At 73.6% G+C, this 56773-nt stretch carries 57 protein-coding genes and 1 tRNA gene (1 of these 58 cut by a window edge); 24 read left to right on the top strand and 34 right to left on the bottom strand.

Annotated elements, in window-relative coordinates:
* The 3 genes from QRT03_RS29825 to QRT03_RS29835 form a co-directional block, all read right to left on the bottom strand.
* A partial coding sequence (locus QRT03_RS29825; RefSeq protein WP_286056811.1) for a DUF222 domain-containing protein occupies window positions 1-1299 on the bottom strand: 1299 nt, incomplete at its 3' end.
* 96 nt (window positions 1300-1395) lie between these two features.
* Window positions 1396-2163 (bottom strand): alpha/beta hydrolase, encoded by a 768-nt coding sequence (locus tag QRT03_RS29830; protein ID WP_286056812.1) that lies wholly within the window; start codon window positions 2161-2163, stop codon window positions 1396-1398.
* 48 nt (window positions 2164-2211) lie between these two features.
* Window positions 2212-2979, bottom strand: a complete 768-nt coding sequence (locus QRT03_RS29835) for a phosphotransferase (protein ID WP_286056813.1) — start codon at window positions 2977-2979, stop codon at window positions 2212-2214.
* Between the two features lie 56 nt (window positions 2980-3035).
* Between QRT03_RS29835 and QRT03_RS29840 the strand changes: the two genes are divergently transcribed.
* Entirely contained in the window at window positions 3036-3587 is a 552-nt protein-coding gene (locus QRT03_RS29840) for a hypothetical protein (protein ID WP_286056814.1), read from the top strand.
* Complete coding sequence (locus QRT03_RS29845; RefSeq protein ID WP_286056815.1) at window positions 3587-4573, top strand: HTTM domain-containing protein; 987 nt, start codon at window positions 3587-3589, stop codon at window positions 4571-4573. The genes QRT03_RS29840 and QRT03_RS29845 overlap by 1 nt, the downstream gene beginning before the upstream one ends.
* 90 nt (window positions 4574-4663) lie before the next feature.
* Here QRT03_RS29845 and QRT03_RS29850 read toward each other — a convergent pair whose 3' ends face one another.
* A complete protein-coding gene (locus tag QRT03_RS29850; RefSeq protein ID WP_286056816.1) occupies window positions 4664-5089 on the bottom strand; it encodes a hypothetical protein in 426 nt (141 codons plus the stop codon).
* A 22-nt stretch (window positions 5090-5111) separates the two neighbouring features.
* Between QRT03_RS29850 and QRT03_RS29855 the strand changes: the two genes are divergently transcribed.
* Entirely contained in the window at window positions 5112-5297 is a 186-nt protein-coding gene (locus QRT03_RS29855) for a hypothetical protein (protein WP_286056817.1), read from the top strand.
* Entirely contained in the window at window positions 5294-5929 is a 636-nt protein-coding gene (locus QRT03_RS29860; RefSeq protein ID WP_286056818.1) for a class F sortase, read from the top strand. Before QRT03_RS29855 ends, QRT03_RS29860 begins: the two co-directional genes overlap by 4 nt.
* A gap of 3 nt (window positions 5930-5932) precedes the next feature.
* Here QRT03_RS29860 and QRT03_RS29865 read toward each other — a convergent pair whose 3' ends face one another.
* Window positions 5933-7666, bottom strand: coding sequence for a hypothetical protein (locus QRT03_RS29865; protein ID WP_286056819.1), 1734 nt, complete (start codon window positions 7664-7666; stop codon window positions 5933-5935).
* A 143-nt stretch (window positions 7667-7809) separates the two neighbouring features.
* Here QRT03_RS29865 and QRT03_RS29870 point away from each other — a divergent pair, with 143 nt between their 5' ends.
* The gene (locus tag QRT03_RS29870) at window positions 7810-9003 is read left to right on the top strand and encodes an acyl-CoA dehydrogenase family protein (RefSeq protein ID WP_286056820.1); all 1194 of its coding nucleotides are present in this window, start codon (window positions 7810-7812) and stop codon (window positions 9001-9003) included.
* Here QRT03_RS29870 and QRT03_RS29875 read toward each other — a convergent pair.
* Entirely contained in the window at window positions 8997-10196 is a 1200-nt protein-coding gene (locus QRT03_RS29875; RefSeq protein ID WP_286056822.1) for an MFS transporter, read from the bottom strand. The genes QRT03_RS29870 and QRT03_RS29875 overlap by 7 nt on opposite strands.
* Window positions 10197-10308: 112 nt before the next feature.
* Between QRT03_RS29875 and QRT03_RS29880 the strand changes: the two genes are divergently transcribed.
* Window positions 10309-10524, top strand: coding sequence for a DUF2795 domain-containing protein (locus QRT03_RS29880; protein WP_286056823.1), 216 nt, complete (start codon window positions 10309-10311; stop codon window positions 10522-10524).
* Between the two features lie 31 nt (window positions 10525-10555).
* Window positions 10556-11008, top strand: a complete 453-nt coding sequence (locus QRT03_RS29885) for a pyridoxamine 5'-phosphate oxidase family protein (protein WP_286056824.1) — start codon at window positions 10556-10558, stop codon at window positions 11006-11008.
* A gap of 10 nt (window positions 11009-11018) precedes the next feature.
* On the opposite strand, the gene QRT03_RS29890 is transcribed toward QRT03_RS29885, so the two are convergent.
* The 4 genes from QRT03_RS29890 to QRT03_RS29905 form a co-directional block, all read right to left on the bottom strand.
* A complete protein-coding gene (locus QRT03_RS29890; RefSeq protein ID WP_286056825.1) occupies window positions 11019-12680 on the bottom strand; it encodes an acetolactate synthase large subunit in 1662 nt (553 codons plus the stop codon).
* A gap of 118 nt (window positions 12681-12798) precedes the next feature.
* The gene (locus tag QRT03_RS29895; protein ID WP_286056826.1) at window positions 12799-16203 is read right to left on the bottom strand and encodes a GH12 family glycosyl hydrolase domain-containing protein; all 3405 of its coding nucleotides are present in this window, start codon (window positions 16201-16203) and stop codon (window positions 12799-12801) included.
* A 153-nt stretch (window positions 16204-16356) separates the two neighbouring features.
* Window positions 16357-18528, bottom strand: coding sequence for a prolyl oligopeptidase family serine peptidase (locus QRT03_RS29900; protein WP_286056827.1), 2172 nt, complete (start codon window positions 18526-18528; stop codon window positions 16357-16359).
* A gap of 6 nt (window positions 18529-18534) precedes the next feature.
* The gene (locus QRT03_RS29905) at window positions 18535-19212 is read right to left on the bottom strand and encodes an alpha/beta fold hydrolase (RefSeq protein WP_286056828.1); all 678 of its coding nucleotides are present in this window, start codon (window positions 19210-19212) and stop codon (window positions 18535-18537) included.
* A gap of 68 nt (window positions 19213-19280) precedes the next feature.
* Between QRT03_RS29905 and QRT03_RS29910 the strand changes: the two genes are divergently transcribed.
* Window positions 19281-20162, top strand: coding sequence for a LysR family transcriptional regulator (locus tag QRT03_RS29910; RefSeq protein WP_286056829.1), 882 nt, complete (start codon window positions 19281-19283; stop codon window positions 20160-20162).
* 3 nt (window positions 20163-20165) lie between these two features.
* Here QRT03_RS29910 and QRT03_RS29915 read toward each other — a convergent pair whose 3' ends face one another.
* A complete protein-coding gene (locus QRT03_RS29915; protein WP_286056830.1) occupies window positions 20166-21053 on the bottom strand; it encodes an SDR family oxidoreductase in 888 nt (295 codons plus the stop codon).
* Between the two features lie 82 nt (window positions 21054-21135).
* On the opposite strand from QRT03_RS29915, the gene QRT03_RS29920 reads away from it, so the two are divergent.
* The gene (locus QRT03_RS29920) at window positions 21136-21708 is read left to right on the top strand and encodes a TetR/AcrR family transcriptional regulator (RefSeq protein WP_286056831.1); all 573 of its coding nucleotides are present in this window, start codon (window positions 21136-21138) and stop codon (window positions 21706-21708) included.
* 4 nt (window positions 21709-21712) lie between these two features.
* Here the strand turns inward: QRT03_RS29920 and QRT03_RS29925 are convergent, their stop codons facing one another.
* The gene (locus QRT03_RS29925; RefSeq protein ID WP_286056832.1) at window positions 21713-21955 is read right to left on the bottom strand and encodes a toll/interleukin-1 receptor domain-containing protein; all 243 of its coding nucleotides are present in this window, start codon (window positions 21953-21955) and stop codon (window positions 21713-21715) included.
* A gap of 72 nt (window positions 21956-22027) precedes the next feature.
* On the opposite strand from QRT03_RS29925, the gene QRT03_RS29930 reads away from it, so the two are divergent.
* From QRT03_RS29930 to QRT03_RS29950, 5 genes are all read left to right on the top strand, one after another.
* Complete coding sequence (locus QRT03_RS29930; protein ID WP_286056833.1) at window positions 22028-22243, top strand: hypothetical protein; 216 nt, start codon at window positions 22028-22030, stop codon at window positions 22241-22243.
* Between the two features lie 57 nt (window positions 22244-22300).
* On the top strand, window positions 22301-22609 hold the full coding sequence (locus QRT03_RS29935) for a DUF3817 domain-containing protein (RefSeq protein WP_286056834.1): 309 nt from the start codon (window positions 22301-22303) through the stop codon (window positions 22607-22609).
* A 51-nt stretch (window positions 22610-22660) separates the two neighbouring features.
* Window positions 22661-25768, top strand: coding sequence for an adenylate/guanylate cyclase domain-containing protein (locus QRT03_RS29940; protein WP_286056835.1), 3108 nt, complete (start codon window positions 22661-22663; stop codon window positions 25766-25768).
* The gene (locus QRT03_RS29945) at window positions 25762-26499 is read left to right on the top strand and encodes a maleylpyruvate isomerase family mycothiol-dependent enzyme (protein ID WP_286056836.1); all 738 of its coding nucleotides are present in this window, start codon (window positions 25762-25764) and stop codon (window positions 26497-26499) included. The genes QRT03_RS29940 and QRT03_RS29945 overlap by 7 nt, the downstream gene beginning before the upstream one ends.
* A 171-nt stretch (window positions 26500-26670) precedes the next feature.
* Window positions 26671-27480 (top strand): hypothetical protein, encoded by an 810-nt coding sequence (locus QRT03_RS29950; RefSeq protein WP_286056837.1) that lies wholly within the window; start codon window positions 26671-26673, stop codon window positions 27478-27480.
* 72 nt (window positions 27481-27552) lie between these two features.
* Here QRT03_RS29950 and QRT03_RS29955 read toward each other — a convergent pair whose 3' ends face one another.
* Entirely contained in the window at window positions 27553-28200 is a 648-nt protein-coding gene (locus tag QRT03_RS29955) for a Crp/Fnr family transcriptional regulator (protein ID WP_286056838.1), read from the bottom strand.
* Between the two features lie 41 nt (window positions 28201-28241).
* On the opposite strand from QRT03_RS29955, the gene QRT03_RS29960 reads away from it, so the two are divergent.
* Window positions 28242-29279 carry a tryptophan--tRNA ligase gene (locus QRT03_RS29960; protein ID WP_286056839.1) on the top strand — a complete coding sequence of 346 codons (1038 nt, stop codon included), beginning with the start codon at window positions 28242-28244 and terminating at the stop codon, window positions 29277-29279.
* A gap of 29 nt (window positions 29280-29308) precedes the next feature.
* Here the strand turns inward: QRT03_RS29960 and QRT03_RS29965 are convergent, their stop codons facing one another.
* Window positions 29309-29587, bottom strand: a complete 279-nt coding sequence (locus QRT03_RS29965; RefSeq protein WP_286056840.1) for a hypothetical protein — start codon at window positions 29585-29587, stop codon at window positions 29309-29311.
* A gap of 239 nt (window positions 29588-29826) precedes the next feature.
* Window positions 29827-30267, bottom strand: a complete 441-nt coding sequence (locus QRT03_RS29970) for an HIT family protein (RefSeq protein WP_286056841.1) — start codon at window positions 30265-30267, stop codon at window positions 29827-29829.
* A gap of 9 nt (window positions 30268-30276) precedes the next feature.
* On the opposite strand from QRT03_RS29970, the gene QRT03_RS29975 reads away from it, so the two are divergent.
* From QRT03_RS29975 to QRT03_RS29985, 3 genes are all read left to right on the top strand, one after another.
* Window positions 30277-31035: a type 1 glutamine amidotransferase gene (locus QRT03_RS29975; RefSeq protein WP_286056842.1), complete on the top strand. Its 759-nt coding sequence runs from the start codon at window positions 30277-30279 to the stop codon at window positions 31033-31035.
* On the top strand, window positions 31032-31934 hold the full coding sequence (locus tag QRT03_RS29980; RefSeq protein ID WP_286056843.1) for a TIGR03854 family LLM class F420-dependent oxidoreductase: 903 nt from the start codon (window positions 31032-31034) through the stop codon (window positions 31932-31934). Before QRT03_RS29975 ends, QRT03_RS29980 begins: the two co-directional genes overlap by 4 nt.
* Window positions 31935-31999: 65 nt before the next feature.
* A complete protein-coding gene (locus tag QRT03_RS29985) occupies window positions 32000-34087 on the top strand; it encodes an ArnT family glycosyltransferase (RefSeq protein WP_286056844.1) in 2088 nt (695 codons plus the stop codon).
* An 83-nt stretch (window positions 34088-34170) separates the two neighbouring features.
* Here the strand turns inward: QRT03_RS29985 and QRT03_RS29990 are convergent, their stop codons facing one another.
* Window positions 34171-34581, bottom strand: coding sequence for a TIGR03618 family F420-dependent PPOX class oxidoreductase (locus QRT03_RS29990; RefSeq protein ID WP_286056845.1), 411 nt, complete (start codon window positions 34579-34581; stop codon window positions 34171-34173).
* Window positions 34582-34594: 13 nt separating this feature from the next.
* On the bottom strand, window positions 34595-35386 hold the full coding sequence (locus QRT03_RS29995; protein ID WP_286056846.1) for an SDR family NAD(P)-dependent oxidoreductase: 792 nt from the start codon (window positions 35384-35386) through the stop codon (window positions 34595-34597).
* A gap of 10 nt (window positions 35387-35396) precedes the next feature.
* Between QRT03_RS29995 and QRT03_RS30000 the strand changes: the two genes are divergently transcribed.
* The 4 genes from QRT03_RS30000 to speD all read left to right on the top strand — a co-directional run bounded on the left by QRT03_RS30000 (window position 35397) and on the right by speD (window position 39880).
* A complete protein-coding gene (locus QRT03_RS30000) occupies window positions 35397-36128 on the top strand; it encodes a hypothetical protein (protein WP_286056847.1) in 732 nt (243 codons plus the stop codon).
* 3 nt (window positions 36129-36131) lie between these two features.
* Window positions 36132-36326, top strand: coding sequence for a hypothetical protein (locus tag QRT03_RS30005; protein WP_286056848.1), 195 nt, complete (start codon window positions 36132-36134; stop codon window positions 36324-36326).
* 1125 nt (window positions 36327-37451) lie between these two features.
* On the top strand, window positions 37452-38624 hold the full coding sequence (locus QRT03_RS30010; RefSeq protein WP_286056849.1) for a type III PLP-dependent enzyme: 1173 nt from the start codon (window positions 37452-37454) through the stop codon (window positions 38622-38624).
* Window positions 38621-39880, top strand: coding sequence for an adenosylmethionine decarboxylase (speD, locus tag QRT03_RS30020; protein ID WP_345783317.1), 1260 nt, complete (start codon window positions 38621-38623; stop codon window positions 39878-39880). The genes QRT03_RS30010 and speD overlap by 4 nt, the downstream gene beginning before the upstream one ends.
* Window positions 39881-40126: 246 nt before the next feature.
* Here speD and QRT03_RS30025 read toward each other — a convergent pair whose 3' ends face one another.
* The 5 genes from QRT03_RS30025 to QRT03_RS30045 all read right to left on the bottom strand — a co-directional run bounded on the left by QRT03_RS30025 (window position 40127) and on the right by QRT03_RS30045 (window position 47475).
* Window positions 40127-40576 (bottom strand): hypothetical protein, encoded by a 450-nt coding sequence (locus QRT03_RS30025; RefSeq protein WP_286056850.1) that lies wholly within the window; start codon window positions 40574-40576, stop codon window positions 40127-40129.
* 4 nt (window positions 40577-40580) lie between these two features.
* The gene (locus tag QRT03_RS30030) at window positions 40581-44969 is read right to left on the bottom strand and encodes an RHS repeat-associated core domain-containing protein (RefSeq protein WP_286056851.1); all 4389 of its coding nucleotides are present in this window, start codon (window positions 44967-44969) and stop codon (window positions 40581-40583) included.
* Between the two features lie 53 nt (window positions 44970-45022).
* The gene (locus QRT03_RS30035; RefSeq protein WP_286056852.1) at window positions 45023-45442 is read right to left on the bottom strand and encodes an acyl-CoA thioesterase; all 420 of its coding nucleotides are present in this window, start codon (window positions 45440-45442) and stop codon (window positions 45023-45025) included.
* Window positions 45439-47169, bottom strand: coding sequence for an AMP-binding protein (locus QRT03_RS30040; protein ID WP_286056853.1), 1731 nt, complete (start codon window positions 47167-47169; stop codon window positions 45439-45441). Before QRT03_RS30040 ends, QRT03_RS30035 begins: the two co-directional genes overlap by 4 nt.
* 84 nt (window positions 47170-47253) lie before the next feature.
* Entirely contained in the window at window positions 47254-47475 is a 222-nt protein-coding gene (locus QRT03_RS30045) for a DUF3618 domain-containing protein (protein WP_179796856.1), read from the bottom strand.
* 177 nt (window positions 47476-47652) lie between these two features.
* On the opposite strand from QRT03_RS30045, the gene bcp reads away from it, so the two are divergent.
* Window positions 47653-48126 (top strand): thioredoxin-dependent thiol peroxidase, encoded by a 474-nt coding sequence (gene bcp / locus QRT03_RS30050; protein WP_286056854.1) that lies wholly within the window; start codon window positions 47653-47655, stop codon window positions 48124-48126.
* A gap of 1 nt (window position 48127) precedes the next feature.
* Here the strand turns inward: bcp and QRT03_RS30055 are convergent.
* The 5 genes from QRT03_RS30055 to rph all read right to left on the bottom strand — a co-directional run bounded on the left by QRT03_RS30055 (window position 48128) and on the right by rph (window position 51139).
* Window positions 48128-48201 (bottom strand) — tRNA-Leu (locus QRT03_RS30055).
* A gap of 176 nt (window positions 48202-48377) precedes the next feature.
* Window positions 48378-49211, bottom strand: a complete 834-nt coding sequence (locus QRT03_RS30060; RefSeq protein ID WP_286056855.1) for an alpha/beta fold hydrolase — start codon at window positions 49209-49211, stop codon at window positions 48378-48380.
* Window positions 49186-49794, bottom strand: a complete 609-nt coding sequence (locus tag QRT03_RS30065) for a class I SAM-dependent methyltransferase (RefSeq protein ID WP_286056856.1) — start codon at window positions 49792-49794, stop codon at window positions 49186-49188. The genes QRT03_RS30060 and QRT03_RS30065 overlap by 26 nt, the downstream gene beginning before the upstream one ends.
* Window positions 49791-50396 (bottom strand): RdgB/HAM1 family non-canonical purine NTP pyrophosphatase, encoded by a 606-nt coding sequence (rdgB, locus tag QRT03_RS30070; protein ID WP_286056857.1) that lies wholly within the window; start codon window positions 50394-50396, stop codon window positions 49791-49793. Before rdgB ends, QRT03_RS30065 begins: the two co-directional genes overlap by 4 nt.
* Entirely contained in the window at window positions 50396-51139 is a 744-nt protein-coding gene (rph, locus tag QRT03_RS30075) for a ribonuclease PH (protein ID WP_286056858.1), read from the bottom strand. Before rph ends, rdgB begins: the two co-directional genes overlap by 1 nt.
* Before the next feature lie 66 nt (window positions 51140-51205).
* On the opposite strand from rph, the gene QRT03_RS30080 reads away from it, so the two are divergent.
* A complete protein-coding gene (locus tag QRT03_RS30080; RefSeq protein ID WP_286056859.1) occupies window positions 51206-52648 on the top strand; it encodes a DHA2 family efflux MFS transporter permease subunit in 1443 nt (480 codons plus the stop codon).
* A gap of 70 nt (window positions 52649-52718) precedes the next feature.
* Here QRT03_RS30080 and QRT03_RS30085 read toward each other — a convergent pair whose 3' ends face one another.
* The 7 genes from QRT03_RS30085 to clpS all read right to left on the bottom strand — a co-directional run.
* Window positions 52719-53477: an MBL fold metallo-hydrolase gene (locus QRT03_RS30085; protein ID WP_286056860.1), complete on the bottom strand. Its 759-nt coding sequence runs from the start codon at window positions 53475-53477 to the stop codon at window positions 52719-52721.
* A gap of 9 nt (window positions 53478-53486) precedes the next feature.
* Window positions 53487-54131 (bottom strand): rhomboid family intramembrane serine protease, encoded by a 645-nt coding sequence (locus QRT03_RS30090; RefSeq protein ID WP_286056861.1) that lies wholly within the window; start codon window positions 54129-54131, stop codon window positions 53487-53489.
* Window positions 54132-54162: 31 nt separating this feature from the next.
* Entirely contained in the window at window positions 54163-55113 is a 951-nt protein-coding gene (locus tag QRT03_RS30095) for a PLP-dependent cysteine synthase family protein (protein WP_286056862.1), read from the bottom strand.
* A gap of 55 nt (window positions 55114-55168) precedes the next feature.
* A complete protein-coding gene (locus QRT03_RS30100; RefSeq protein WP_286056863.1) occupies window positions 55169-55444 on the bottom strand; it encodes a MoaD/ThiS family protein in 276 nt (91 codons plus the stop codon).
* Between the two features lie 71 nt (window positions 55445-55515).
* Window positions 55516-56031 carry a M67 family metallopeptidase gene (locus tag QRT03_RS30105; RefSeq protein ID WP_286056864.1) on the bottom strand — a complete coding sequence of 172 codons (516 nt, stop codon included), beginning with the start codon at window positions 56029-56031 and terminating at the stop codon, window positions 55516-55518.
* Window positions 56032-56043: 12 nt separating this feature from the next.
* Window positions 56044-56616, bottom strand: coding sequence for a DUF2017 domain-containing protein (locus QRT03_RS30110; RefSeq protein WP_286056865.1), 573 nt, complete (start codon window positions 56614-56616; stop codon window positions 56044-56046).
* A 3-nt stretch (window positions 56617-56619) separates the two neighbouring features.
* Window positions 56620-56773 carry the 3' end of an ATP-dependent Clp protease adapter ClpS gene (clpS, locus tag QRT03_RS30115; RefSeq protein WP_286056866.1) on the bottom strand. It continues 155 nt past the right edge of the window, so only the last 154 of its 309 coding nucleotides appear in the window; its start codon lies beyond the right edge, outside the window; it ends in the stop codon at window positions 56620-56622.

Here is a 56773-nt window from a genome sequence, read left to right on the forward strand (position 1 = left end):
GTAGAGGGCGATCCGCCAGCGTTGGTGTCGGCGGGCCCAGGCCATCGCCACCGCTTCGGGGTTGGCGATCGGGCCGTAGCCGGGCAGCTCGCCCGGGCGGCGGTCCAACCCGAGCACGGTACGTAGCTCCAGACGCAGCACCGTCCGCGCCCGGAACCCCACCACCGCCGGCTCGCCGCACTCAGCGGCGCGGTCGCCGTCGGCCGGGCGGCTCTCGGAGCCGGGCTCCGGATCGCGGTCCGGGCCGCCTCCGGGCGAGGCATCAGGTGGGCCGTCGTCGCGGAGACCGACCGGAACGTCGTCAGCCGGGCCGACGGGGCCGTCGGGCCGGTCGGGGCCAGCGGGCTCGCCCGGATCCGTGCCGGGCTGATCCGGGCCGTCCGGACCATCACCGGCGGGTCCCCAGTCGTCGGGCCCGTCGTCCGGGCCGTCGGGCCCATCGTCAGGTCCGTCGTCTTCGCCGGGTCCGCCATCGGGACCGCCGCCGTCGTTGTCGGTGCTCGGGGGGCCACCGTAGAGGGTGGTGACGTGCTCGACGACGTCGAGGTCGTACATCCCGGCCCCGGCCGGCCCGGTCAGGGTCAGCATCACCTCGCACTCCACCTCCCCCACCGACACACGAATCCCCGCACGCGCCAGACGCCGCCGAGCCGCGGCCGCGAGCGCGACGATCCGGTCGTGGGCGTCCTGGGCCGGGTCCTCGGGCAGATCCAGCCCACACAACTCCGCCGCTCCCGACGGCGCCGAACGCAACGTCACCCGCCGCCGCGCCACCGCGGCGGCGCGGCGCCGCTCCCACCAGTCCGGGTCCACTGCCGCCGCCACCCGCGCCACCTGCTGACGCAACGCGGTGTAGGGCAACCCCGCTGCGGCGTCGATGATCTGGTCGACGACCTCCCGGGCCTGCGTGTCGTCGAGATCGGCGACCAGGTCGACGATCACCGCGGCTTTGCGTTCCTCCAACCGCCCCGCGGCCATCTCCGCCCCGAGCCGCGGCAGCCGCTCGAGCACCTGGCGGGCGAACTCGATCCGCGAGGACGCGTAGCTCTCCGACCAGCCCAGCGACTCCGCCACGACCTTCCCCGCCCGACGCCGGGTCACCACCCGCTCCAGGGTGCCGGCCTTCGCCCGCGAACACTCCAACACATAACGGGACAACTGCCAGGCCGCGGTGTTCACCGCCGCGAAGCACGCACTCATCCCCGCATCGACCTGCTCACCGCACAACTCGGCGGGGTCGACAGCACACAGCAGCGTCTCGGTCCCCACCCGGGGCTCGGAGTCCACTACCGTGCTCATGATTCGAACACTAGAGCGAACCCCCGACAGTCACGGCCGGGAAAGCCCAGGACAGCGCTCAACAGAAGATCACGAAACGGTCACGATCTCGAGCGGTCAGGCGATGGCGCGATCGCCCTCCGGCGTCGCGGCGGCGGCCAGTTCCTCGGCCACCGCACGCTGGATCGCGGCGGAGGTCAGCTGGGCGATGTGGCCGCCCGGCACGACGACGTTCCGGGCGTACGCGTCATGGCTGGAGCGCCACGGCACGGCCGCGTCGGTACGGCTGTAGATGCTGGTGAACGGGATCGTGTCCGGCCAAGGCGCGCGCAGCGAGTCCCGGAACCCCGCACAGCACCGGCCGAGCAGGCACTCGAGCCCGAAGAGGCCAGGCACACCCACCGTCCCGGCCACGGCCATGCCCCACGCGACGGCGGTCATCGGCGGACTCACGCGGTCGAAGGGCGTCCCGATCGTGATCAGCTGCGCGACCGCGTCCGGCGCGGCGGCGCCGACCGCACGGCCGAACTGCCCGCCCCGGCTGTGGCCGACGATCCGGACGGGTTGCCCTGTCTCGTCGGCGATCGCCCGGACCCGACGGACCAGCGAGTCGACGGTGCGCTGCGCGCAGCCCATGCCCGCCCCGAGTGTGTACGCCGTGACGTCGTACCCGAGCCGGGTGAGCCACCGACCCAGCGGCTCGAGGCACGGTCCGGTCTCGCACAGGCCGCCCAGCAGGACGACGGCGCCCCGACCGGGGTGTGTCACGTCCTCGTCGGGACCGACGGAGCGGTGGCGCAGGGCCGTGTACCCGACGGCCGCGCGGCCGACCGTGGCGAGTCCGAGTCCGACGACGGCGTTCCACCCCGGTGGGCTCCAGCGCATCACGGACCTCCAGCTCCCCGACGAACCGTGAGCGCTGTTACCCGGATCTCACGCCGCCGGAAACCACGAGAGTGCGGCCCGGACGAGGGCGTCGTCGCCGGTGTCGAGACCGTGCGTGACGGCGTAGCAGGGCCCGACGTCGAGCCAGGCCCGGGCGCGCCGGGCGAGGTCGGGCGTGACGTCGTAGGTCGCCCGCACCGCGTCGGCGACCCTCGGGCCCGCGCGGTACAGCGGCCAGACCAGGTCCTTCGCCGGGTCCCCCGCCCGGGCGTCGCCCCAATCGATGACGCCCGTGACCCGACCGTCCGCGACGAGGACGTGCTCGGCGGAGAGATCGCCGTGGACGACGTGGGAGGCAGGCGCGTCCCGGAGGAGTTCCAGACGGTCGGTCAGCCACGCTCTCCGCCCGGAGGGCAGACGGGGTACCACCTGGTCGGCGAACCGGTCGAAGGCCGCGTCCCGCATCGCGCTCGTCCGCTCCGACGGCGGGAGGCCGCGCGCCACCGCGGCCGCGAGGTCGACCGCGTGCAGCGCCGCGAGAAAGCCGCCGACCGCGGCGCCGAGCCCGACGCCGTCGTCGGGAACAGCAGGACGCCCGGGCACGAGCCGGTGCCGGACCGTCAACGGCTCCTCCTTCACGACGACGGGTGCGGGCACCTCGAGCGGGAGCTGCGGCGCGAGCCAGGGGAGGAGGGTCGTCTCGGTGCGCAACCACGGCTCGACGTCGGGCCGGCGGGCCGTCCGCTCCACCCACGTGCCGTCGACCAGCCACGCGTCGCTGTCCCAGCCGGAGCCGAGGTACTGGCGGGTAGTCACGTCGGCTACTGTCGCGCGGTCCCAGTAGCTGTGACGAGCGTCCCGGAGAACGTCCGATGAGCACGCAGGACACCGAGGTCGCCGAGCCGGACCTCCAGGAACGACTGGAGTCCTCGACCGGCGGACGGATCACGATCAGCGTGCTGATCGTCGTCCTGCTGGGGATCGCCGCGATCGTCGTCATGCCGGACTCGATCACGAAGCGAGCCATCGTGCCCGCCGTCGGGCGCGCTGCCAACGTCATCGGCCTCGATCAAGGGTGGGCGCTCTACGCCCCGACACCTCGAGGTCTCGCCACCTATCTCGAGGCCCGGGTCCTCGATCGGGACGGCACGACGACCGCGGTTCCCATCCCGATCACCACAGGGCTCTCGGAGTACTGGGACTACCGGTGGCAGCGATACGGCGACACCTTGCTCAATGGACCGGACAATCGACCACGCTGGGCGCCCTTCGCGCGGTGGATCGCCGATCAGCAGCGATCGGCGGGCCGACACCCCGTGGTCGTGACGCTCGTGAACATCTCGGCCCAGACGCAGCCGCCCGCCGCGCCCATACCACGGACGCCGTGGGTGGAGCGCCAGTTCTTCTCCATCGGGGTCGGCTGATGGGCCGGGTCCGACGTCTGCTGTCGGCCGCCTGGGGCGGGTGGGATCGGTTCTTCTTCACCCCGACCTCGACGGCACCCCTCGCGATCGTCCGGCTCGCGTACGGACTGATCGTCACTCTCTGGACGCTCACACAGTTGCCCTACCTGTTCACCTTCTACGGACCCGACGGAGTCCTCCCGGCACCTCCCGCCCTGGACCCCTGGCAGTGGGGCCTGCTCACGACGCTGAACTCGGTTCCGGCCGTCGCCGTCGTCTTCCTCGCGACCTTGCTCGCAGGCATCGCACTGGCGATCGGCGCGTCGCCGCGCATCGCCGCGGTCGTCGTGCTGCTCGGACTCATCGCCTTCGAACGGCGCAATCCTTTCGTGCTCAACTCCGGTGACGTCCTGCTGCGTGTGATGGCGGTGTACTTGATCTTCGCCCCGTCCGGGGACTCCCTGTCCTGGGACCGTTGGCGCCGCGATCGGGCGCGTTTCTGGGAGTTCCCCCGCCGCGCTCCGTGGGCGATGCGGATGTTGCAGATCCAGGTGTCGATCATCTATCTGGCCGCGGTCTGGGCCAAGCTGCAGGGCGATGTCTGGCGGAACGGGACGGCACTGGCCTATGCGCTCCGCATGCTCGATCAGCTACGCGCGCCGTCACTCGAGGTGATCGCCGCTCACGGCCTACTCACCGAGTGGCTGACGTTCGGCACGCTGCTCATCGAACTCTCCGTCGCCATCCTCGTGTGGAACAGGAAGCTCCGGCCATGGGTGCTGGGAGTCGGCGCGCTGTTCCATCTCGGCATCGAAGTCTTCATCATGGTGGGCTTCTTCAGCATCGGGATGTGGGTCCTCTACCTGGTGTTCCTCTCCCCCGACTGGACCGAGCGGACGGTGCTGCGCCTCCGTGACCGGTGGCGGGCCCGACGACGTCCCGAGGCGGAGGACGAAGCGTCTGCGTCGGACGTGAAGGCGCCCGAGCCGGCCGTTTCCGAATCGTGATGCATCTGTCCGGCTGACACCTCGTTAGGTGTAACGCCGCGCCCGCGCGTGCCGACTTCCCGGTGGACCGGGACCGGAGCAATTCCTAGATCATGACGAGGGGAAGAGGGTCGAGATGAGCCCAGGGCGGCGCAGGACCGTCAGGCGTCTGGCCGCCGTGGCGGCCGGGATGATGCTGGTGGGGATGGTCTGGCAGGGCGTCGCGACGGCCCAGGTGAAGACTGAGGATCCCGGGACCAGCAACTCCTCGACCGGCACGGGCTCCAACCCGGTGTCGGACGTGGTGAACGGTCTCGCCGACGCCGTGGACCCGGGCACGTCGTCGAGCAGTTCCTCGTCGTCGAGCTCCTCCTCGAGCTCGTCCTCCTCGAGCTCGTCCTCCTCGGGATCGGGTTCCTGCACGGTGGTCTCGCTTCCCGGCGGGATCTGCCTGGGAATCCCCGGTTCCACGTCCGGTGGGTCCACGGCGTCGACGTCCTCGACGTCCTCGACCAGCGGCGCGAACACCGAGATCATCTACTCGCCGTACCCCGTCCCGGTGTTCGGTGACTACGGGCACCGGTACTACGGCAAGTACTGGGACCACGGGTGCGGTTGCGATCGTTACGCCGCGCCGACGTACACCGGTACCTCGAACTACACCCAGCCCGTCAACGTGGTGGCGACCCAGGTCTCATCCGTTCCGAAGGGTGGCGTCGACACCGGGGACGGCTCGTTCCAGTGACGAACACCGAGACGCCGCCGACCCGGGAACCCTCGAAGGTCGACGGGATCACCGGCAAGATCGGCATCGGTCTGATCGTCGTGGTGGCGCTCATCGGGCTGGTCGTCGCGGGGACCTCGGGGTCGAAGTCCTCGGGCTCGTCGGGGGGCTCGGGCGTCGAGCTCATGGCGGCGTCCACTCCCACCTCGGTCTCCGTGCCGTCGATCGGGGCGGAGTCGTCGCTCATCGAGACCGGCCAGAAGTCGGACGGTGAGCTCGAGGTCCCGCCGCTCGACAACCCGATGCAGGCGAGCTGGTACGACAAGAGCCCGTCGCCCGGGACGCTGGGACCGTCGGTGATCCTCGGACACGTGAACGGCTACGGGAAGCCCGGGATCTTCTACCGTCTGAAGGACACCAAGGCAGGCGACCAGATCCTGGTGAGGCGCCAGGACGGGCAGACCGCGGTGTTCACGGTGTCGAACATCGACACGGTGCCGAAGGCCGGCTTTCCCGCCGAGCAGGTGTACGGCGACACCCCTGACGCGCAGCTGCGTCTCATCACGTGCGGTGGCGTCTTCGACCCCGCCGCACACAGCTACGAGGCGAACGTGATCGTGTACGCGAACCTCACCGAGGTCCGCCCGGCCTGACGATCACCTGCTCCGTCCGACGATCACTGCGGCCGCCGCCCCCACGGGCGGCGGCCGTAGTGCGTCGGGGCACGTCCACCCGGTCGGCCCCGCAGCGGTGTAGCGGGCCACGATGCCGTCCATGAGGGTCGTCGACGAGCGTGCGGCCGAGCGAAGTGCCTCGTCGGTCGTCACGGCGTCCCGCCGTACCCAGGTCTTCGCGTCCTTCGCATCGCTCCACAGGGGCACGTAGTCCCGAAGGAGCCGCGGGTCCCCGACGACTCCCGTCGGCCCGGCGATCCCGTTGCTCTCGGCGAGTCGCATGAAGGTCGGACGGACGACGTCGAAGACGTGGTCCCGCAGCCCGCCCATGTCCCTGGCTCTCCAGAAGTGCGCGATCACCGGATCGGTGAGACCTGCCAGGTCGATGAACCGCAGCCGGCTGGAGAGCGCCACGCCTCCCGCGTCGACGCCGAGGAACGAGCCGGTACGGATGCCGAGGGCATCAGCGTCGGCGCTGACCGCGAGGCCGTTGGTCAAGGCGACACCGCAGAGAGACACCGTGGGACGCGCCCTGAAGGCCAGGGCACCTCCGGTCCAGATCGCGGCGCTGAGCACGAGGCCGACGACGAGGAGGACCACGGCCGGACGACGGGTGTCGAGACCCAGCTCGCCGACTACGCGGCCGACCGCGAGGGTGCCGACGAGCGCCGCCACCGGCCACACCGGAGTCGCGAAACGGGCTTGGGCCATCCAGTCCGCGGCGAGGGCCGAGAACGCGAGCACCGACAGACCGAGCACCAGGACGAGCCCCGAGAGTGCCCGTGTGAGCTCCACCGCAATGACCTGGCGCCGTGCGGCGAGAACGGCGATCGCAGCGACGACGACCAGGCACGCCGGCCAGCCGACGGCCGCGACGAGATCGGTGGGGCGATCGACGCCCAGCGTGATGCCCTGCTGTTTCGCGACGGCCGTCGTCGGAACGAGTTCGCCGAAGGTCGCGATCCGCCAGATCTCGTAGAGCAGCGCCGGGACGATCCCGACGACGACGGCGAGTCCAGCCGGACGCCACCGTCCGGCTCCGGACGCCAGGAGCCACACCGCCAGCGGGTACGCCGCGAGGTAGACCGCGCCATCCGGACGGGTGAGCGAGGCCAGGGCGGCCAGGCCCGCGCACTGCAGCGCGACCCGGGTGGAGAGCAGATCCCCGTCAACGGCCGCGGTCGCGATCCGTGTCGCGAGCACGACCACCGCGAGCGCGAGCAGCGGGTTCTCCAGCCCGCTGCCGGCCCAGATAACGAACGACGGGATGGCCGCGGTGACGGTCCCGGCGATCATCGTCGTCGTCAGCGGATTCCGGGACACGCGCACGGCGACGCGGTGGAAGGCGAGGAAGATGCCGGCGCAGCAGAGGATCGCGACGACCTTGGGGAACGCTACGAGGTCCGGCACCCCGAACCAGGCGCCCCGGTCGAGGAGCCCCAGCCACCGCGCGACGACGAACAACGCGAGCCAGGCCGGGTCCGACCAGCCCTCCGAGATCGGGGCTCCCGGCTGCAGGACCGGGCCGAGACCGCTCGAGATCGACCGCGCGTAGGCCATCGTGATGCCCGCGTCGTCGACGATCCAGCGGCCGTAGACCCATAGGTGCAGCGCCACGAGCACGGTCGGCACGGCGACGGCCACCGCGGTGTCGGATGGACGGGAGGCCCGGACGGGTCCGGGATCGACGGGCGGCGCCTCTTCGGTCGTCGTCACCCGACGTGCCTACCGCCCGGTCGGAGCAGTCGCCAGAGCCGGTCGGCCAGGAGCGCCGCGGCGCGTCGAGCGGCCGGGCACACCGGCCGTCCGGAAGGAAAGATGGTCATCGTCGAGAGAACCGTCGCGAGGGAGCCCTCCTGATGCCCAGCACCCCGACACCCGTCGGCGTCACCACCGAGGCGCAGGAGCAGCTGCGCGCGCGGGTGCGGGAGCTGTGCGCCCGGTTCCCGGACACCTACTGGCGCGAGCGCGACCGCAACCGCGAGTACCCGGACGCCTTCGTCGACGCGCTGACCGAGGCCGGCTACCTCGCGGTGTTGATCCCCACCGAGTACGGCGGGGGCGGGCTCGGGATCACCGAGGGCTCGATCGTGCTCGAGGAGATCAACCGCTCCGGCGGGCACTCCGCGGGCTGCCACGCGCAGATGTACACGATGGGTGCCCTGCTCAAGCACGGCTCGGAGCAGCAGAAGAAGACCTACCTGCCGGGGATCGCGGACGGCTCGATCCGGCTGCAGGCCTTCTCGATCACCGAACCCGAGGCCGGGTCGAACACCACCGACATCCGCACGACGGCGATCCGCGACGGCGACGACTACGTCATCTCCGGGCACAAGAACTGGACCAGCCGCATCGAGCAGTCCGACCTCGCGCTGGTGCTGGCCCGCACGTCGCCGCGCGGCGAGGACCCGGCCGAGCGCACGCAGGGCATCAGCCTGTTCCTGGTCGATCTGCGCGAGGTCCGCCGCGACGAGCCGGACACGCTGAAGGTCGAGCCGGTCCGGACGATGTTCAACTACGCCACCAACGAGGTGCACTACAACGACATGCGGGTGCCCGCCTCGGCGCTGATCGGCGAGGAGGGCAAGGGCTTCCGGTACGTCATCGACGGCTGGAACGCCGAGCGCATCCTGCTCGCGGCCGAGGCGGTCGGCGACGGGTACTGGTTCGTCGACCGGGCCGTCGCCTACGCCAACGACCGGCGGGTGTTCGACCGGCCCATCGGCGCCAACCAGGGCGTGCAGTTCCCCCTGGCCCGCGCCTACGCGCAGATCGGCGCGGCCGACCTGATGCGCTACCGCGCCGCGGCGCTGTTCGACGCCGGGGAGAAGTGCGGCGAGCAGGCCAACCTCGCGAAGTTCCTGGCCTCGGAGGCGAGCTGGCAGGCCGGCAACGCGTGCCTGGACACCCACGGCGGCTACGGCTTCGTCGACACCTGGGACGTCGAGCGGAAGTTCCGCGAGACGCGGCTCTACCAGGTGGCGCCGGTGAACAACAACCTCGTGCTCGCCTACGTCGGCCAGCACGTCCTGGGGATGCCGCGCAGCTACTGAGTGCGCAGACGCGTCACCGCCGACCAGCCCGCCACCGCGAGCACCACCAGGGCCCCGAGCACGACGGCGAGCGGGCCCTGCCAGCTCGGCGGGCTCCCGGCCTCGTGCACGGCCCCGACCAGCCACGGCCCCAGCGCACCGACGAGGTAGCCGCCGCCCTGCACGAAGGCGGCGGTGCGGCGGTTCTCGGTCGCGTCGCGGCTGGCCGCGAGCACCGCTGCGAAGATCACCGTGAAGCCTCCACCCTGTGCCGCCCCGGCGAGCGAGCACCAGACGGGCCACAGCCCGGGGGCGACGAGCAGCCCGCCCGGCAGGGCCAGGAACCCCGCGGCGACCGGGATGAACGCCAGCCGCAGGCTCGCCCGCCGCGCCACGAGGGGTGTCACCAGCGCTCCGGCCACCGCGAGGATCTGGAACAACGACGACGCCGTCCCGGCACTCGCCGCGTCGAGACCGCGCAGGTCGCGGAGGATCTCCGGGAGCCACGCGGTGAGGCCGTAGTAGGAGAAGGACTGCCCGCCGAACGCGAGCAGCAGCAGCCACGGCACCAGGCGCCGGCCCGGCGCGCGGGCCGGCCCCGCCCCGTCGTCGGGAAGGTCCTGGGGGCTCTCTTCCCGACGGCGGGTGGCGAGCTGCCACACGATGACGGCGGCGACCGCGAACACCAGCCACGTGCACAGCGCGATCCGCCAGCCGACGCCCGCGGCGATCGGCACGGTGAGCGACAGCGTGATCATCGAGCCCACGTTCATCGTCGCGGTGTAGATGCCGAGCAGCGCTCCGGAGCGGTGCGGGAAGTCCCGGCCGATGACCACCGGCATGACGATGTTCCCGACCGTGATGCCGGCGCCGATCAGCACGGTCCCGAACAGCGCGCCCGCGACGCCGTCGGACGAGCGCAGCACGGTGCCCACGCCGAGTACCCCGAGCCCGACGAGCATCGCCCGCTCGGGCCCGAGCCGCCCGATCATCCACGACGCGGGCGGCGAGGCGAGGGCGAACGCGAGGACCGGGAGGCTGGTCAGGAGGCCGGCGACGGCGGCGGAGACGCCGAGGTCGGCGCGGATCGCGTCGACCACCGGGCTCACGGCGACGAGCGGGGCGCGCAGGTTGAGCGCCACGAGGACGATCGCGGCGATGAGGAGCGGGCTGCCGAGGGACACGACGGGACGCCGCTGCGCGGAGGTGGTCACGTGATCCCAGTGTGGGTGATGACGGTGCGGATGGACATCGGGTGTGAACGACGACGCGGCGTGGGCACCTCGCGCGCACTGTCGAGGACACCGAGGTCAAGGAGGACCGACGATGACCGATCGTGACGACGCCCGCGTGCGCAAGGCCCTGCAGGGCAAGGACTTCCCGGCGACCCGGGACGAGGTGGTCGCGTACGTGACCGACCGCGGCGAGGTGGACGAGAAGACGCTCGTCGCCCTGGCGGACCTGCCGACGGGGACCTACGGGTCGGTCGACGAGGTCGTGGACGCGGTCCCCCAGCGCCCGGGGACGACGGCGGACCGCTGAGGCTGTCGGGGGTCGCTGCTAGACCTTCCCCATGACGACGTGGGGCGAGGTCGAGGCGGCGGCTCCCGAGCTGGCCGCCGCGGTGCAGACGTGCTTCCAGCGGGCCAAGCACAAGACGATGGCGACGCTGCGGCGCGACGGGTCGCCGCGTATCAGCGGCATGGAGACGGAGTTCGTCGACGGCCAGCTGACGTTCGGGATGATGCCGGGGTCGGTCAAGCTCGCCGACGTGCAGCGGGACCCGCGGGTCGCGCTGCACTCCCCCTCGGTCGATCCGCCGGAGGATCCGACGGAGTGGCCGGGCGAGGCGAAGGTGTCGGGACGCGCACGCTCCATCGCTCCACCGGGCGAGGGGCCGGAGGGCTCGCACTTCGGACTCGACGTCACCGAGGTCGTCCTGACGCGGATCGCGCCGTCGGGCGACAAGCTCGTGATCGAGTCGTGGACGCCCGGCGGTCAGGTCCGCCGTGTCGAACGGACCTGACCGCCGCGGCTCACCGGGCGATGAGTTGCCCGAGTCGGCGGGTCAGCTTCACGTTCTCCCGGTAGTCGACCGGGACCACGATCACCGACGGGCGGTCACGCTGGTCGAACGCCTCCTTGAGCGCGGGCCGCAGCTCGTCGGCGTTGGTGAGCCGGCGGGCGTGGCAGCCCAGACCCTCCGAGATCTTGACGAGGTCGGGCGACGGGAAGTCGGTGCCGAAGTGTCGGCCGAACTCGACCTCCTGCTTCCAGGAGATCAGCCCGTACCCGTTGTCCTCCCAGACGAGGTTCACGGGCGCGACCCCGAGGCGCACCGCGGTGGCGAGCTCGGGGCCGTTCATGAGGAACCCGCCGTCCCCGGAGATCGCGACGACACGCTGGTCGGGGTGCACCAGCGACGCCGACACCCCGCCGGGCACGGCGATGCCCATCGAGCAGAAACCGTTGGAGATGATGCAGCTGTTCGGCGTGTACGTCGGGTAGTGGCGCGCGATCCACATCTTGTGGGCCCCGACGTCGGAGATCAGGATGTCCTCGTCGTCCATCTCCGCGCGGAGGTCGGCGAGGATCCGCTGCGGCTTCATCGGGAAGTCGCCGGTCTCGGCCTCCGACGAGGCGCCGCCCTCGCTGATCTCCTCGGTGAGGTTGGCGCGCGCCCGGGAGTGTGCCTCGACGTCGGCGAAGTGGTGCCGCTCGGTGAGGCCTTCGTTGATCGCCCACAGCGCGGCGGCGATGTCACCGACGATCTCGACGGTCGGCCGGTAGGCGCCGTCGACCTCGGCGGGGTCGAAGTCGATGTGCAGCAGCCGCTTCGTCCGGCCGATGTTCCACCGCGAGGGCGGCCACTCGACCATGTCGTAGCCGACGGCGATCACCAGGTCGGCGGCCTCGAACACCTCGGTCACGTAGTCGCGGGACCCGAGGCCCACCGCGTAGAGGCTGCGCTCGTGGCGGTCGGACAGCGCACCCTTGCCCATGAACGTCATGCCGGCGTAGATGCCGGTCGCCTCGACGAAGCGCTGCAGCTGGCGGCTGACGCGGGTCCGCACGCAGCCCTGGCCCACCAGCAGGACGGGGCGCTCGGCGCGGGCGATCAGGTCGAGCGCAGCCTGCACCGACTTCTCGTCCGGGACCGGACGGCGCACCTTCTCCGGCGGCACGATCGGGGCGCTCTCGACCTCGTGCTTCGCGATGTCCTCGGGCAGCTCGACGTGCGTGGCCCCGGGCTTCTCGGCGACGGCGAGCTTGAACGCCTTGCGGATGACCTCGGGGATCGTCGTCTCGTCCCGCAGCGAGGTCGTCCACTTGGTGATCGGCGTGAACATCTCGACGACGTTCATCGCCTGGTGCGACTCCTTGTGCAGGCGCGTCGTGGCGCCCTGCCCGGTGATCGCGACGACCGGGGAGTTGTCCATGTTGGCGTTCGCGACGCCCGTGACCAGGTTGGACGCGCCCGGGCCGAGCGTGGACAGGCAGACACCGGGCCGACCGGAGAGCCGGCCGTAGACGTCGGCCATGAAGGCCGCACCCGACTCGTGGTGCGTGGGGACGAACCGGACCTCGGAGTCGCGCATCGACATGAGGAGGTCGGCGTTCTCCTCGCCCGGCACCCCGAACACGTACTCGACGCCCTCGGCCTCGAGACACTGCACGAACAGATCGCTGGCCCTCACCGTCACGCTCCCCACTCATCGCCGACGCGTCGTCCTGTACCCGATGTCGGGACGGACTCACCCGTAGGGCGCATTGTGCGGGTCGTGCGGCTGCGAGACGGCGTCGGAGCGAGATCGCTCACCCCGTCCCGTAGTCGACGTCGAAGCGGGTGAGGGCCATGCCCGGTCCGCCCGTCCATGGCTCGAAGCCGGCCTGGATGTTGGTGACGAAGGCGTCCGCCGACACCGAGCCCTGCGCCACGGCGTCGTCGACGAAGTCGGTGATCGGGAGGTCGTCGGCGGCGTCGACGTAGCCCTGGCGGACGTAGGAGATGACGTTGACGCCGCCGTTGGTGCCCTTCCACACGTCCCAGGTGGCGCCGCCGAGGGTGGCCGTCCCGGCCTGTTGGCCGATCGGCTTGATGCCTCCGGTCTCCTTCAGCCAGATCATCAGCTCGAGGGCGTCGTTGTGGCCGTTCTGCTTCGGGGTGCTGTCGGCCCAGATGTCGTAGGCGAGGTTGGACTTCGTGCCCGCCGGGATCTCGCCGGCGATGCTCGAGCTGATCGGGCCGAGCTCGCTGATCCTCCTCGGCAGGGTGGTGCCCTCGGTGCAGGTGCCCATCCAGCAGCCGGACATGATCGACGGGTAGGAGGCCGGGGCGTCGTCCTTGCTGTGGTCGCCGGAGTCGACGGTGAAGCCCTGCGTGGTGGCGGTGATGCACTGCCCGTCGGCCGCGCCCCACTCGTTGTTCTGGACCATGAACGCCCCGCCCGCGATCTCGGTCGACCCGAACTTGTCGCAGACCTGCGCGCCGCGGACCGACGCGGTCTCGGCCCGTGCCTCGGCGGTGCGTCCGGTGGTGGCCGGCCGTGTGGTGCCCGGCTGCGTGGTGGCCGACCCGGAGCTCGTCGGGGCGGCGGGCGCCGTGGTCCGCCCGGTGGCGCCGCCGTCGTCGCTCGTCGCGTCCGCCGCCGCGGCGTCCGTGGTGCGCTCGGCGCTGCTCGATCCGGCGCCACCCGCCGCGGTGCTGCCGCCCGACCCGCCATCGGCGCCGGCCAGGCCCGACACGGCCGCGAGGTCGTCGCCGATCTTGAGGTCGTTGAGGAACAGCGTGCTGTCCTGCCCGATCGACTCGTCGCGGTAGATGCCGGTCTTGAGGTAGGCGCTGCCCTTCACGTTGGACTCGGGCGTGCGGTAGCCCGCCAGCGTCTGCTGCCCGTTGCAGTAGGCGTCGATGCTCCCGCCGAAGGTGATGCCGAGCTGGAAGGAGAACGCGCCGGGGCCGACGGGGCAGAAGTCCTTCTGGTTCCCGCCGTTGTTGGCCAGGCGCAGCTGCCCGTTCCCGACCTCCACCGCCAGCGGCGGGCTCCCCGTCCCCGGCTGCTTGAACTGCATGATCAGCTGCCAGGTGCCGGTGTCGGTCGGGAAGCCCTGGTCGAAGAACCCGGAGTAGCCGACGAACTTCGTCTCGCCCTCCTGGAACTCCGGGACGTCCGGCTCGGCCTCGGTGCGCTTGCCGCCACCGGGCATCTCGAACCTGACCGCCTGCCGTCCGGGCACGTTGGGCGACTCGGAGCCGCTCGGGTCGGTCGCGTTCTGGTTGTTCCAGGGCGTGGACTTGAAGCCCTCCAGGCCGTCGGTCAGCGACCACGCCGCCTTCGTGACGGTGCCACTCGAGCCCTCGTCCTCCGCGGCGCCGGTGGTGGCCGGAGAGGTGGTGGTCGGGCTCGACGATCGGTCGGCGCTGCCCTCACGCTCGCCGGTCGGGGACGAGGACGTCCGGCTCGCCCCCGTGCCGGACGATCCCGGCGCCCGGGTCGTCGTGACACCGGAACTGCTGGACCCGGACTCGCGGGTCGGCGTGACGTCGGAGGCCGATCCGCCGGTTCCGCGCGAGCCGGTCGAGCCCGGCGCCGTCGTCGGAGCGACGCCCCCTTCGCTGGAGCGCGTCGGGTCGGCCGTGGAGCGCGTCCCACCCGAGCCACTCGAGCTGCCCGAGCCCGGTGCCGTGGTCACGCCCGCGCCTCCCGTGGCGCTGCCCGAGCCCGGAGCGGTCGTCGCCGCCGGGCCACCGGTGCCGGTCCCCTCGGCGCTCGATCCGCCCGGTTCGTCGGAGTAGCCGGTGGCGGGGTCCCGGGTCGCAGCGCCCGAGCCGGTTCCCGTGGCAGCACCCGGACCGGTCGTCACGGCAGCACCCGAACCCGTGGCTACGCCAGCACCCGAACCTGTGGTCGCAGCGGTGCCCGAGCCGGTTCCCGTGGCAGCGCCCGCACCCGCGCCGGTGGTCACCGCGGCGCCCGCGCCCGGACCGGTGGTCACCGCGGCGCCTGCGCCGGTGGTGGACGTGGCAGCGCCCGCGCCGGTGGTGGTGGACGCGGCAGCGCCCGCGCCGGTGGTCGTCGTGCCGGGCGCAGAGTCCGGGCGGGCCGGCCCGGCATCGGTGGGCACCGCGGCGACCACCTTGCCGAGCGAGTCGGCCGCCCACGCCGGCGCGGTGGTGCCCTGAGCGACGGCGAGCTGCGTGTAGGTGGCGTGCACCGGCGAGCCGAGCGCCTGCTCGAGCGAGGGCGCGGCGCCCGTGGTCGGGGCGTCGCACACCGGGTCGCCCGGAGCACAGATCTGGATGGTGCGAGCGTCGAGCGCGCCGAACTCGACCGCCCGCGGGGGCAGCACGCCCTGCCCGGTGGCGCCCTCGGGCACGACGCGGGTGGCCGGGCTGCGGGCCGGGTCCCCGAAGAGTCCGACCGCCTGCACGAGATTCGCCGGGATGCGGGGCTCGAGCCCGGTGCCGATGCGGGAGGCGAGGTCCCCCGCGACCTGGGCGCCCGCGGAGTACCCGAAGAGCATGATCGCGCCGGTCGGGCACCCCTCGACGTGGTCCCCGATCGCGTCCGACAGGGCGCCGACCGCCGCCGACTCGGCGGCGGCGTACGCACCGCCGGTCGCGGGCGGCGGCACCGTGACCACCGAGACCTTCTCGCCGAACTGCTGCGCGAGCGGGTCCGTGACGGCGGTCAGGACGTCGGAGCTGCCCCCGGCACCGCCGACGGCGTAGAGGGTGACCGGTCGGCAGGAGTCCGGCAGCGCCTGCGACGACGCGAGCGTCGCGACCCCCGTGCCGACGGCTCCGACCAGCACCGCGACCGCCACGAGCGCCGCGGCGACGAGCGAGCTGACCGGACGCCGTCTAGGCGGGGCAGCCACCGGCTCGGGTCGACGCCAGGCCGACGCCCGCTCGATGACCGCGACACGGGGCGGAGGAGCGAGAGGTGTCTCGGACCGCACAGCCTCCTCGCGCGCGGGCTCCGGAGCGGGCGCACCCGCCGTCGGGAAGGGGTCGATCTCGAGGAGGCCGGTCGATCCGCCGTCGACGAGTTCGACCGCCAGCGTCCGGCCGCGCCGGGCGGCGTGGCGCCGCGCCGCCGCGAGCGCGATCTCCCGCGGATCGGCGCCCGGCGGCACCGGGAGGGGCCGCCCGTCGGCGAGCACCGTCACCCCGCCGGGAGCGCGCACCACCTCCAGCCGCACGTCCGCCGCGCCCACCCGAGTCCTCCACCGTCCGCCGTGACCCCGAACCGGACATCAGGGTCGACGGTCGGCTCGGCGCGTGGGTGCGGTTTGGAGAAACTCGTGGGCCCGGATTCGTACCGGGCACGAATGTGACGTCGAGCGTCAGCATGGCCGCACTGCTGACACTCAGGGACGCACGCCCAGCGACTCCTCCAGGAACGCCACCTGCAGGCGCAGGAGGTTCTCCGCCACGACCTCCTGCGGCGTCATGTGCGTGACCCCGGACAGCGGCAGCACCCGGTGCGGGCGCCCGGCCGCGAGCAGCGCCGAGGACATGCGCAGCGAGTGGGCGGCGACCACGTTGTCGTCGGCGAGCCCGTGGATGAGCAGCAGCGGGCGGTTCGGCGCCTCGTCGGTGGCCGGGCGTGCGGCGTCGTCGAGGATCGAGGAGCGCTCGTAGGCGTCGGGGCGGTCCTGCGGGGTGCCGAGATAGCGCTCGGTGTAGTGGGTGTCGTAGAGCGCCCAGTCGGTCACCGGCGCTCCGGCGATCGCCGCGTGCACCGCGTCCGGGCGGCGCAGCACTGCGAGCGCGGCCAGGTACCCGCCGAAGGACCAGCCCCGGATCGCGACCCGCGACAGGTCCAGGTCCTCCACCTCGCGGGCCGCGGCCTCCAACGCGGCGAGCTGGTCCTCCAGCACCGGCGCGGCCAGGTCGCCGTCCACCGCCCGCTCGAAGGACGGTCCGCGTCCCGGCGTGCCCCGGCCGTCGGCGACCACGACCGCGAAGCCCTGGTCGGCGAACCACTGGCTCGTCAGGAAGGCCCCGCGCGCCTCGAGCACCCGCTGGGAGTGCGGCCCGCCGTAGGGGTCGAGCAGCACCGGCAGGCGCTCCGAGCCGGGGATGTGGTGTCGCGGCAGCAGCACCGCGGTCGCGAGTCCCCGCTCCCCCGCCGCGAACAGGTGCACGCGCGGCTCGAGGTCCGGCGCCTCCGCGAACGACCGGATCACCGTCGACCCGCCGTCGCCCCGCACCGTCGTCACCGACCCGTCGTGCTCGAGCGACGACTGCGACACCACCAGCACCCCGCCCGCGAGGCGGCCCGAGGCGACCCCGCGCTCGGCGCTGACCACGGACACCCCGGCGTCGCGCGACCACATCGCCAGCACGCTCGACGTCGGCACCCCGGCGCGCGACGCGGTGAACAGCACCGTCCCGCCGTCGACCCCCGCCACCCCGCGGACCTGCCACTCGGGGCCGGTGACCACGGAGCCGTCGACCACCAGCCGCCGGGCGTCCTCGACGTCCGCGCACCAGACGAGCGACCCGTCGTCGAGATGGGCCGGGATCCCCGGCACCAGGTCGACCCAGGCCGGGTCGGTGTCGGTGCGGACCACCGACGAGGTTCCCGACGACGGGTCGACCCGGCGGAGCGTGACCGTGCGCTGGTCGCGGGTGGAGGTGGTGAGCAGCAGCTCGTGCGTGTCCCAGTGCACGTCGGCGAGGTACTCGTCGGGCTGGTCCACGTCCGACCGTGAGCCCTCCAGACCGAGGAGGTGCAGCGTGACGGTCGCGTTCGTCGTGCCGGCGGCCGGGTAGGCGGTGACGGTCGGCTCGCGGTCCGGGTTCGCGGGGTCGGCGATGTGCCAGCGGGTGACGGCGCTGTCGTCGACGCGGGCGACGGCCAGCGCGGAGCCGTCGGGCGCCCACCAGAACCCGCGGTAGCGGTTCATCTCCTCGGCCGCGACGAAGTCCGCGAGGCCGTAGGTGACGTGCTCCGCCTCCGGCGCGGCGAGCGTGCGCTCCACCCCGTTGACCAGCACGTGCAGCGCGCCCGCGCGGACGAAGGCCACCGCGTCGCCCGCCGGGGAGAGGCGCGGATCGACGACGGGGCCCTCCACCGGGAGCGGCTGCGGGGTCGACCCCGGGAGCAGCCGGACCGTGAACGCCCGCCCGGAGAGCACGAAGGTCGCGGTGTCGACGGCGCGGTCGGTCGCGTAGTCCACGACGCCGCCGGACTGCTCGCGCACCCGCTCCCGCCGGGCCCGCTCCTCCGGGGGCAGGTCGTCCTCCCCGGGGACGTCGAGGGCGAGGGGGTCGACGAGCAGGTGCTCCTCGCCGGTCGCGAGGTCGAGCACCCAGAGGCAGGTCACCGGGTCGTCACCGCCGCGGCTGCGCAGGAACACCACCCGCGAGCCGTCCGGGGCGATCGTCACGCTCCGCGGGGCGCCGAGGGTGAAGCGCCGGGTCGCGGCCTGGCGGCGGGGGAAAGATCCTCCGAATCCGGGCCCGCTGTGCGGGGGTGGCCCCGCCGCCTGGTCGCGGGGAGAGGAGTCAGGGGTGCCGACGCGTGCTGCCACGGGCGGTCATCCTGCCCGCTCCACCTCCGCGACGAGCGCCTCGATGGCCCCGACGAGGTGCTCGGTCCCGTCGCGCAGCACGTTGTGCGTGGTCGGCAGGTCGGTGACGGTCCACGCCGGATCGGTGCGCAGCCGCTCGGCGATCGCGGGGAACGGCGAGTGCGGCGTCCAGGTCGGGTCCGCGGCCAGCGCGTAGTGCCGGACCCCGCGGTAGGCGCCGGTGAGCCGGATCCGCTGGACGAGCGACGCCAGCGGGTGCGGGGTGGTCCGGGGGTCGAACTGGGGCATCGGGTCGACGCCGGTCCCGCTGCGGCCGGACGCGTCGACGTACCAGGCGCGCATCGCGTCGTCCACGCCCGACCAGCACGAGTCACCGTCCCGGGGCGCGAAGCCGTCCACCGACAGCAGCCCCCGGACCCGGCCCGGCAGGGCGTCCGCCACCCCCGCGACCACCATGCCTCCGTAGCTGTGCCCGACGAGCACGACCTCCTCGTCGAGGGCCGCGACCGTCGCGGTGACGTCGGCGACGTGCGAGGCCAGCGTCGCGCCCTGCTCCTCGACCCGCTCGCACAGCCCGGGGAGGGTGAGCGCGAGGGCCGACCGGCCGCGTGCGGCGAGGACGTCGACGACGGGCCGGTACCACCACGCGCCGTGGCAGGCGCCGGGAACGAGCACGATCTTCATGACGACGAGCCTGATCGGTCGTCGTCCAGAAGTCCAAGAGCTGGACGTTCCGCACGGCAGAAGCAAGAGTGCTGGCCGTGCAGCTCCACCAGCTCGAGTACCTGGTCGCGGTCGCCGACGAGGGCGGCTTCACGCGTGCCGCGGAGCGACTGCGGGTCGCGCAGCCCGGCGTCAGCGCGCAGGTCCGCAAGCTGGAGCGCGAGCTGGGCCACGAGCTGCTCGACCGGTCCGGCCCGCGGGTGCGGCCCACCCCGGTCGGGACCGAGGTCGTCGCCGCCGCGCGGCGGGCGCTGGACGCCGTCGCCGGGGTGACGCGCGTGGTGGAGGACCTCGACGGCCTGCTGCGGGGCGAGGCGCGGGTCGGGATGGTGACGAGCGGCCCGTTCCTCGACGTGCCCGGGGTGCTCGCCGAGTTCGCCGCCATGTACCCCGGTGTCACGTGCACGCTCGTGGAGGCCGGGTCCGGTCGCCTCGTGACGATGCTGCGGGAGGGCCGGGTCGACGTCGCGCTGATCGGCGCGGCCGGCGGCGTCGCCGACGACCTCGTCGCGCGCACGGTCACCGAGGAGTCGCTGGTGGTGGCGGTGCCCTCGGGCGACCCCCTGGCGACGGCGGCGTCGGTCGCGCCGCGCGACCTCGCGGGACGGGACGTCGTCGCCCCGTCCGAGGGCAACGCCCTGCGGGAGGCCTTCGACCTGGCCTGCGCGGACGTCCCGGTCCGGATCGCCTGCGCCGCGAGCGACCCGACCGTCCTCGCCCGGCTCGCCGCCCGTGGGCTCGGCGTCGCCGTGCTCCCGGCCTCGCTGTCCGCCCTGCGGTCCGAGGAGCTCGTGACGGTGCCCTTCGCGGCCGACGTGCGGGCCCGCCTCGTCCTCGCGTGGCCGCGCGGGTCGGTCGGCCCGGCGGCGGCCGCGCTGACGCGGGCGCTGGTCGCCGCCGTGCCGGGGTGAGCCTCAGGGCTCCAGCAGTTCGAGGTCCTCGAGCAGCGACGGGTGCGTCGGCTCCCATCCGAGCGTGGCGCGCGTGTGCGCGCTGGAGGCCGGCTGGTCCGCGGCGAAGATCGGGCCGAACGGACCGAAGGTCTCGGCGGGCACGGACCCGACCGGCAGCCCGAGCCGCTTCCCGATGACCGTCGCGATGTCGACGACGGCGTCCCCCTCGTCGGCGACGGCGTGCCACGCCGTGCCGGCCGGTGCGGTCTCGAGGGCGAGCCGGAACAGGACCGCGGCGTCCCGGGCGTGCACCGCCGGCCAGCGCTGGGTCCCGTCACCGGGATAGCCCGCGACGCCGCTGCGGCGGGCCTGCTCGGTCAGGAGGCCCGCGAACCCGCCCGTGCCGCGGTCGTGGGCCGTGCGCGGGATGCGGACGGCCGTACTGCGCACCCCCTGCTCCGCCAGGGCCAGCGCGGCGTTCACGGCGCGAGCACGACCCCCGACCGGCCCGTCGGTCGGCAGCGGGTCGTGCTCCGTGGCCGCCCGGCCCGCGATCCACGGCGTGCCGGAGACGACGACCAGCGGACGCCCGCTGCCGAGGAGCGTCTGCCCGAGGGTCTCGATCGCGGCAGTCTCCTGGGCGATCGAGCGGTCGAGGGCGGTGGGATCGCCCGTCTCGTTGCCGTGGTCGAAGGCCAGGCTGATCACCCCGTCGGTGGCGGCCGCGCTCTCCCGCAGGGCGTCGAGATCGGCCAGCCCGCCGCGTACCACGGTGGCGCCCGCGTTCTCGAGGGCACGGGCCGAGCGCTCCGTCCGCGCGAGCCCGAGCACGGAGTGGCCGGCGCCGAGCAGTTCGGCGACGACGGCGTTCCCGATGGTCCCGGTGCCGCCGGTGACGAAGACGTGCATGTCGAGCTCCCTCGTTGATGAGACCAAGTCTCGTCACCGTAGCACCGTGACGAGACTTGGTCTCATCGCTAGGCTCGACCCCGTGGCGCGCTGGGAACCCGACGCCCGCCTGCGGCTCGTGCGGGCGGCGATCGACCTGTACGCCGAGCAGGGCTACGAGGTCACGACGGTCGCGCAGGTCGCCGAGCGCGCCGGCCTCACGAAGGCCACGTTCTTCCGGCACTTCCCGGACAAGCGCGAGGTGCTCTTCGCCGGACAGGAGCACCACAGCACGCTGCTGGCCGAGGGCGCCGCGGCGGCGCCGGACGGCGCGACCCCGCTCGAGGCCGTGACGGCGGCCCTCGACCACGCGACGGCGGCCTTCACCCCGGAGCAGCGCGCGTGGGGCCCCCGTCTCCGCGCGGTCGTCGCGAGCAGCGCCGAACTGCAGGAGCGGGCCGCTTTCAAGCGGGCACACCTCGCGGCGGCCCTCGCCGACGCGCTGCGACGGCGCGGTGTCCCCGACCCGACGGCGGCGGTCGCGGCCGAGCTCGGCGTCGAGGCCTTCCACCGCGCCTTCGACCGCTGGGGCGACACCACCGACGACCGCTCCTACGGCGACCTCGCCCGCAGTGAGCTGCACGACCTGCACGCCGCGGCCACGGCGCTGCGCTGACGTCTCAGATCTCCCGCCACTCCGCGACCACGGTGAACCCCGGCGGCCTCCCCACCTCGCCGAGACTCCCGGCGCGCCCGTCGTAGCGCTCGTAGAGCCACACCCTCCACCCGCGCTCGCGCAGGTCGTCCGCGAGCTCCTCGAGCGCCGCCCGGTCGTCCCCCTCGGCCGTCCGCAGCTCGTTGCGCACCGGGGCGTCGAGCGTGCCCCGGAAGAGTCGGGCGTGGAGGTGCCAGCGCGGGGCCATGCCATGCACCATACCTGGTGCACAGGCATTCCGACGTCATGCACTGCGACTGGTGCACGTCACCGTCGTGTGGTGGACCCGAGGCAGGTGCGAGCGCGTCTCGACGCCGCCCTCCGGGAGCGCGAGGCCGCGCGGCGGGCCGCGGACGCCGCCGAGGCGGAGTTCCGCGAGGCGATGCGCGAGGCCCTCGCGGCCGGCGTCACCGTCACCGAGGTCGCCGAGCTGACCGGCTACCACCGCAACAGCGTGCGCCGGATCGTCGACGGCACGGACGCCCCGGGGCGCTGAGCGGGACCCGGTCGACCTCACACCCGCACCGACCCGTCGTCGGGAAGACTCCGCCCCGTGAGCCGGACGTCCGCCCCTCTCGCCACCGTCTTCCGCGTCGTCGCGATCGCCGAGGCGTGCTCGTGGACCGGGCTGCTGATCGGGATGGTGTTCAAGTACCTCGTGGTGTTCGACGACGTCGGGGTGCGCGTCTTCGGGCCGGTCCACGGCGCGCTGTTCGTCGCGTACGTGGTGGTCACGCTGGTCGCGGCGCGCGTCTTCCGCTGGCGAATGGTCACGACGGTCCTCGGGCTCGCCGCCAGCATCCCGCCGCTGTTCACCCTCTGGTTCGAACGCTCCGTGTACCGGCGCGGCCTGCTCGTGTAGTCCGACCGAGGGACGATGCACGGACGGATCTCGCCGTGTTGAATGTGCAGCGTGACGAGTGCCCGCGCCCCGGAGCGTCGCCTCGTCCACGTCCTGTTCGTCGACCTCGTGGGCTTCACCAGCCTCGTCGAGGAGCTCGACGCCGAGGACGTCGCGATGCTGCAGGAGCACTACTTCTCGCAGGTCTCGGGCCTGGTCGCGGCCGCGGGCGGGCAGGTGGAGAAGTACATCGGCGACGCCGTGCTGGCCACCTTCGGGCTGCCGGCGCTCGGTCCCGACGACGCCGTCGGCGCGGTCCGGGCGGGCCTGGCCGTCATCGACTCGCTGACCGGCGTCGAGGCCGACCTCGGCCTCCCGGCCGGGACGCTGGCGGCACGGGTCGGGGTGCACACCGGCGAGGTCGTCGTGACCTGGGCTCCCGACGGCGGGTGGCGGCTCTCCGGCGACGTCGTCAACACCGCCGCCCGCCTGCAGGCGAGCGCCGAGCCGGGCACCGTCGTCGTCGGACCGGAGACCGCCCTCGCCGTCGGGACCGCCTTCACCCTCGACCCGCTGGGCGAGGTGGCGCTGAAGGGCAAGGCCGAGCGCGTGGCGGCCTACCGGGTGTCCGGACGACGGGCCCGCGCGGCGCGGACCGCGCGCGACCGGTTCCGCGGCCGCACCGCCGAGCTCGCCCGCCTGCAGGCCACCCACCGTGCCGCCCGTGGCGCCGAGCGCCTCACCGTCCTCGCCCCGCCCGGGGTCGGGCGCAGCCGCCTGGTCGAGGAGTTCCGCGACCGCAGCGACGGCCCGGTCTGGCTCGTCCGGGTGCGCCGCGACGAACCCGCCTACGCGCCGGTCGCGGCGCTGCTCACCGCAGCGGGCGTCACGCCCGACGGCATCGAGGACCGGCTCGCCCGGCACGGGCACACCGGGGCGCGGGCGGAGGTGTCGGCCCGGCACACCGCCGCCCTGCTCACCGGCGCCGAGCTCACCGGCAGCCCGCAGGAGCTCTGGACCTCGTGGACCGCCGTGCTCGACGCCCACGACGATCCCGGCGGCCCCACCCCGGTCTGGGTGCTCGACGACGTCCACCTCGCGGGCGCGGACCTGCACGCCTTCCTCGCCCACGCCTCGTCGGCACCCCACCGCCCCGCGCGGCTGCTCCTGTCCACCGCCCGCCCCGAGGCGCTCGCCCCGGAGGGCGACGTGCTGGTGCTCGACCCGCTGCCCGACGCCGACGTGGTCGCGATCGTCGCGGACCGCGCGCCCGACCTCCCGGCGGCGGTGGTCGAGCAGGTGCGGCGCGCGGCCGGCGGCAACCCGCTGTTCGTCGTGGAACTGCTCCGCGCGTGGGAACAGACGGGGACCGCGGGCGAGGCGACCGTCCCGAGCACGGTGCGCGCGATCTACCTCGGCCAGCTCGACGCGCTGCCACCGTCGTCGCGCACCCTGCTCGGCCAGGGGTCGGTCGCCGGGCGCACCCTGCCCGCCTCCGCGCTGCCCGATCTCGGGGTCGCCGAGCCCGCCACCCCGCTCGCCGACCTCACGGGCGCCGGGCTGCTCCGCGGTCCGCACCCCGACGTGATCGACCCGTCGTCGTACACCTACCGGCACACGCTGCTGCACGAGACGGCCTACGCGACCCTGCCCCGGGCCCGTCGCGCGGAGCTGCACGAACGGTTCGCGGACTGGCTCGACCGGCGGGGCGGGCCGCGGCGCGCGGAGCGGGTCGGGCGGCACCTCGCGGCGGCCCACGACGAGGCCCCGGTGCTGGGCGGGCGGCTGGACCGCGTGGCGCTGGCCCGGCGCGCGGCGACCGCCCTGACCGAGGCGGGCGAGGCCGCGATCGGCAGCGAGCCGCTGCACGCCGCGGAGCTCTTCGCCCGTGCCCACGACCTCGGCGTCGCCGCCGACCCGTCCCCCTCCGAGGAGCGCGCGCACCGGCGCCTGCGCCGGGCCGAGGCCCTGCGCCGCGCCGGCCGGCTGCCCGAGGCGATGGAGGCGTTCGCCGTCGTCGCCGAGGCCGCAGCGCCCGGCACGTACCGGGTCCGGGCCGCCGCGGCCCTCGGGTACGAGGACGCGCTGTTCGACAGCCGCCTCCCACGCTCGCGGTGGGGTGCGCGCGCCCTGGAGCTGCTCGAGGACGCCCGCACGCTGACCCCGGCCGACGAGACGGGGCTGCGGGCCCGGCTGCTCGCGGCGCTCGCCCGGGCCCACGCCTACGGCGGCGACGTCCCGACGGCAGAGGTGGTCGGCGACGAGGCGGTCGCGCTCGCTCGGTCCGCGCGGGATCCGGGGGCACTCGCGTACGCGCTGCTGGCACGGCGGCCCACGCTGGCGGCACCGCGGGCGCTGCAGGCGCGGCTCGCGGCGGACTCGGAGCTGCTGACCGCGGCCCGGGCGGCCGGCGACGGCGAGCGGGAGTTCGAGGCCCTGCGGCTGCAGATGGTGGACCTGCTCGAACTGGGGTCGACCACCGAGGCGGTCGCGCTGGCCGACGAGGCGTCCGCCCTCGCGGTGCGGCTCGGGCGACCCCTGCACCTCTGGTACCCGGCGATGTGGCGGGCCGCGATGCTGCTCCACCACGGCGACCTCGACGACGCCGCGGAGGCGGTCGAGCACTTCCGCGTCGAGGGCGAGCGCTGGCACTACGGCGACGTGGGCCAGGTGCACTCGGTGCAGCTGCTGACCCTCCACACGGCCCTCGGCACGCCCGAGCTGGCCCTGCCGACGCTGCGGCACGTCGCGCAGGCGGTCGGCGGGCGGACGTGGGTGCACGTCGCGGTCGGGCTGGCGCGGGCCGGGGCCCTCGACGAGGCCTCGGACCTGCTGCGGTGGAGCGCCGCGGACGGCTTCGCGGTGCTCGGGGACGACGGTGCCCGGGCGTTCCTGCTCGCCGAGTGCGCCGAGACGGCGCTGCTGGTCAGCAACGCCGGGGCGGCCGCGACGCTGCGCGACCTGCTGGAGCCGTGGGCGGGACTCGTCGTCGTGGTGGGGTCCGGCGCGCTGTGCCTCGGCGCGGTCGACCACTTCCGCGGCCTCGCCGCCCGGGCCGCCGGCGACGACGCCGCGCCACTGTTCCGGGCCGCGCTGGACCTCGACGAGACCTCCGGCGCCGTCCGCGCCGCGGACCGCTCCCGTGCCGAACTGCTCGTGGAAGGACGCAGCCGATGCTGACCGAGGTGCAGGCCCGCTCCGCCGTCGACCGGTGTTGGGGCACGGTGCTGGAGAGTCTGGCCGCTCTTCCCGACGACGGGTGGTCCGGCCCGACCCGCTGCGCCGGCTGGACCGTGCTCGACCTCGCGCGCCACGGCGCCTGGGGGACGTCGATGGAGGCGGACGCGCTGCGGCGGGCCCGGGTGGGCGAGCCCGGGACCGCGGTGGGCGTCGAGCCCGACGGCGGGCCAGCCGCGGTGTTCGCGGCGCTGCGCACCTCGGTGGCCGACCTGGTCTCCGAGCTGGGCCGGACCTCCGTGGGCGAGGGGACGCTCGTGATCCCGTTCGGCGAGATCCCGGCGGCCTTCGGGCTGCAGGTGTTCGCGATGGAGGCCGGGGTGCACGCCGACGACGTGGCCTCCGCGCTGGGCCGCGAGGAGCCGCTGGGGCCCGACGTGGTGGCCGCGACCGTCGCGGTGCTGCCCGCGGTGTTCCCGGTGCTGGCATCGATGGCGGGGCAGGTCGGGCCGGAGGGCACGGTCGTCGCGCTGCAGGGTCCGACCGTGGACCTGCGGTTCGCGGTGGTCGACGGGGCGTGGGCCGCGTCGGATCTCCCGCCCACGGTGTCGGTGCGCTCGGACTCGGACACCGGGGTGCTGCGGTTCGCCCTGGGTCGGATCGGCACGGATGCCCCGGGGCTCACGGTCGACGAGGGCGCCCGGCCGTTCAAGACGTGGTTCCCGGGGCCGTAGGTGTGGCTTCGCCAGGTGAGCACTTGTTGTCGTCATGGCGACAACAAGTGCTCACCTGACCTTGTGTCACATCGCTGACACACCGGGGGTCGGGCGGTGGACGGACGGGCGGGCCGCGGCGGGGCAGGGTTCTCCCCAGCGCGACCGCCCCATCCGAGGAGGCCCCCGGCGATGCCCGTCACCACCGACCCGACCCACCTCACCGGCCTCATGACGACCCCCCGTCCGGCGCGCTCCGCCCCCCGCCCCCCGCAGGAGCACCCGATGGACGCGCACGCCCTGGCCGAGGCCGTGTTCGGGCGGCGGCTGTCGGCCGGCGAGCGCGCCGAGCTGGACCGTTTCTGGCGCACCGACTGGTCCACCCACCGACTCTCGCTGGCCGACGCCGCGGACCACTCGCTCGCCGCGACCGCCCTCGCCTTCGGCACGCCGGTCTTCCACGGCTCCGGCGCCGGCTACGCGCTGACGTTCCACCCGGACGCCGAGGTGGTGGACGCGGTGCGCCGCGGCCTGGGCCGCCCGGCGTCGTGGCGGCCCGCCCTGATCACGACGCGGTCGCGTGTGCTGGACCTGGTCGACGTCGAGGCGCTGCACCCCTCCCCCGCGGAGTTCCTGGCCGCCCTCGACGAGCGCCTCGCCCACGGACCCGTCGCGCTGACGGTCCCGGCCGCCGCCGACGTGCCGCGGCACCTCACCACACGGTGCGACGGGGTCGCGACGATCGAGCTGGTCGTCCCCGGTGCCGCCTGCCCGTCGGGGGCGTTCCTCGACGCCGCGCTGGTCCGCGCCGGCGTCGGCCACCTCGCCACCACCCGCCCGTACGCCACGTCGGCCGGCACCGGTGCCCGTGGTCCCGTGCTCGACCGGATCAGCGCGATCCAGAAGGAGTTCGGCCGGATGCGCCCGGGCGCGGTGATGCTGGCGCACCGCAGCGAGTGGCGGGCCCGCCGTCGGCACGCGCCGCTGCACGAGGCGAGCTGACGAAGCGGCGTCACTGCCACTGGATGACAGCAACGACGCTCTCCTGCCAGCACGCAACGGCACCACCCGCCGTCAGGAACCCGCTCGCTCCAGCCCCGCCGGGTCGAGGACGACGACGCGGCCCCGGCGCAGCTCGAGCAGGCCGTCCGCCGCGACGGTACGCAGCACCTTGTTCACGGTCGCGCGGCTCGCGCCCGCCAACGAGGCGAGCTCCTCCTGGGTCAGGGGGATCAACGTCGGGGACGACCCGCCCCGGTACTGCCGCTCCAGGTCGGTGAGCCGGCGCAGCACGCGTGTCTCGACGGGGAGGTGCAGCGCCTCGACGAGCAGCCCCGACAGCCGGCGCACCTGGCCCGCGAGGGTCTGCAGCACGAAGGCGTCGGCGCCCGCGTTCGTCCGCCGCAGCCGGTGGAAGGTCTCCGCGGAGAACGACCAGGCCTCCGTGGCCTCGAGCGCCATCACCGACGCCGAGCGGCGGGCGCCGGAGTCGATCAGCGCGAGCTCGCCGACCGTCTCCCCCGGTCCGACCACCGCGAACGTCACCGTGTCGCCCATCGGGGTCGCGGCGCGCACGGCGACCCGACCGGAGTCGATGAGCAGGAACGTGTCCGCCGGGTCGCCCTCGTGGAACACGACCTCCCGCGGCGAGAACCGGCGCCGACGGCCGCTCGCGAGCACCTGGCGACGGTCCTCGGCCGACATGTCCGCGAGCAGCTCCACGCGCGGAACTGTAGTGCGCCCGAGGGATAGGCTCGATCACCGTGAGCAGTGCAGGAGACGGAGCGCAGGCGACGCGGAAGACCTCCCTGACCGGCATCAAGCCGACCGGTGAGCCCCATCTCGGCAACCTGATCGGCGCGATCGAGCCGGCGATCGAGATGGCCGCGGGCGACTACGAGTCGCTGTACTTCATCGCCGACTACCACGCCCTGACCACCGCCCGGGACCCCGAGCTGCTCGCGCAGTGGACCCGCTCGGTCGCCGCCACCTGGCTCGCCGCCGGCCTCGACCCGCAGCGCACGGTGTTCTACCGGCAGTCCGACGTCCCGGAGACGTTCGAGCTGACCTGGGTCCTCTCGTGCATCACCGGCAAGGGCCTGATGAACCGGGCGCACGCCTACAAGGCCGCGCGCGACGCGAACGTCGCGGCGGGCGAGGACCCCGACGCCGGGATCAACATGGGGCTCTACAACTACCCCATCCTCATGGCGGTCGACATCCTGATCATGGAGGCGCACGCCGTGCCGGTCGGGCGCGACCAGGCCCAGCACGTCGAGATCGCCGCCGACATCGCCGGGAGCTTCAACCACCTCTACGGCTCGCGCTACCGCTTCGTCGTACCCGAGGCCGTGATCCCGCCGGAGACGACGGGGCACACGCTGCCGGGGCTCGACGGCCGCAAGATGTCGAAGTCCTACGACAACTACATCCCGCTGTTCCTGCCCGCCTCGAAGCTGCGCAAGCTGGTGCGGCGGATCCCGACCGACTCGACGCCGGTCGAGGCCCCGAAGGACCCGGACTCCTCGGCGGTCTTCCAGATCCTCGCGCAGTTCGCGTCGGACGACGTGGTCGCGGACACCCGGGCGCGGCTCGAGGCGGGCGGCGTCGGCTGGGGCGACCTGAAGAACCAGCTCGCTGACGTCCTCGAGGAGCGGCTGGCGCCGATGCGCGAGCGCTACGAGGCGTTGATGGAGCCGGGCAGCGAGCTCGACGACGCGCTGGCGAAGGGCGGCGAGATCGCCCGCGAGCGGGCGAGCCGGGTGCTCCGGTCCGTCCGCCACGCCGTCGGGATCGGCTGAGGTCTTCCCGACGTCGGGTCGGGCCCGGCTCAGCGCGCGGAGGGGACCTCGTTCATCCCGGAGTCCACGTCGCGGGGCCGCCGCGGCGCCGGCAGGTCGTCGACGAGCTCGGCGGGGGTGTCCGGCACGTGCGGGAGCTCGGCGAGCCACATCGCGAGGGCGCTGCGGCTCGTCACCCGGCCCTGCTCGGCGAGGTCGTCGTCCACCGCGGAGCCCCGGCGCAGCAGCGCGCCCAGCCCGAGGGCCGCCACGACCGAGACGGCGCACCACGCTCCGACGAGAACGGCGACCCACGTCAGGACCGTCATCTCAACCTCCACAGATGGCGTTCGTCGGCGTCGTCGGGCGTCGCGGAGGGTGATCGACGTTTCTCGCCGGCCGCCCCGTCCGCGCACCGTGACTATCGCAGCACAACCCGTGATGAAGCGATCAAACCACTCGATCGGACGCACAACCTGAGACCGCTGAGCGCGTCGCACGGACCGTTCAGCTCCGTTCGGACCCACACGGGACGCCGTTCGCAGCTCCAGCTGCTGCGCTGGGCAGCTCAGTCCGGCGTCTCGACATGATCGCTCCGCAACGCCGCGCCGATGCGCTGAGCGACCGACTCCGCCTCGTCCGGGGACGGGTAGGGGTGACGGGGCCCGAGGAAGAAGCGCAGGCCGTCCTTGGGCCGGCGCGGGATGACGTGCAGGTGCAGGTGCGGCACGGACTGACTGACGACGTTGTTGATCAGCACCAGCGACCCGGTCGACTCCATCGTCGTCTCGACCGCACGCTCCAGGCGCTGGGCGAGGGCGAAGAATCCGGGGACCTGGTCGGCCGGGAGGTCGGCGAGAGTCGTCACGTGCTTCCGCGGCACGAGCAGGACGTGGCCCGGGAACACCGGCTTGACGTCGAGGAACGCGACGGTCGCCGCGTCGCGGTGGACCTCGTGGGCGGGCGCGTCGCCCGCGACGATCGCGCAGAAGGCGCACGGTTTCGGCACCGTCCCAGGATGGTCATCGTCGTCGCGCGCGTTGCACCCGGCATGGATTCCCCCACGCTGCTGGTGATCGGCCACGACACGACGCCCGAGACGGTGCAGGTCCAGGCCGGCACCCTCGCGTCGTGGGCCCGTGACCGCGGCGTCACGCTGATCCCCGCCGTGGCGGGCACCGAGCTGCCCGCGCCGACGGAGGTCGACGCGATCGCGGTGCTGGGCTCCGTCGAGGGCGCCTGGAACGACGCGGTGCCGTGGCTGGCCGACGAGATCGCCTACCTGCAGCGTGCCCTCGACGCCGGCACGCCGATCCTCGGGATCTGCTTCGGCGGGCAACTGCTCGCCCGGGTGCTGGGCGGCAGCGCGAACCCCGCCGACGGGCGGAACGAGAACGGTTTCCGCACGATCACCTCGTTCTGCGACGCGATCGACGACGGCCCGTGGATGGAGTTCCACTTCGACTCCTTCACCGCCCCGCCGACCTCCGAGGTGCTGGCGCGCTCCGAGCGGTGCGACCAGGCCTTCCGGCAGGGCGCGAACGTCGGCGTGCAGTTCCACCCCGAGATCACCCCGGCGGAGTTCGAGATCTGGGCCGGCCGGTGGGCGGGCACCGCGCTCGAGGCGTCCTTCCCGGACCTCGGCATCTCCACCGACGCCCTGCGGGCCGAGGTCGCGGAGCGCGCCGAGTCCTCGCGGGTGCGATCGTGGCGGCTGTTCGACGAGTTCGGTCGGACCGCGGGCCTCGTCCCCGCCGACCTGGGGGTGCACGCATGAGCGTCCGACTCGGCATCGGTGCCGGTCCGTCGCGGGACGACCCGGCGGCGGCGACCCTCGAGCTGGTCGACGGCTGCGAGCGCCGCGGCATCGACTCGGTGTGGTTCCCCGACCGGATCGCCGCACCCGCCGTCGAGCCGCTGATCGCCCTGGGGTGGGCCGCGGGCCGCACCGAGCACCTCAAGCTCGGCACCGGCGTCGTCGTGCTGCCCGGCCGCAACCCGGCGGTCGTGGCACACCAGCTGGCCTCGCTCGCCTCCCTCGCCCCGCGGCGCATCCTCCCGGTGTTCGGGCTGCAACCCGCGACCCCTGCCGAGCGGACGATGTACCCCGTCGACGGCGGCCGCGCCGCGGTCTTCGAGGAGGCGCTCACGGTGGTGCGGCGCCTGCTGAGCGAGCCCGTCGTGACGCACCACGGGCGGTTCTTCGACCTGGACGAGGCCGTCGTCGAGCCGCGGCCGGTCAAGCCGCTGGACCTCTGGCTCGGTGGTCTCGTGCCCGCCGCGCTGCAGCGCGTGGGGCGCCTCGCCGACGGTTGGCTGGCCTCCTTCGTCACGCCCACCGAGGCCGCAGCGGCCCGACGGACGATCGCCGAGGCCGCGGACGCCGCGGGCCGGCAGGTCGAGGACGACCACTACGGCACGAACCTGCTGGTCCTCCCCGATGGCGCCTCCGCCGACGACCTCTCGCGCGCCCGCTCCTCCTCGGCCCACCGCCGCCCGGACGCCGAGGACCCCTCGCGCCTGGTGGCCGCCGACTGGACCGAGGCCCGCCGGCTCGTCGGGGAGTTCGTCGAGGGCGGCATCACGAAGTTCGTCGTGCGTCCGGCGGTGGCGCCGCGGTCGTGGGACGAGTTCCTCGACGGGTTCGCCGCGGAGCTCGCGCCCCTGCAGACCTGAGCCGCACAGCGGGCGCACAGGTCGGGCCCACGCCCTGATCAACGCGGCGGCGCACGCTCGTCGTCATGAGCCTGCTCGCTGATCGGAACGAACGGCACTCTCGCGCGCGTAGAGGCAGCGAGAGTGCCGTTCGTTCACCCGAGGGGCGTGGCGGACGGTGGTACCCGTACCTCCTGACGGCGCTCCTGCTCGGCACCGCGGCGCTCTACCTTGTGGGGCTCCCGGCCAGCGGCTGGGGGAACGCCTTCTACGCCGCCGCCGCGCAGGCCGGGTCGCAGAGCTGGACGGCGTGGTTCTTCGGCGCCTCGGACGCGCCCGCGTCGATCATGGTGGACAAACCGCCGGCGTCGCTGTGGGTGCTGGGCCTGTCGGTGCGGCTGTTCGGACTCTCGTCGTGGTCATTGCTGGTCCCGCAGGCCCTCATGGGGGTCGGCGCGGTCGGGTTCCTGACGGCGGCCGTGCGCCGGTGGTCGGGCCCGGTCGCCGGGCTGCTGGCGGGACTCGCGTTCGCGCTGACCCCGGTCGCGACGCTGATGTTCCGCTTCGACAACCCGGATTCCCTGCTGTGCCTGCTGCTCGTCGTCGCGGCGTGGGCGATGGTGCGCTCGGTCGACGCGGTCTCGCTGCGCGCCTCGACCGGGTGGCTGGTGCTCGCGGCCGCGTGCGTCGGGACGGGCTTCCTGACGAAGTCGTTGCAGGCCTTCCTCGTGCTGCCCGCCTTCGCCGCGGTGCACCTCGTCGCGGGGCCGGGTACGGCCCGCCGGCGGTTCCTGGCGTTGCTGCCCGCGGGCGCGGCGCTGCTGGTCTCGGCCGGCTGGTGGGTCGCGGTCGTGGAGCTCTGGCCGGCTGCGTCGCGGCCCTACGTCGGGGGGTCGCAGGACGACAGCGTGCTGTCGCTGGCCTTCGGCTACAACGGCGTCGGGCGGCTGACCGGGGACGAGACCGGGCAGCTGGGTGGCGGTGGCGGGGGGATGCCCGCCGGCGGTGGGATGCCGCCGGGAGGCGGCGGCTTCGGCGGGGGTCGTGGTGGTGGCGCCACCTCCACGGACTCGTGGTCGGCCCTGTTCACCGGCTCGATGGCGAACCAGGTGTCGTGGCTGCTGCCGCTGGCGCTGGTGCTCGGGGTCGCGCTGCTGGTGTGGGTCGGCCGGTCCGCGCGGACCGACCGGCGACGCGCCGCGGTCCTCCTCTGGGGCGGGTCGCTGCTGGTCACGGGGGTGGTGTTCAGCCTCGCGGCCGGGATCATCCACCCGTACTACGCCGTCGCGCTGGCACCGTGGATCGCGGCGCTGGCCGCCGTGGGTGCCGTCGAGGCGTGGCGGGTCCGCGCGCGGTGGATCCTCGCGGTCGCGGTGCTCGTGACCGCGGGCTGGGCCTGGTACCTGCTGCGCGAGACGCCCACGTTCCTGCCGTGGCTGCGGGTGGTCGTGCCGGTCGCGGGCGTGGTGGCGGCGATCGCGATCGTGCTGGCGGGCCGGGTCGGTCGACGTGCCCTGACCTTGGGTGTGCTGGTGACCGGCCTCGTCGCCGGCCTCGGCGCCCCCGCCGCCTACGCCGGGATCACCGCCGCCACCGCCCACACCGAGATCATCCCGACGGCGGGTCCGTCGTCCGGTTTCGGCGGTGGCGGTCCGGGTGGCCGGGGTGGGCCGGACGGGTCGGATCGTGGACCGGGTCCGGGTGGCAGCGGTGGCCCATCGCTGACGTCCGGTGACAGGAACGGGCCACCGGCGGCGTCGGGAAGCGACGGCGGGGCCCGGCGCGGTGGGCCGGGTGGCGCGATGGCCCTGCTGCGGGTGTCGGAGCCGTCGGCGGCGCTGACCTCGTTCCTGCAGGCGGGGTCGGCGGGCTACACGTGGGTCGCGGCGACCGTCGGCTCGATGCCCGCCGCCGGCTACCAGCTCGCGAGCGGTGCCCCCGTGATGCCGCTCGGCGGCTTCAACGGCACCGACCCCTCCCCCACCCTCACCGCGTTCCAGGCCCTCGTCGCCTCCGGGCAGGTGCACTACTTCCTCGGCGAGGGCCTCACCTCGGTCCCCGACACCGGCGGCTCCGACGCCACGGTGCAGATCACGGCCTGGGTGAAGCAGCACTACACGGCGACCACCGTGGGTGGGACGGTCGTGTACGACCTGACCCACCCGTCGTCGTGACCCCCGTCGTGATCAACGGTCCCCCACGGGGCTCCCGGACCCACCCCGAGCCGCGCCAGGGACTGTTGATCACGAGCGATGCGTCAGCGCGAGCCGAGGACCCGCGTCAGCGTGATCTCCAGGACCACGCGGCGCGGGTTCTCGCGCGGGGTGCGGTAGCGCGCGGCGTACCGGGCCTCGGCGTCGGCGACCTCCTCCGGGGAGTCGCGGACGACTGCGAGGCCCTCGAGAGTGGACCACCGCGCGCGGTCGACCTGGGTGACGGCGACCCGTGCCCCGGCCTCGCCGGCCGCGCGCACGTGCCGGGCCTTGGCGCTGGGGCCGGAGGTGATGACGCGGGCGATCGCGGTGTCGAGGTCGAGCGTGCAGCCGACCGGGACGACGTGCGGGCTCCCGTCGCGGCGCAGCGTGGTGATCACGCAGAGGTGGCGTTCGCGCCAGAACTCGGCGAACTCCTCGCCGCGGGCGTGCAGGTCGGCCGGGGTGACGGTCACGCCGACGATGATCTCAGCCGAACCAGTCCATCGCCGTGTTCAGCACCGGCAGCAGCAGGGTGCGCGGGGCGAGCCGACCTCCGGCCGCGCTGAGCTGGTTCACCAGACCCGGCACGACGCTGCGGTGGCCGGCGGCCATGGCCGCGACGCCGGCCTCGGCGACGTCGGCCGCCTCCCCGACGACGAGGTCGGGCGCCCGGTCGAAGGCGTCGGTGTCCGCGGCGTCGGCGAAGCCCGTGCGGGTGAGGCCGGGGCTGAGCGTCGTCAGCGTGACCCCGGTCCCGGCGAGCTCCGCGTGCACCGCCTCGGAGAACGACTGCACGAACGCCTTGCTCGCCGCGTAGCTGGCGACGCCCGGCAGCGGCTGGAACGCGGTGATCGACGAGACGTTGAGGATCGCGCCGCTCCGCCGGGTCGATCGGGACCGGCCGGCGAACGCGCCGACGGCGGCGACCGTGAGGTCGTGCAGGGCGAGGACGTTCAGCCGGACCAGGCCGTCGAGCGCCGCCCGGTCCTCGGCGCGCCGCGCGAGGGTGGCGACGCGACCCGTGACCCCGTAGCCCGCCGCGTTCACCAACCCGACGAGGCGCTCGTCGTGGAGCAGCAGGTCGCGGACCGCCTCCCGCCCGGCGTCGTCACCGAGGTCGGCCGCATGCACCTCGGAGGCGAGCCCGGAGGTCGCCGCGAGCTCGGCGGAGAGATCGGTGAGCGCCTCCTCCCGACGGGCGACGAGCTGCGTCGGGTAGCCGCGCACCGCGAGCGCGCGGGCGATCTCGGCGCCGATCCCGGAGGACGCTCCGGTCACGAGGACGTGGGTGTCGGGTCCGGGAGGCGGCAGCGGCATCCCGGCCCTGTACCCGATCCCGGCTCACCACGACCAGAGGCGCGACCACCAGCTCTCGGTGCCACTCGTGTCGGTGGTCGACCCCGCCGACGTCTCGTACTCGAAGGACTGCCCGTCCGACGACTGGGCGCTGTACACGGTCTTCGACTCGCCGTCGGAGGACGTGACGCTGCGCTTGGTGACGCTGTTGCCCTCGTCGTCCGAGGTGGTGGTCTCCCGGACCGTCGACCCGTCGGAGTCCTTCGACGTACTCGACTTCACCGACGAGCTGGAGGACTGCTTCGTCGACGGCGAGCTCGACCTCGAGGACGGCTGGGACGACTTCGAGCTCGAGGACCCGGAGGAACTCGACGACGAAGGCTTCGACGACGAGGGCTTCGACGACGAAGTCCTGGCCGACGACGAGCTGGACGGCTTCGCACTCGACGATCTCGACGACTCCGACGACGGGGCCGAGCCGGTCGTCCGGTCCTCGTCGTCGGTCGACTCGCGGGTGGTCGTGACCTCGACGGTCGACGAGTCCGCGGACCGCGTCGTCGTCTGGATGGTGCGCGACCGGCTGCCGGGGTCGGTGCTCGTCGACCGTGTCGTCACCGCGCCGCTGCCCGGGTCGACCGAGCGGCTGCGCGTGGTGGTGACGCCGGTGGTCGGGTCGGTCCGGGTCGACTCCGGCTCGGCCGCGGTGGTCGTCGCCGAGCGCTGACCGGTGCCCGGGACCTGCACCCGGGTGCCCGGCGCGGACGTCGCGGTCGGGTCGTCGGTCCCGGCGCTGCCGGTGGCCGTGGCGCCCGGACCCGTCGTCGTGGTGACGGCGTCCGACGACCCGGGTGGCGCGTCGGTGGACGGCGACCCGAGGGTGGGGATCGGCCAGCCGTCCGGCACCGAGGTCCCGGTCGCCTGACCGCGGCTCGGCGTGAGGGTCGACCCGGTGCCCGTGGAGGTGGCCTCGCCGGGGAGGTCGGCCGTGGTGGTCGCGGTCGACGAGGGTGCGTCCGAGCTGCTCGGTCCGAGCAGCGGGATCGGCCACCCCGCCGGCGCGACCGCGGGGAGGGCGGCGGTGCGCGGGGCACGGTCCTGCCCCTCGGCGTCCGCGTCGCCGGGGCCGGGGCGGCCGGGCGTGTCCGCCCCGCGCTCCTCGGGGCCGCCGCGTCCGCCGCCGCGGTCCTCGCCGTCGCCGCGACCGGCGTCGCGGTCCGCGGGGCGGTCACGGCCGCCGTCCCGGTCGGTCGCGGGCGTCCGGCCGCGGGTCTCGTCGCGCTCCGGGGTCTGCTCCGGGCCTCCGAGCACCCGCCCGGGCAGGTCGAGCACACCGGGCCGGGGCGCGGCGGGCGCCGACGTGGCACCGGGCTCCGGGACGACGGGCACGGGCAGGACGGGTGGAGCCGGTGAGGCGGGCGCCGGGGTGACCGGCGCCGGCGCGTCCGTCGACGACGGTGCCGCCGCGCCACCTCCACCGGGCACGATCGGTGCGAGCGGCGGGTCCCATCCCGAGGGGGTGCTGGTCGCCGGGGCGGGCGCGCTCGAGGGCACCCGAGACCCGGGGATCGGGATGGGGGTGAGGGGCGGCGCCAGCGCGTCGTCGGAACCCGTGCCGGTGTCGGGCTCACCCAGGGCGGGCGCGCTCGACGTCGGCCTCGACGATTCGCCTGAACCGCTCGACGTCCGCGTCGCGGCGCTCTCCGGCGCCAGCGGGCTCGACGTCCCCGCCGTTCCGGCGGCCTGCTCGCTCGGCCCGGGCGGCGCCACGACCGTGCGTCCCACGCCGAGTGCCGCCGCCGTCACGGCCACGGCGAACAACCCCGTGACCGCCGTGCTGCGAGCCGACCAGCGGGGCCACCTCTGCTCCCGCCGCCGACCCGTCTCCCATCCTCCCTGGGAGCCCGAAGGCATACCTGTCCTGCTTTCTCCCCGACCCGCCACTCCCGACCCCGCCAGATCAGGAGATCTCGGACAGTACGCGTCCGATACGTCTCACGTCAGCCGTTTCGTACATCGCCCGCGCGGCATTACAGGCACGATGGACGACGTGGGTGCACAGCGGGCCGTGCAGGCGCACGAGGGCGCGCTGACCTCGCACGATGCATCGTCCGGAAGGCCTAGCGAGAGCCCCCGGCTGGAGCTGGATCTCACCGTGGTGGCGCAGTCCTTCCGGATCTTCGAGCGTTCCCTTCCTCACGTCGAGCCCGCCTATGCGGTGAAGGCCAACCCGCTCCCGGAGGTGCTCTCGCTACTGGCGGGCCTGGGGGCGAGCGTCGACCTCGCGAGCGTCGGCGAGCTTGACGCGTGCCTGATGGCCGGGTTCGAGCCGGGGAGGATGAGCTGGGGGAACCCGGTGAAGAAGCCGTCCGACGTCCGCGCGGCCGTGGCGGCGGGCGTCACCCGGTTCACCACCGACTCCGCCGGCGACGTCGACCTGCTCGCCCGCGAGGCCCCCGGAGCCTCGGTGACGGTGCGGCTCGCCGTCGGGGACAACGGGTCCGCGACGCCCTTCGCGGGCAAGTTCGGCGTGGCGCCCGACGAGGCCGCGACCCTCCTGCGCCGCGCCCGGGACGCCAGGCTGCGTGCGCACGGGCTCGGCTTCCACCCCGGCTCGCAGCAGGCCGACCCGTCGTCGTGGCGGAGGGGCATCGCGGCCTGCCGGGCGGCTGCCGAGGGATTCGGCGGACCGATCGGCGAGCTCAACCTCGGCGGCGGCTTCCCGACGGTGCACGCGGCCGGTCCCGTGCCCGGGCTGCGCGAGATCGCCGCGGCGATCGACGCCGAGCTCGGCGACTGGCGGCCGCACCTGGTCGCCGAACCCGGCCGGGCGCTGGTGGCCGACGCCGGGGTGCTCGTCGCCGAGGTCGTGCTGGTCACCGAGCGGGCCGGCCGGCGCTGGGTCTACCTGGACGTCGGCCGCTACCAGGGTCTCGCCGAGACCGAGGGCGAGATGATCGTGTACCGGCTGCACTGTCCCGGGCACCGTCCGGACGCGGCGGTCGGCCCGGTCGTGCTGGCCGGCCCGACCTGCGACGGCGACGACGTCCTGTACCGCCGGGCCGACGTCCGCCTCCCGCTCGATCTCGCTCCGGGCGACGTCGTCGAGTTCCTCGGCGCGGGGGCCTACACGTCCAGCTACGCCTCGGTCGGCTTCAACGGGCTGCCGCCGTTGCCGACCGTGCTCGTGAACCCTCCTACCCCTGAGAGGACCCCTGATTGACGACCTCCGCCGTGACCCCGGCCGCCCCCGCACCTTCGTTCGCGGGACGCCACGTGCTCGCCGAGCTGCGCGGGGTCTCCCCCGCGCTGCTCGGTGACGACGCCGCCGTCACCCGCGCCCTGCGCACCGCGCTGGATGCCGGCGGGGCCACTGTCCTCGACGTCGTGGCCCATCGGTTCGAGCCGCAGGGCACCACGGTGCTCGCACTCCTGGCCGAGTCCCATGCCTCGGTCCACGCCTATCCCGAGGCGGGCGCGGCGTTCGTGGACGTCTTCACGTGCGGCGAGCACGCCGATCCCGAGCGGATCGTGGAGGTCCTGGGCCGTGAGGTCGGGGCCGTCGAGGTCCGCGCGCAGATCGTGGCGCGGGGGGCGGGTCTCGCGCCGGACGTCGTCGGGCAGCGCGAGGTCGACGAGCCGCTCGCACCCGGGATGCGGCGCCGGTGGCGGATCGACGAGGTGCTGTTCCGCGGCCGCACCCCGTGGCAGGACATGATCGTCGCGCGCACCGCGCAGGGCGTCTCGTTGTTCTGCGACGGCGAGCGGCAGTCGACCGAGCAGACCCAGCTCGTCTACCACGAGGCCCTCGCCGTGCCGCCCCTGCTGCTGGCCGACCGGCTGGACCGGGTGCTGGTCGTGGGGTCGTCCGAGGGCGTCGTGTCGCAGCTCGCGGTGGCGGCGGGGGCGTCGGTGGTGGACCACGTCGACATCGACTCCGAGTGCGTCCGGCAGTGCGCGTCCCTGCTGCCGTACGGCTACTCCGCGGCGGAGCTGGCGGCAGCCGAGTCGGGCGACGGGCCGGTCCGGGTGCACTACGAGGACGGTTGGGAGTTCCTGGCCGCGGCCGCCGCGCGGGGCGACCGGTACGACGTCGTGATCGTGGACCTGCCCGACGAGCCGGTGGAGGTCGACGACCCCGCCCAGCACGCGCGCCTGTACGGCACGCCGTTCCTGGAGCGATGTTCGTCGGTGCTCGCTCCCGGCGGGGTGGTGTGCTCACAGGCCGGCTGTCCGACGGTGTGGCGCAACGACACGTTGAAGCGGATGTCGGCCCGGTTCTCGTCGGTGTTCTCGACGGTCCTGCCGTACTGCTCGGACGAGCACGAGTGGGCGTACCTGACGGGCCGGGTGGACGCCGTGGACGACCCGGTGGGGTTGGCGGTGTCGCGGCTGGACCGCTTTCCGTCGTTGTCGTCGGTGGACGCCGAGGCGCTGGTGCGGGGGTCGATCCTGCCGTTCGACGTACGCCGAGGTTGATCAGCGAGCACCTGCGGTGGTCCGAGCGCCGCCCCGACCGCCGCAGGTGCTCGCTCGTCGTGTCGAGTGGGCGCTGATCGGTGCCGGGCTGACGTCCTCGGCCTGATGGACGCCCACTCGCTGCCGGCGAGTCAGTCGGGCCAGCCTTGTCGCGGGCTACTTCGGCGTGACCGCACCTTGTCGTTGTGATTCACAGCGACAAGGTGAAGCGAGGCGTCGATTCCCCGCGACAAGGCTCGCCTGCCATCAGATGAGGGTCGTACTCGTCCACGCCACGGGCGTCGCGAGCGTGTCCCAGTCGTACAGGCGACGCAGAATCTCCTCCTCCGAGTCCTCGTCGTAGAGGGGAGGGGCGGCATCACCGCCCTTGACGTTTCCCAACCACATCTCGATCGTCTCAGCCTCGATGATCAACTCTTGTCCGTTGATCGCTCCCACCCACATCCTCCATCGTCCGCTGCCCGTCGAGGAGAGCATTGAGGCGCCGACGTAGAAGGCTTGGAAGCGCTGTGCGTACTGGGAGCGCGATCCGGACCACGACGCCGATTCGACGCCCTCGGCGGTCAGCACACCCACGTTGACGTCGTCGTAGTAGAGGGAGCTCTTGAGGTCGAAGACCACCGCCGCCGATCCTGCGGCGATATCGACGTTCAACTTCTGGATATCGCACTCCGCAAGCACGTCATCCGAGGCCAACGGATCAGGATGAGGGCGGGGGTAGCCAGTCAAGGTCCGAGAAGGGCGCGAAGTTCTCAGCTCGAGCTCCGTCGGAACCGAACTTCCAGTGCCAGAGTGCATCAGACTTCGCCACCGTCTTCCCGGTGTATGGATTCGCCGACTGACCGCTTCTGGTGTAGTTGACGTAGCCCGTCGGCTGGGGGTTGTTGGGCTTGAGGTGAGGCTCCATGATCCTCACGGAGTCGATCTTCTCATGAAGACCATGACCACCACTGCCGCCTGTGAACTGCATACCCGCTCCGTTGCTGGTCGGGAAAGGTCCCTCAGCTCCCTTGGGCACGACGACCACTTCGCCGTTCGGATGAGCGACGAACGCTGGGCTGTGAGTGGCTGCCGCACCCTGGACGCCGGGGCCAGGCTGCGCGGGGGACGCCCCGGACCCACCCGGCGACGGGGGCTGCCCTGCACAGGGGTTGAGCCCCAGCGGGTCCGCCCAGGTGTGCGGGTTGTGCACGTACGCCGCCGGGTTGGGGGCCGGGGTGAGGCCGAGGGGGTCCTGGGAGAGGTACCGAGCGGTGTCCGGGTCGTAGTAGCGGTGGAGGTTGGAGGCGAGGCCCGTCTCGGTGTCGAGGTACTGCCCCGGGAACAACAGCGGCGTCGAGATCCCGCTCCACGTCGTTCGACCCCACAGCGACCGACGTGCCTGGCCCACGACCGACCCGTCGTCGGACAGGAGCTCCGTCGGCGCCCCGACGAGGTCGGTGACGATCGCGAAGAACGCCTCGTCGACCTCCGTCCGGCCGGCCGCGCGCCATCGGGTCCGCTGCGAGACCGGGTGCATTCCCTGGTGGTCCCAGGTCGTCGAGGAGACACCGGCCGGGGTGTGGCGGACCTCCTCGACCAGCGTCGAGCCGTCCCACGTGAAGTCGACCTGCTCGGACGGGCCGACCTTCGAGACGCGCCGGCCGAAGGCGTCGTAGACGTACCGCCAGCGCGAACCGTCCGGCGTCGTCACGCCGACCAGCTGGTCGAGCGCATCCCACTCGTAGCGCCACACGTCCGGCCGGTGCCCCAGCCGACGGCGCACCCGCTGGACCAGCCGTCCCTCGGCGTCGTGCGCGTAGCTGACCCGCCCGGCCCGCTCGAGCACCGTGCCGTGGAACGAGCGCGCGCCACTCACCTCCGGATCGGCACCCGGCCACGAGGCGCCGGTGGTGTTGCCGAGCGGGTCGTAGGCGTACTGCTCGGTCCAGCCGTCGGCGCGGACGCCGGTCACCCGGCCCCGCAGGTCCAGCTCGAACTCCCGCGCACCGATCCCCGCGAGCGCTCCGTCGGCGCGGTAGCGGTACTCGCGCTCCGACCCGCCGACCCGCTGGCCGACCATCCGGCCGTCGCTCCACTCCTGCTCGACGACGGCCGCCCCGGCACGACGACGGGTCTCGCGCCCGGCCACGTCGTGGTCGAACCCGATCTCGACGCCCGCCAGCAGTGACCGCACCGTCGAGTCGGGCGCGTACGACCACCGCGACGCCTGCCCGGCGGGCGTCAGCCGCTCGACCCGCCGGCCGACGAGGTCGTACGACGACGAGACCGCCCGCCCGTTCGTCGCCTCGCCCACCACCCGGCCGACCGCGTCCCGCGTCAGCACCACGTCGACCTCGGGAGTCGTCGCTCGGACCAGCCGCCCGACGGGGTCGTGGTCGTAGGTCGTCAGCGACCCCCGCGCGCGCCGTTCGCTCACCTGGCCGAGCGCGGTGAAGGCGTAGGTGACGGTCTCGCCGAGCGCGTTCGTGCGGGCCCGGACCTGCCCTGCCGCGTCGACGTCGAACGTCCGCCGGCGCCCGTCGAAGTCGGTCTCGGCGACGAGACGACCGGCCGGGTCGTACTCGTAGGTCCAGCGGGAACCGTCGGGCGCGAGGACCCCGACGAGTCGCATCTCGGAGTCCCACGACTGCTCGAACCGCGACCCGTCCGGCTCGATCCGCGCCGCGACGAGGTCGAAGTGCGTGTGCTCGAACCGGGTCACGGCACCGGTCGCCGAGGTGACCGAGGTCAGGTTGCCCTCGGCGTCGTACACCCGCCGTTCGATCCCGCCGTCGGGCGCGGTCCTCGTCGCGAGCCGCCCCTCGAGCGTCCACGACCAGCGCGTGACCAGGCCCGTCGGGTCCGTCTCCGTGATCACGCGACCGAACGCGTCGCGCTCCCACCGCGTCACCGCGCCGACCGGGTCGACGACGCCCACCGGCAGCCCGGCGGCGTCGTTCTCCACGCGCGTCGTGGCCCCGAGCGCGTCGACCACGGCGACGAGGCCCGTGGCGTCGTACTCGTAGCGGGTGCGGGCCCCGAGCGGGTCGGACGTCGCGACCCGCCGTCCGGAACCGTCGTAGGAGTGCGTCCACACGGCGCCGTCCGCGTCGTGCACCCGCACCGGAAGGCCCGCGTCGTCGTGCTCCTCGACGATCTCCGAGCCGTCCGGCCGGACGATGCGGTCGAGCACGCCGATCGCGTCGTGTCCGTAGCGGGTCGTGCGTCCGAGTTCGTCGGTCTCCGCGACCCTGCGACGCCCCCCGTACTCGGTGCGCCGCTCGTGCCCGAGCGGGTCGATCGTGCGGACGACCCGGCCCTCGTCGTCGTGCACGTAGCGCGTGGTGTGGCCGAGCGAGTCGGTGTGCGCGACGGCGGGGCCGTCGTGGTCGAACGTGGCGCTCATGGTGTCGCCGGAGCCGACCTGGCGGACGACGCGGTCGGCATCGTCGTACTCGTGGCGGAACCAGGTGCCGGCCCGGTCGGCCCACCCGGTGATCCGGCCGCGCCCGTCGTAGCCGAACCTCGTCGGCAGCCCGGACGACGTCACGACCGCCGTCATGTTCCCGGCCTCGTACCCGAACCGGACGAGCGCGCGGTCGGTGCCGCCGCGCCCGGCGCCGACGAGGTCGTAGCCGACGATGCGGTCGCGCTCGGTCAGGACCTTCACGCGGTAGCCGCCGCTGTGGACGACCTCCAGCGGCGTCCCGTCCGCGAGCCGGTCGACCTCGACACGGTGCTCCCGCTCGACGACCGCGGTGAGCCACCGCTGGTCGCCGTGCTCGCCGAAGTGCCACGCCCGATCCCCGTTCCGGACGACGGGTCGGGTCCCGTCGAGCAGCCAGCGCGGGTCCTCGCGGGAGGGGCCACCCGTCGTCGGGAAGTGGAGGGCCATGCCGTCGAGGCGGGCGAGGACGACCTCGTCCCCGGTGACGACGAGGTGCTGGTCGAGGGTGGAGGTCCAGGTCGGGCCGAAGAAGCGGCCGGAGCGGTAGGACGACCGGTGGAAGCGCTCGAGGACGAGAGGGAGCACGCCGGGGAGCACGACGTCGACGGAGGACTGGACCAGGTGGCCGGTCCCGACGTCGACGGGTTCGCCGCGGAGGACGGCGTCGGCGGGAGCGGTGGTCGTGGGTGGAGCCACGTCGATGCGGAGCCCGGGCGCCGGGGTGGGCGCGGTCCGCACCGCCACGACGGCCTCCGGAGCGAGTCGCGAGGCGTCGGCGACGGCCTCCCCGGCCCGGAGCCCGGCCTTGACACCGGTGGCCGCCCACCCGGCGAACGGGATCATCGCCGCCGCCGACAGGCCGGCGTTGAGGTAGTCGCCCTCGGCGGTGTACCAGGCCGCGTTCGCCCCGTCGGCGATCTCCCCGACCCCCGGGATCAGCCCCGCGACGTCGAGCGCCGAGTGCCCGAGGTCGGACCAGGAGAAGCCTGCCTCTTCCTCGGGCGCAGTAGCCGGTGGCGCGGCGAACTGCGGAGGGGCTCCGAGCGGAGCACCGGGAGCGCCCGCCACCGCTCCCGGTGCCCCACCGGCCGCGCCGGCAACCGGCGCCGTCATCCCCGCCAACTGGCCCTGCGCGCCCTGCACCTGGGACGCCGCGGCCTGGTTGGCCTGCTGCTCGCGGGCAGTGGCCTGCTCCATCAGGGCCCGGCCCTCGGCGATCGTCGCGTTCGCTGCGTTGACCGCCCCGTTCGCCGCGTTCATCGCCGCGTCCGCCTGCTGACCGGCCGGCGCCGGGGTCGCCGCGAGCGTGGCGACCCGGGCGGTCGCCGTCGCCAGCTCCGCCTCCCCCTGGCGCACCATCTCCTCGCCACGGGCGAACATCTCCTGCGCCGCCCGCAGCTCCGCCCCGTACGCGGTCAGCGCCTGCCCCACCAGCCGCGACACGTCCGCCCCGATGGACGCGCGGCTGCCGATCTCACCGATCTGCCCGGTCGCCGCCGACGCCGCCCCACCGGTCCAGGCGCTGCCGAGGCCCCCGCCGGCCGCGCGGATGCCCTCCCCGGCGCTGGTGAACTGCTCGGCCATGGACGTCAACTGCGACGCCCCGGCCTCCACCGCCCCCGGATCCCCCGGCATCGGCACCCCGACCACCTCCCTCACGGCGGGACGCTAGGGAAGCGCCCGCGGCCGTGGGGGCGGTTTCGAGAAAGTCGTCAGCCCCGAGTGGCCGCCAGCCCGTCGGCCAGGCGGGCCGGCACCGGCACCTTGGTGAACTCCGACGCGTCCACGCACACGTGCACCAGCTGGACGACGACCGCATCCGACCAGTCCTCATCGGGACCGGACCTCCGGCGGACCACCACGCGCGACGTCAGCGACGTCGTCCCGACCTTCTCGTTCTCGACGGCGAGCTCCACGAGATCGCCCCACTGCACGGACGACCCGTAGTCCAGCGACGCGTGCACGATCTGGATGTCGACGCCGTCGGCGATCATGTCCGGGTAGGGGTAGCCGACCGACGCCTGGAAGGCCGTGAACGCCTCGTCGCACCAGGTCAGGTAGTGCCCGAAGAACACCACGCCCTGCTGGTCGATCTCGGCGTACCGCGGCACCACCGGGAACGCGAAGCTCACGACCGCAGCCCGAGCGCCTCGTCGGAGAACTCGCCGTCGGGGGTGCCCTCGCCGTTCGGGCGCAGCTCGTTCTCCCGGCCCCGCAGCTCGACCCGGCGGATCTTCCCGGAGATCGTCTTCGGCAGCTCCGCGAACTCCAGCCGGCGCACCCGCTTGTAGGCGGGGAGGTGCTCGCGGCAGTACTCGAGGATCGACCGCGCGGTCGACTCGTCCGGGGAGAACCCGCGCGCCAGCACCACGTAGGCCTTCGGGACGGCGAGGCGGAGCGGGTCGGGCGAGGGCACGACCGCCGCCTCGGCCACCGCGTCGTGCTCGATCAGCACGCTCTCCAGCTCGAACGGGGAGATGCGGTAGTCCGACGCCTTGAACACGTCGTCGGAGCGGCCGACGTAGGTGATGTAGCCGTCCGCGTCACGGGCCCCGACGTCCCCCGTGTGGTAATAGCCGCCGCGCATGACCTCGGCGTTGCGCTCGTCGTCGTCGGCGTACCCGACCATCAGACCGACCGGCCGCTTCGACAGGTCGACGCAGATCTCGCCCTCCTCGCCGACCGCTCCCGACACCGGGTCCACCAGCGCGATCTCGAACCCCGGCAGCGGGCGACCCATCGAGCCGTCCTTCACCGGCTGACCCGGGGTGTTCGCGATCTGCAGTGACGACTCGGTCTGCCCGAACCCGTCGCGGATCGTCAGGCCCCACGCCTCGCGGACCTGCTCGATGACCTCCGCGTTCAGCGGCTCGCCGGCGCCCACGAGCTCGCGCATCGGCACCTTCCACGCCTTCAGGTCGGCCTGGATCAGCATCCGCCACACCGTGGGGGGCGCGCAGAACGTCGTCACGCCGTGGTCGACCAGCGTGCGCAGCATCGCGTCCGCGTCGAAGCGCGTGTAGTTGTAGATGAAGATCGTCGCCTCGGCGCACCACGGCGCGAAGACGTTCGACCACGCGTGCTTCGCCCAGCCGGGCGAGGCCACGTTGCAGTGCACGTCGCCGGGCTGCAGCCCGATCCAGTACATCGTCGACAGGTGCCCGACGGGGTAGGACACGTGCGTGTGCTGGACGAGCTTCGGCTTCGACGTGGTGCCCGAGGTGAAGTAGAGGAGCAGGGTGTCGTCGGAGCGGGTCGGGCCGTCCGGCTCGAAGTCGGCCGACTGCGACCCGGAGTCCGCGAAGTCCAGCCACCCGTCCGGGACGGCGGGTCCGACCGCGATCTTCGTGTACTCCCCGGGCACGTCGGCGAACTTGTCGACGTCGGCGTCCCGGACGACGACGTGGCCGGCGGCGCCGCGGTCGATGCGGTCGCGCAGGTCGGCCGCGCCCAGCATCGGGGTCGAGGGGATCAGCACGACGCCGAGCTTCATCGCCGCGAGGATCGTGTCCCACAGCTCGACCTGGTTGGCGAGCATGAGGATCAGCTTGTCGCCACGACGGACGCCGAGGGAACGGAGCCAGTTCGCCGTGCGGTTCGACCGCTCGGTCATCGTCGCGAAGGAGTACTTCGCCTCGGACCCGTCCTGCTCGACGATCCACAGCGCGGCCCGGTCGGCCGACGACGGGTCCCGCCCGATCGCGTCGAAGTGCTCCAGCGCCCAGTTGAACTCCTCGAGCTGCGGCCAGGCGAAGTCGCGGCGGGCGGCGTCGTAGTCGGTCTGTCGCTCGACGAGGAGGTCACGCGCGGCGCGGAACGCCTGCGCGGCGGGAGTCAGTTGCGACGACGACGTCGGCACGGCGGGAACCTCCGGATACGACAGCGGGCGGGCACTGCGAGGTTCCTATCACCTCGCAGCACCCGCCCACAGCCGTACGACCGGCTACTTGAACAGCTTCCGCAGCACCAGCAGCCCGATGAGGGTGCCCGCCGCGATCACGGCGTACTTGATCTTCGGGTCGGCCCACTTCTCGGCGGCCATCTCCTTGCCCTGGTCGGCGAGACGCTGCGGGTTGGCCCGCTCGGAGAGCTCGTCCAGCGCCCCGGCGAGCGCCTCACGAGCCTGCTCGATCTCCCGCTCGATGGTGTCCGGGTCGCGTGCCACTCGAGCCTCCTCGTCCTTCTCGGTCCGTGCTCTTCGGCACTCGGTTGCCGCACATCGTGGCGGCATGGTGTCGCGGCCGCGCGGCGAGTCCGGGGACGACGCGCCGCACGGTCGACCATCACATCCGAGCGGTTCCGTTTCCCCGTCGCTCCGCTCGCCCGGCTATCGTGCCCTGCCGTGGCTGCCGATAACCGTCTGACCCCCGGTGACGTCGCGCCGGACTTCTCGCTGACGTCCGACACGGGCGAGACGGTGTCCCTCGCGGACTACCGCGGGCGCCGCGTCGTCGTCTACTTCTACCCGGCTGCGAACACCCCGGGCTGCACCAAGGAGGCGTGCGACTTCACCGAGAACCTGGCGACGTTCGACGACGCCGGGATCGACGTCGTGGGCATCTCCCCCGACAAGCCGGAGAAGCTCGCCAAGTTCCGGGCCGACCAGGGCCTGACGTTCCCGCTGCTGTCGGACGTCGACAAGACGGTCATGCCGGCCTGGGGCGCGTGGGGCGAGAAGACGATGTACGGCCGCACCTCGACGGGCGTCATCCGCTCGACCTTCGTCGTCGACGCCGAGGGCAAGATCGAGGTCGCCCAGTACGGCGTCAAGGCCACCGGCCACGTGGGCCGGTTGCTGCGCGATCTGAAGCTCTGAGTACCGGCGATGGGATTCGAACCCACACTGTGCGGCACCTAAAGCCGCTGCCTCCTGCCGTTGGGCTACGCCGGTCCGCCGTTCGGACTAGCATTTTCCGACGGCGAGTACGGCCACTGTAGGACCTCCCCGGCTTGTCGCGGGTTTCCGCCCCGGTCGCTCCCTCTTGTCGCTGTGATTCACAGCGACAAGGTGGGTCCGAGCCGCCGAGAGACCGCGACAAGCTGACACACCCGCCGTCGGGAAGGCCCTCAGAGGTACGACCGCACCGCCTCCGCCATCTCCGCCGCCGCCTCGATCGGCGTGAAGTGCCCGACGTCGTCCAGCACCCGCACGTCCGCCCGCGGGAGCAGGTCCGGCACCGCGGCGGCGTACTCCGGCGGGAAGATCGGGTCCTGCGCGCCCCAGAGCACCGTGGCCGGCACGTCGACCGGCGGCGGGAACTCCGTGACGCCGCGCAGGTCCAGCGCCGTGTACAGCGACGACGAGCCGGAGCGGTACCAGTTGATCGACGTCGTGAACGCGCCGGGCCGCGAGTAGTCCTCCACGAGCGACTCGTCGACGACCGCGTCTGGACGCGCGCCCCAGTGCGACCAGAAGTGCTCCAGGTACGTCCGGACGGCCGCCGGGTTCCCGTCGACCAGCTGACGCGCCAGCTCCAGCTGGTGGAAGTCCTGGTACCAGAACTCCGGCCGGTACCGGTCGGACAGCACCGCCTCCGCGGTCACCGACGGCGCCAGCGTGTTGCCGAGGACCAGGGCGCGCGTGTGTCGAGGTATCTCGCGCGCCAACGCGATGGCCGTCGTGATCCCGATGTCGTACCCGACGATCACCGTCGGCCCCAGGTCGAGCTCGGTTATGAGCTCCACCAGCGCCCGGACCAGGTGCGCACGGTCGAAGTCCGACGGCGGCCGCAACTCGTCACCCGGGGAGAAGGACTTCCCGAACCCCGGCAGGTGCGGCACCACGACGTCCGCCACGTCGACCAGCAACGGCGTCAGCAACCGGTAGTCCGACACTCCGCCCGGCCACCCGTGCAGGCACAGCACCGGGGACCCGCTACCGCTCCGTTCCACCGCCAGCATCGACAACCTCCAGGACCCGGAAGCCCGCGTTCGACGACAGTCTCGAGACCAGGTACCCCTGATCGCCGAGCCACCGCGCCAGCGAGTCCGACCCCAGGTTCTTCGCGACGACGAGGTAGGAGGGTCCCGCGACCCGCGGCAGCCACTCGAGGAGCAGGTCGTGCAACGCGGTCTTGCCCCCGCGGATCGGCGGGTTGGACCACAGGCCGGCGAACCGGACCTCGGCCGGGACCTCGTCCGGACGGCAGGCCCGGACGTTGCCCAGACCCGCCGCCCGCGCGTTCTGCTCCACCAGCGAGAGCGCCCGGGAGTTCACGTCCACCGCCCAGACGGTCGACCGACGCCGGATCGTGGCGAGCCACAAGGAGATCGGCCCCCAGCCGCAGCCGAGGTCGAGCAGGTCGCCGCCCCGCTCGGGCTCCGGGGCGTGCTCGAGCAGCACCCGGGTGCCCTTGTCGAGCCGGCCGCGCGCGAACACCCCCGAGTCGGTGGTGACGTCCAACGACAGGCCCCGGACGTCGAGGCGGGCCGGCTCGGGCGACGAAGGACTCGTCGGCTCCTCGGCGAAGTACTGCTGGTTCACCCCAGCAACGCCCGCAGCTCCGGGGCCAGCGCCCGGAACGCCCGTGCCCGGTGCGAGACCGCGTTCTTCTCCTCGGACGACATCTCCGCCGAGGTGACCGACCCGCCGTCGGGAACGAAGGCGGGGTCGTAGCCGAACCCGTTCAGACCGCGCGGGGACCGGATCAGCGTCCCGGGCCACCGTTCCGTGACGACGGCCTCCCGCCCGTCCGGATGCACCGCCGCGGCCGCGCAGACGAACGCCGCGCCACGCCGCTCCTCGGGGACGTCCGCCATCTGGTCGAGGACGAGCGCGAGGTTCTTCGCGTCCTTCTCGCGCCGGTCCCCGCTCGAGCCCGACCACCGCGCGGAGAGCACGCCCGGCATCCCGTTCAGCGCGTCCACGGCGAGCCCGGAGTCGTCCGCGACGGCGAGCATGCCGGTCGCGGCGCACGCGTCGCGGGCCTTGGCCAGCGAGTTCTCGGCGAACGTCGCGCCGGTCTCGGGGGCCTCCGGGAACTCGGGCACCTCGTCGAGCCCGATCACCTCGACGCCGAGGTCGGAGACGATGTCTCGGAGCTCGGTGAGCTTGGCGTCGTTGCGGGTCGCGAGCAGGACCTTCATCAGGGCAGCTCCCCCGGGTACGGCTCGGCCAGCGCCGCGGCCTGGGCCTCCGTGAGCTTCGCGATCCCGGCGAGGGCCGAGTCGAGCATCGCGTCGAGGGTCGCGCGGGTGTACGTGGCGCCCTCGCCCGTGCCCTGCACCTCGACGAGGGTGCCGGCGTCGGTCGCGACGACGTTCATGTCGACCTCGGCGCGGCTGTCCTCCTCGTAGGGCAGGTCGAGGCGCACGCGTCCGTCGACCACCCCGACCGACACGGCCGCGATCGAGCACGACAACGGGTTCGGGTCGGCCAGCTTCTTCTTCGCACCGAGCCACGTGATCGCGTCCGCGAGGGCCACGTACGCCCCCGTGATGGCCGCGGTGCGCGTGCCGCCGTCGGCCTGGAGCACGTCACAGTCGAGCTGGATGGTGTTCTCGCCGAGGGCCTTGAGGTCGATCGCCGCGCGCAGCGAGCGGCCGACCAGCCGGCTGATCTCGTGCGTGCGCCCGCCGACCCGGCCCTTCACCGACTCGCGGTCGGACCGCGTGTGGGTCGCCGACGGGAGCATCGCGTACTCCGCGGTGAGCCAGCCGAGGCCGGAGTCGCGCCGCCACCGCGGGACGCCCTCGGTCACGCTCGCCGCGCACAGCACGCGGGTGTTGCCGAAGGACACCAGCACCGACCCGGCCGGGTGCTGCTGGAACCCCCGCCGGATCTCGATGGGGCGGAGTTCGTCGTCGGACCTGCCGTCACTGCGTGCCACGGTCGCCCACCCTAGGAGGCGCCGTTCCGGCAGGACGCTCTCGGACCCCTTGGTTAGCGTGAACACGTGCCCCGCGACCGTCTCGTGCTGCTCGTCGCCTGCCTCGCCCAGTTCATGGTCGTGCTCGACGTGTCGATCGTGAACGTGGCGCTGCCGGCGATGCGCGAGGCGCTCGGCTTCTCGGCCACGGGGCTGCAGTGGGTGGTGAGCGCCTACACGCTCGCCTTCGCCGGCTTCCTGCTGCTCGGCGGCCGCGCGGCGGACCTGTTCGGGCGCCGCCGGATGTTCCTGGTCGGGCTCGCGCTGTTCGGCGCCGCGTCGCTGGTCGGCGGCCTCGCGGACTCGCCCGGCCTGGTCCTCGCCGCCCGCGCCGCGCAGGGCCTCGGCGGCGCCGTCCTCTCCCCCGCCACTCTGACGATCCTCACCACCACCTTCGCCGAGGGCGCTGCCCGCGCCCGGGCGCTCGGCGCGTGGGCCGCGATCGGCGGGGTCGGCGGGGCCGTGGGCGGCATCGCCGGTGGCGTGCTCGTGCACTTCCTCAGCTGGCGGTGGATCTTCCTGGTCAACGTCCCGGTCGTGGTCCTGACGGCGGTCCTGGCCCGGATCGCGGTCTCCGAGACCCGCGCGGACGACCGGCCGCGCCTCGACACCGGCGGAGCGCTGCTGGTCACGGGCGGCCTCGTCGCGTTCGTGCACGGCGTGGTGTCGAGCGAGTCGGCCGGCTGGTCGTCGGCGCTGACCTGGGGCAGCTTCGTGGTCGCCGCGGTCCTGCTCGCCGGCTTCGTGTTCCTCGAGACGCGGATCGCCTCGCCGCTCGTCCCGCTGGGCGTCTTCCGCATCCGGTCGGTGAGCGTCGCGAACGGCACGATGGCGTTGATCTCGTCGGCCATGTTCGCGATGTGGTACTTCGTGTCGATCCACATGCAGGGCGTGCTCGGGTTCGACGCCCTGACCGCGGGTCTCGCGTTCCTGCCGCAGTCGGCGACGATCGTGCTCGGCTCGCAGTTCTCCTCACGGATGCTCTCCCGCGTCGGCGCGCGCCCGCTGCTCTCCGGCGGGGCCTTCCTGACGGCGGCCGGCTTCGCGTGGTTCGCGCTGCTCACCCCGACCTCGACGTGGGTCGGCGGTGTCCTCGGGCCCGGCATCGCGGTGGGCCTCGGCATGGGCGTCGCGCTCACGCCCCTGGCCGGCGCCGCCACGTCGGGTGTGGACCGCACGCAGGCCGGGCTCGCCTCGGGGCTGCTGAACACCTCGCGCCAGGTCGGCGGGGCCATCGGGCTCGCGGTGCTCTCGACGCTCGCCACGGCCCGGGCCGACGCGCTGACCGCCGGGGGCGCCATCGCGGCGGCCGCCTCGACCGCGGGGACCACGCGGGCGTTCGCCGTCGCGGCGGTGGTGGTCGCCGCGGCCGGGTGCGTGTCGCTGCTCCTGCCACGGAGCCCCCGGCCGACGCGGACGTCGACGCCCGATCCGGTCGGCGAGCCGGTGGACGGAGCACCCGCGCGGTGACGATGGCGACCTGCACGCATCCCGTGCGTGCACGGCGCCACCGTCGACCGCGCACCCCGCCGGGCGGGGCTCAGATCGTGTAGTGCCCGTCGGGCCGGACGAGATCCGCCGGGCCGTCGTACCGGGTGCGCGCCTCCGCGAGGAGCTCCTCGCCGTCGTACCAGGCGGGCACGTGGGTGATCAGCAGCCGTTTCACCCCGGCCGACCGGGCGACCTCACCGGCCTGCGTGCCCGACAGGTGCACGCCCGGCGGGCGGTCCGGCGAGTCGGTCCACGTGGCCTCGCAGAGCAGCACGTCGGCCCCACGTGCGAGCTCGACCAGGCTCTCGCACGGCCCGGTGTCCCCGGAGTAGACGAGCGTGCGGCCCTCGTGCTCGAGCCGCACCCCGTAGGCCTCGCAGGGGTGGTCGACCGGGGCGCTGGACAGCGCCACGTCCCCGACGCCCGCGGGCCCGTCGGCGAACACGTGGTAGTCGAAGACGTCGGTGAGGTCGGTGGCGACGCGCTCGTCGGAGGACGGCGCGTACGCGACCGCGAGCCGGACCTCGGACTCGCTGGGCCCGTGCAGCGGCAGCACCTTGCCGGGACCGTCCGGGTGGTACCGACGGTGCACGACCAGCCCGGAGACGTCCGCGCAGTGGTCCGGGTGGAGGTGGGAGAGCACGACCGCGTCGAGGTCGAACGGGTCCATGTGGCGCTGCAGCGTCCCGAAGGTGCCGTTGCCGAGATCGAGCACGAGGGTCGTCGACCGCGTACGCACGAGGTAGCCGGACGCGGGTGAGGTGGGACCGGCTCCGCTGCCCGAGCACCCCAGGACGATCAGTTCCACGCGCGCACCCTACGGCCCGATCGGGGAGGGCGACACTCCGTCGGAGGGTCGGCTGCCGCGCGACGATCCGCGGTCGGCCGAGGCGACCAGACGCGCGGCGAGGACCCCGGCCAGCGCGCCGAACAGGTGGGCCTGCCAGGACACGCCGGGGGTCCCGGGCAGCACGCCCCACAGCACCCCGCCGTAGAGCAGGAACAGCACGACGGCGAGCACGATCTGTCGGCCGGAGCGCGCGAAGAAGCCACGGAACAGCAGGAACGCGAGCCACCCGAAGATCACGCCGGACGCCCCGACGGTGATGCCGAACCCGGTCAGCCACGTCAGGAACCCGCCGAGCAACCACACGAGGGCCGTGACCGCGATGAACTGGCCGAGGCCGCCGGCGAGCACCAGGAACCCGAGCACGAGGAACGGGATCGAGTTCGCGATCAGGTGCGCCCACCCGGCGTGCAGCAGGGGCGACCACAGGATGCCGTCGAGCCCGTCGACCTGCCGGGGCACGATCCCGTCGTAGTCGAGGGATCCGCCGAGGACGAACTGGTCGACGGCCTCGATCACCCACAGCAGGGCGAGGAAGAGAACCATCCCGACGGCGGCCCGCATCGGGTGCGCCGGGAGGATCCGGGGCTTCGCAGGGACCGCGGGGCTGCTCACCCCACCGACGATAGCGACGGAACCTGAGAAATCAGGCCCAGAGCTGGCCCTCGAGGCCCTCGGCCGCCTCCTCGAGCGTCCCGGAGTAGGCCCCGGTCGAGAGGTACTTCCACCCGCCGTCGCAGACGACCATGACGATGTCGGCCTCGTCGTCGCTGCCCGCCGCCTTCTCGGCCTGGGCCAGCGCCGCGTGCAGGATGCCGCCGGTCGAGATCCCGGCGAAGATCCCCTCCTGCTCGACCAGCTGGCGCGTGCGGCGCAGCGCGTCCTGGGCGCCGACCGAGTACCGGCCGGTGAGCACCTCGGGGTCGTAGAGCTCCGGGACGAAGCCCTCGTCCATGTTGCGCAGGCCGTAGACGAGCTCGCCGTAGCGCGGCTCCGCGGCGATGATCTGGCAGTCCGGCTTGTGCTCGCGCAGGTACCGCCCGGTGCCGACCAGCGTGCCCGTCGTGCCGAGGCCGGCGACGAAGTGGGTGATCGTCGGGACGTCGCGCAGGATCTCCGGGCCCGTGCCCTCGTAGTGCGCGAGCGGGTTCGCCGGGTTGCCGTACTGGTAGAGCATGACCCAGTCCGGGTGCTGCGCGGCGATCTCCTTGGCCGTCGCGACGGCCTGGTTGGAGCCACCCGCGGCCGGGGAGAAGATGATCCGCGCGCCGTACATCTCGAGGAGCTGGCGCCGTTCGGCCGAGGTGTTCTCCGGCATGACGCAGACCAGCTCGTAGCCCTTGAGCTTCGCGGCCATGGCCAGCGAGATCCCGGTGTTGCCCGACGTCGGCTCGAGGATGGTGCACCCCGGCGTCAGGAGCCCCTCCTCCTCCGCCTTGGTGATCATGCGCAGAGCCGGACGGTCCTTGATCGAGCCGGTCGGGTTGCGGTCCTCGAGCTTGGCCCACAGCCGCACGTGCGGGGCCGGGGAGAACGAGGGCAGCCCCACCACGGGCGTGTCGCCCAGGGCGTGGATCAGCGAGTCGTACCGGGCCATGGGGTGCTCCAGGGAAGGGATGGCCCCCGGGCCGCGCGGGCCCGGGGTGCGAGCCTCAGCGTCCGCCCGCCACCGCGGGCAGGATCGTCACGGTGCCGTTGTCGGGCACCTGCGCGTCGAGACCGCCGGCGAAGCGGACGTCCTCGTCGTTGACGTAGACGTTGACGAAGCGGTGCAGCGCGCCGTCGGTCACCAGCCGGTCCTTGATGCCCGGGTGGTTGGCCTCGAGGTCGGTGATGACCTCCTGCAGCGTCGATCCCTCGGCCTTGACCTGCTTCTCCCCTCCGGTGTGGGTGCGCAGGATCGTCGGGATCGAGACGGTGGCGGACACGGCTTTCCTCCAGGAGACGGGGGTGATCGGTCAGGCACAGCGTCGCACGACGCCGGGTTGTTCCGGGACGGTCAGGAACGGTCCGGCACGTCACCCGCGCCGGTGTGCGAGAACATGTAGTTCTCGACGACCTGGACCTCGTCCTCGACGACCTCGCCCGCGTCGTCCAGCAGGAACGACCGCAGGTCGTACGCGGAGTCGCGATCGGTCAGCGCCACGATCGCGAAGTGCACGCCGGGCTGCAGGCCCATGTACTCGACGTCCTTCACCGAGGGGTACGCCTCGGGCAGGCCGGAGTCGGTGAGCGGGCGACGCGGCACCCGGGTGTGGGAGTGGAAGACCACGACGGTCTCCTCGTCGCGCTCGGTCGCCTCCTTGTACACGGCGAACTGCTCGCGCGAGTCGAACCGGTAGTCGCTGCCCTGCGCGTCCGCGTCGTCCGCGTTCGTCATCGGCACGTAGCGCTCGGGCCGGTCGGTCTCCTCCGGGCCCAGCAGCTGGCCGCACGCCTCGCGCGGGTGGTCGCGGCGGGCGTGCGCGACCAGCTCCTCGACGAGATCGCGGCGGATGACGAGCACGGAGGCCATCGTACGGGGCGGCTACGGCACGAGCACCGTGAGCAACGAGTCCTGCAGCCAGGTCAACCAGTGGTAGACGGGCAGGTGGTCGGTCCGGGGGTCGTCGGGCGGGAGCTGGTCGGGCATGTCCTCGGTGATCTCCAGGGCGGTGCCGAGGGCGAGCCGGACGTCGTTGACCGCGGTCAGCCACGCCTCGGCCTGCGGCACGGTGAGCTCCACCCGGCCGCCGCCGGCGGGGCAGGTCGCGAGCAGCGTCGCGATCGCGTCCCGCTTCGCCGCGATCAGTTCCGGCTCGTGCACCGAGCGCATCGCGGCGGACAGCGCGACGCCGTCGGCGCCCGCACCACCTTCGGCCTCGGAGCGGTGGAACTCCGGGAGCAGGCGGGCGAGCACCGGGTCGTCCGGGGCGGTCGACGGGCCGGTGCGGATGCCGGTGAGCTCGGCGAGCTCGTCCTGCGGCACCACGTCGGAGCGGCCGGACAGCATGTCCTCGACCTGGCCGACCAGGCCGCGCAGCACCGAGGCCTCCGCCGGGTCGAGCACGGCGACGTAGCGCGCACGGTCGCCCCGGCCGTGCCGCTTCCAGGCGCGCACGGGTTACGACGACCGCTGCATCGTCGCCCAGAGGCCGGCCGCGTGCAGCTTCGCGACGTCGCCCTCGACCTTCTCCCGGCTGCCCGACGTCACCGTCGCCCGGCCCTTCTGGTGCACGTCCATCATCAGCGCGGTGGCCTTCTGCTTGTCGTACCCG

This window comes from Actinomycetospora termitidis, from assembly GCF_030286555.1.
Taxonomy (GTDB): domain Bacteria; phylum Actinomycetota; class Actinomycetes; order Mycobacteriales; family Pseudonocardiaceae; genus Actinomycetospora; species Actinomycetospora termitidis.

Bases quoted from the DNA above. Each gene is read 5' to 3' on its own strand.
- QRT03_RS29830 (WP_286056812.1), bottom strand. From the start codon at position 2,163: ATGCGCTGGAGCCCACCGGGGTGGAACGCCGTCGTCGGACTCGGACTC.
- QRT03_RS29965 (WP_286056840.1), bottom strand. From the start codon at position 29,587: ATGACGGTCCTGACGTGGGTCGCCGTTCTCGTCGGAGCGTGGTGCGCC.
- QRT03_RS29840 (WP_286056814.1), top strand. From the start codon at position 3,036: ATGAGCACGCAGGACACCGAGGTCGCCGAGCCGGACCTCCAGGAACGA.
- QRT03_RS29975 (WP_286056842.1), top strand. From the start codon at position 30,277: ATGGTCATCGTCGTCGCGCGCGTTGCACCCGGCATGGATTCCCCCACG.
- QRT03_RS29985 (WP_286056844.1), top strand. From the start codon at position 32,000: ATGAGCCTGCTCGCTGATCGGAACGAACGGCACTCTCGCGCGCGTAGA.
- QRT03_RS29950 (WP_286056837.1), top strand. From the start codon at position 26,671: ATGCCCGTCACCACCGACCCGACCCACCTCACCGGCCTCATGACGACC.
- QRT03_RS30060 (WP_286056855.1), bottom strand. From the start codon at position 49,211: ATGCTGGCGGTGGAACGGAGCGGTAGCGGGTCCCCGGTGCTGTGCCTG.
- QRT03_RS29850 (WP_286056816.1), bottom strand. From the start codon at position 5,089: ATGATCTCGGTGTTCGCGCCGCTGGTCGAGGACGTCGAGGACGTCGAC.
- QRT03_RS29945 (WP_286056836.1), top strand. From the start codon at position 25,762: ATGCTGACCGAGGTGCAGGCCCGCTCCGCCGTCGACCGGTGTTGGGGC.
- QRT03_RS29870 (WP_286056820.1), top strand. From the start codon at position 7,810: ATGCCCAGCACCCCGACACCCGTCGGCGTCACCACCGAGGCGCAGGAG.
- QRT03_RS29905 (WP_286056828.1), bottom strand. From the start codon at position 19,212: ATGAAGATCGTGCTCGTTCCCGGCGCCTGCCACGGCGCGTGGTGGTAC.
- QRT03_RS29915 (WP_286056830.1), bottom strand. From the start codon at position 21,053: ATGCACGTCTTCGTCACCGGCGGCACCGGGACCATCGGGAACGCCGTC.
- QRT03_RS29880 (WP_286056823.1), top strand. From the start codon at position 10,309: ATGACCGATCGTGACGACGCCCGCGTGCGCAAGGCCCTGCAGGGCAAG.
- QRT03_RS29845 (WP_286056815.1), top strand. From the start codon at position 3,587: ATGGGCCGGGTCCGACGTCTGCTGTCGGCCGCCTGGGGCGGGTGGGAT.
- QRT03_RS29925 (WP_286056832.1), bottom strand. From the start codon at position 21,955: ATGGCCCCGCGCTGGCACCTCCACGCCCGACTCTTCCGGGGCACGCTC.
- rdgB (WP_286056857.1), bottom strand. From the start codon at position 50,396: ATGAAGGTCCTGCTCGCGACCCGCAACGACGCCAAGCTCACCGAGCTC.
- QRT03_RS30105 (WP_286056864.1), bottom strand. From the start codon at position 56,031: ATGGCCTCCGTGCTCGTCATCCGCCGCGATCTCGTCGAGGAGCTGGTC.
- QRT03_RS30095 (WP_286056862.1), bottom strand. From the start codon at position 55,113: ATGGCCCGGTACGACTCGCTGATCCACGCCCTGGGCGACACGCCCGTG.
- QRT03_RS29980 (WP_286056843.1), top strand. From the start codon at position 31,032: ATGAGCGTCCGACTCGGCATCGGTGCCGGTCCGTCGCGGGACGACCCG.
- QRT03_RS29885 (WP_286056824.1), top strand. From the start codon at position 10,556: ATGACGACGTGGGGCGAGGTCGAGGCGGCGGCTCCCGAGCTGGCCGCC.